This window comes from Bacillus sp. XF8, from assembly GCF_017498755.1.
GTDB lineage: Bacteria > Bacillota > Bacilli > Bacillales > Bacillaceae_G > Bacillus_A > Bacillus_A bingmayongensis.
In genome coordinates, this window is record NZ_JAGDQK010000013.1 from 1 (window position 1) to 57,671 (window position 57,671).

The window sequence follows — 57,671 nt, forward strand, 5'->3', positions numbered from 1 at the left end:
ATAAAGTTAGTTTGTCTAGCATCTAAAATAAAAATTGACGTTTCACGTTGTTTGTTTCGTTCAGTTTTCAAAGAACTTGTCCATCGCCGATTGGCGACTTCCTTATGTTAGCATCTTCGTTTTTCGATGTCAACTAAGTTTTTAATTTATTTTTTCGCTTTCTGCCGTTTCGCATCAGCGACGTTTATTAATATACCATCCTTATTTTTAAATCACAAGTGTTTTTTTAAAAAAATATAAAAAAGTTTATTACCTAATAATGCGAAACTTTAATCAGTGTGGGTCTCCATCCCCTACTGATTATTAGCCCTCACCAATCGGGCTTTTACAGACAGGTCATCTTCCACCTAACTTCTTTGATTCTGCTGAATTTCGAGGTGGAAGTGTTACTGTTCGAAAACAGCAGGATAAAAGTCTCATTTACTTCATATTTAATAGACCAACTTCCTCTAAACCATAATTACAAGATAACCTTCATACCATACTTCTCCTACTTAAGAATAAATTTAGAATTTTTTTACATTTAATTAATGAAAAATATCTAGATTTTGTTATATAGTAACGAAGTAGACCAAAATACAACTTAAACGGAGGAATTAATTTTATGGATAGGTTAACAAAATTTTCATTAAAAAACCGTGCCGCCATTATCATCATGGTTTTTCTCATTTCAGTACTCGGCGTTTATTCTGGATCCAAATTACCAATGGAGTTTCTACCGAGCGTCGATAACCCCGCGATAACTGTTACTACATTATCTCAAGGATTCGATGCTGAAACGATGACAAAAGAAGTAACCGAACCTCTTGAAAAACAATTTCGAAATTTGGAACACGTTGATACGATTACTTCTTCTACTCACGAAGGTTTATCGCGTATCGATATCGCATACACATCTAAAGCTAATATGAAAGATGCGGCACGCGAAGTCGAAAAAATCACTAACAACGTAAATTTCCCAAAAGAAATTACAAAACCCGTCGTCAGCCAACTTAATACCTCTATGATTCCACTTGCACAGATTACCATTCAAAAACAGAATGGTTTTACAAAAGCTGATGAAAAACAGATTGAAAAAGAAATCATCCCACAACTTGAAAATATCGATGGCGTTGCTAACGTCATGTATTTCGGCAAATCAACATCCGAGCTATCTATCATGCTAGATCCAGATCAAATGAAAAACAAAAATGTGACACCTCAGCAAGTATTAACTGCTTTACAAGGAAAAGAAACTTCCGCTCCAGCTGGACAGGTCACAGTAAATAACGAAGACCACACCCTTCGCATCATTGGAAATGTAAAAAATGTAGATGAAATAAAAAACATAGCGCTTGCACCTCAAGTAAAATTACAGGATATAGCTCAAGTAGAAGAAAAACAACATTATGACACCATTTCACATATAAATGGTGAAGAGGGAACTGGATTAATTATTATGAAAGAACCTAGCAAAAATGCAGTTGAAATCGGGAAAGAAATCGATAAAAAAATTAAAGATATAAGCAAAGAATATAAGGATACTTACACAATTAAGTTACTATCCTCTACTCACGAACAAGTCGAAAACGCTGTAATAAGTATGGGAAAAGAAGTAATTTTAGGGGCAATCGCTGCGACATTTATCATTTTAGTCTTTTTACGTAGCATTCGAACAACTCTTATTGCTGTTGTTAGCATTCCGTTATCAATTTTACTAACACTTTTTTTACTTGATCAATCTAATGTTACGTTAAACATTTTAACCCTTGGGGGATTAGCAGTTGCTGTTGGACGACTCGTTGACGATAGCATTGTTGTCATTGAAAATATTTTCCGGCGTTTACAAAAAGACCATTTTTCAAAAGACATCATTCTAGATGCCACAAAAGAGGTTGCCGTTGCTATTACCTCTTCGACATTAACAACAGTCGCCGTCTTTTTACCTATTGGTCTTGTATCAGGTTCAATTGGTAAACTTATGTTACCTATGGTATTAGCAGTTGTATACTCTATACTTTCTTCATTAGTTGTCGCACTAACAGTTGTTCCACTTATGGCGTTTTTATTACTCAAAAAAACACGGCAACGCAAACCACAATCTTCAAAAAGGTATACAGCTACTTTAAAATGGGCACTTTCGCATAAGTTTATTATTTTATTCTCTTCCTTCCTATTATTTGCTGGATCAATTGCGGCTTATATATTACTACCGAAGGCAAATATAAAATCAGAAGACGACACGATGCTTTCAATTAATATGACATTCCCAACAAATTACGATCTTGAGTCTAGAAAGCAAAAAGCCTTTGATTTCGAAAAAAAATTACTTTCTAACAGTGATGTAACTGACGTTATCTTACGAATGGGATCAAGCGCTGAAGATGCACAGTGGGGACAAACAACTAAAAATAACCTTGCATCTATATTTGTAGTCTTCAAAAAAGGATCTGATATTGATCGATATGTCGAAAAATTTAAAAAAGAGCATAAAGATTTCGGACCAGCTGAATTCGATTATATAAAAACAAGCTATTCTAATTTTGGTGGTGGAAACAACTTGCAATTTAACGTGACAGCAAACAATGAGACAAATTTAAAAAAAGCTGCTGATATCGTTGAAACAAAATTAAAAAGTATAGACAGTCTTTCTAAAGTAAAAACAAATATCGAAGAAACAAAAAAAGAATGGCAAATTCATATTGATCAAACGAAAGCAGAACAAGTTGGATTGACACCAGAAACAGCAGGACAACAAGTTTCATTCCTTATGAAGAAATCACCCGTTGGACAAATTACAATTAACGATGAAAAAACAACCATTATGCTAGAACATAAGAAAGAAAATATAAATAAGAAGGATGATCTCCTTAACACAAATATCCTATCACCTATAAATGGACCGATTCCTTTAAAAGATATTGCAACCATTTCAGAAAAACAATTACAAACAGAGATTTTCCATAAAGACGGGAAAGAAACCATTCAAATAACTGCCGAAGCAATAAATGAAGATTTAAGTAAAGTAAACACAGAAGTGAACACAGCTATCTCAAAATTAGACCTACCAAACGGAGCGAAAGTTAATATTGCTGGTGCAACTGAATCTATGCAAGAAGACTTTACAAATTTATTCAAAATCATGGGTATCGCAATCGGGATTGTTTATTTAATTATGGTCATTACTTTTGGGCAAGCACGCGCTCCATTTGCGATTTTATTCTCTTTACCACTAGCTGCCGTTGGCGGTATTTTAGGATTAATCATTTCAGGAACACCAGTCGATTTAAACGCACTCATCGGCGCATTGATGCTAATTGGTATTGTAGTTACAAATGCCATCGTACTAATAGAACGTGTTCAACAAAATAGAGAACATGGCATGACGACGCGGGAAGCTTTACTAGAAGCAGGTTCTACAAGGCTACGACCAATTATTATGACAGCTATTACAACAATAGTAGCGATGTTACCATTATTATTTAGTCAATCACAAGCAGGTAGTATGGTGTCTAAAAGTTTAGCCGTTGTCGTAATTGGTGGTTTAGCAGTTTCAACTGTACTCACACTAGTTGTCGTCCCTGTTATGTACGAATTGTTAGATAAATCCGGTAAAAAACGAAGCTCACGTAGAAAAGTGAACTCTTCTATAGATACACCAAAAGCTTAATAAGAAAAAACGTTATCTTCAGAACAGAAGATAACGTTTTTTTCTTTCTATTATTAATATATACTTATAACTTCATGATTACTCATTCATATAAGTCATCACTTTATTTATATAATCTTCTAACGGTTGTCCAGAATCTACAATAAGATATGTAAAATCAGATGGCCTTTTACTACCATCTAGCCACGCTTTAAATGTTTCTTCAGATTTCACTTTCTCGATTTGACTTCTCATTCGTTCTCATATCTTAAGCCTATTATTAATTTCTTTTATATTATCGAGATAGCATTCAACATATTTATATTTGACGCGATGTTTTCGAGACAATGCAGTTCCCTTTCCCACCATTTCTGTATAAAAACACGGGCTATCCAATATCACACTATGCCCTTGTGCTAAATAAAAATCTATTAAGGCCCATTCGATTTCATACGAAATTCCACCTGCGGCCGTTGTTTCAATCTGACGAGTTTCCAACGACTCTAGTAAGGCCGTTTGCACAATATCATGATCACTCACAATTGCACCTGTATTTTTCGCTATGCATCTAGAAAGAGTTGATTTTCCTGAACCCGGAAAACCTGACATTTGAAGAAAATACATGAGAAAGCACACCTTCCTTATATTTTCATTTTCTATCAAAACTCATACACATATTTACATATACATCATTTTACCATAGGAACAATCACTTTTAATCGAAGAACATTACTCCCCATATTCTCTCCTCCCCTACAAAACAGAACAAAACAAAAAAGCTCTCTGCCTATTTAAACAGAGAGCCCTTTATCAATATAGGGTACAAGCATTTAAGCTGCTTTTGCTTTTGTTGTTTTACGAGATTTTTTCGCTCCCGTAAAACGCTTATGAAGTACAGACGCAGTAAAACGAGCGATGATATTAAACAGTAATACCATAATAATTAATACTGCTGCTGATTTTGTTGCAATTAGCTTCGCATCAGGGATAATCCCTTCAGAGTTTAATTTCCAAATATGAACCGCTAATGTTTCAGCTGGTCGAAATGGATTCAACGGGTGTGCAGGACTTGAAAAATCGGCTGCAGAATTTAAAATCGGTGATGTTAATCCCGCTGTATAAATTAACGCTGCCGCTTCACCAAATATACGACCCGCCGCTAAAATAACTCCCGTAATAATTTGCGGCAATGATGTCGGGATAATAATTCGCACGATCGTTTGCCATTTTGTTGCACCAAGTCCAAGACTCGCTTCTTTTACATTAGATGGAACTTCTGTAATTGCACTTTCACACACACGTGTTAAACCTGGTAAATTCAAAATTGTTAATGCAAGTGCACCACCCATTACCGTATAACCCCAGCCTGTCATTGTAACAAATACTAACAAACCAAATAATCCAACAACGATAGAAGGCAATGATGCCATCGTTTCAATACATAAGCGAACAAAACCTAAAAAACGTCCTTGCTTTGCATATTCCGCAAGATAAATCCCTGCTCCTAATCCAAGTGGAATGGAAATGACTAAGGTAATAACAAGCATATAGAAAGAGTTGAATAATTGCGGACCAATTCCACCTCCAGCTCTTGTATTGCTTGGTTCTCCAAACAAGAAACTTGGATCCCAAAATCCCCATCCCTTTTGCAAAATTTCGTATACTAAGAAAACAAGTAAAGCTACTACAAACGCCGCAACTGCATATAAAATACCCGTCCAAATATTATTTACTTTTCTTGCATTCATCGTTATCGTTCACCTCTTTGGCCAATTGCTCGAATTACTAAAATAAATAGGAATGAAATAACAAGTAATATCATTGCCAATGTCCATAAAGCGTTATTCCAGGCAGTTCCATTTAACGTATTCGTCATATCCATTGTTAAAATACCTGTTAATGTCGCCGTTGGACTATATATTCCTTCAGGCAATTTAACAGTGTTTCCGATTACCATTTGAACCGCTAACGCTTCGCCAAAAGCACGAGCTAACCCTAGAACGATCCCTGTTAAAATACCTTTTTTTGCAGCCGGAACAATAACACGGCTAATCGCTTGCCATTTCGTCGAACCTAAACCATAAGAGGCTTCCAAGTAATCAAATGGAACTGAACGTATTGCATCAGAAGCAATACTAGCAATCGTAGGTAAAATCATAATACTTAATACAACAATACCAGCAATTAAACTAAAACCAACACCACCGAATGAATCACGTAAAAGCGGAACTAAAATGGTAACCCCTAATAAACCATATACTACCGAAGGAATTCCAACTAATAATTCCAAAACAGGCTTTAATACTTTATTCCCAAACTTTGGTGAAATTAAATTCATAAATATCGCAAGAGCAAGTGCGATTGGTGCACTAATAATAACTGCACCTAATGAAACAAGCGTTGAACCAACAATAAAGATAACAGCACCAAATGATCCCTGATCAGCATTCGGATTCCATTTTGTTGACGTCAATACCTCAGAAAATGAAATACCACTTTGCGTAAAGGATTGAATTCCTTTCCCGCAAATAAATGCAATAATTGCTAATGTAACAAGAACAATAAATATACCGCAAAACGTAACAAGCGTTCTTCCGATATATTCACTTTTTACGTAGTTAATTTGTTTTTTCCCCTTCATCACAGGACATAACCCCACTTCATAGATTGAAATGAACAAGACTGGCCTCGCAGCCAGCCCCGTTAAATGTTTTACTTATTCAGTTTAGACATTGGGATATAACCCATATCTTCAACTTGTTTTTCGAAGTCTTTACCTTTTACATAATCGATATAAGCTTTTGTAGCTTCTTTTGCTTCCCCTTTTGTTACCATGTACTCATAAGACCAGAATGGATACTTACCAGAGGAAATGTTTTCAACTTTCGGCTCTGTACCATCAATCTTTACAGTTTGCAATGCATCTTTTTTATCGCCCACCATATAAGACATTGCAAGATAACTAATAGAGCCAGGAGTAGAGTTAATAGCTTGTTCTACCGCACCGTTAGAATCTTGTGTTGTACCTGTTCCATCATTAATCTTCGCATCTTTCATAATTGTTTTTTCAAATGTAGCACGTGTACCAGAAGATGCCGGACGGTTTATTACGTTAATTTTCTCATCTTTACCGCCTAACTCTTTCCAGTTTGTAACTTTCCCGCTGAAAATATCTTGTACTTGTTTCACAGTTAAGTTGTCGACTTTCACATCTTTATTTACAACAAGTGCAAATGCAATACCCGCCACTTTGTTATCTACTAATTCTTTCGCTTTTTCTGGATCTTTTATTTTATCTGCAGCCGGAACATCAGAGTTACCGATTTGAACCGCACCGGAAGCTACTTGGTTAATCCCTGTTCCACTACCGCCACCTTGAACTTGAATAGAAACGTTTGGATTCTTTTCCATGAATTTTTTCCCTGCTTCTTCAGCAAGAGGTTGAAGAGCTGTAGAACCAGCTGCTGCAATTGTACCGGACATTTCTTGTTTTACATCGTTACTACCTTTAGCAGTTTCTTCACTACCTGTGCTTTCTGATTTTCCGCACCCAACTAAAGCACCAGCAACCACTAATGCCGCTAACGAAAATTTAATACCTTTTTTCATAACCATGTCTTGTACCCCCATTTGGATTATAGCTTTTTCACATTCATCTACTTCTTTCGAACACAAATTCATTGTATGACAATAATATTGTGTTAGTGTTAAGTAATTTTTAATTTTAAGTAAAGAGAGGTAACATACTGTAAAACCTATATATCTCACGTCTTTTTATTTAAAAAACCAAAAGAATCCACACAAAATAGCTCGTATTGTAAATTTACTTTTAATAATGTAAATTTAGCGTAAATAAAATCCTGTTTTTCACTACCGATATTAAAAATACATTTACAAATCCCTTCATTTTTTAAACTTTATAGATATTACTCCACATTTACCCCACATAATTTCAGTAATATTTTTCGATACAACAAAATAAATTGGAACAATTCTAAAAATAATTGAATATTTTTAAAGTACCAATTGACAACATCATTCAATGTAGTCTACTATATTAATAGCAAAAAGTTTCCCTCGGCAAACTTTTTAAACCGAAACTAAAAATATAGAGAAGAGGTAACTTTTATGGTATCGGCTAATATCAAACCCCTTTCAAATTTCCAAACAGGGCAGTTTGTACAAATCGAGAAGATAAAATTAGAAGGAACTATGAAACGTCGCTTATTAGATTTAGGCTTTATTCCCGGAGCTATTATTAAAGTATTGCAAAAAAGCCCGCTCGGAGATCCAATCGCTTATCAAGTGAGCAATACAACCATTGCACTGCGTAGTGAAGAAAGTTCCCTTATTTTCGGAAGATTAATAGGAGATGATTCAGAATGAAAAAACATCGCATTGCACTAGCAGGAAACCCCAATACTGGGAAAAGCACATTATTTAATACATTAACAGGATTAAAACAACATACTGGAAACTGGACTGGAAAAACAGTGTTAAAAGCAGAAGGTGAATATGAACATAACGGAAGTGTATATACCCTTATTGATTTACCAGGAACCTACTCCCTTTATTCAAATTCTACTGATGAAGAAGTAGCACGCGATTATATCATTTTTGAAAAACCTGACGTAACCGTCGTTGTTGTAGATGCAACTGCGATGGAAAGAAATTTAAACTTAGCACTGCAAGTTATGGAAATGACAAAAGACGTTGTAGTTTGCATTAACCTAATAGATGAGGCTGAAAAAAAAGGAATTGTCATCGATGAAAAAAAATTAGCAAAGTCACTTGGAGTGCCTGTAATTAAAATCTCTGCTCGAAACCGAGTTGGAATCGGCCATTTACTAAATGTAATTGCTAAAGTAGCAAATAAAAAATTAATTCCTACACCAGTTCAAATTACTTATAATGAACAAATTGAAAGTATGATTCAAGAATTAGAACCAGAAATCTATAAGGTATTTGGAGATACTTATCCCGCCCGCTGGGTAGCACTCCGTATATTAGATGGAGATAAAAATTTTCTAGCTGCACTCCAAAAACATCATAAGGAGCCGCTTGTAAGGGAGGTCGTCATAAATGGAATCTCACTCAGCCAGTAAAGCTCTTCCATTAGATTATATTGTTCAGCATGCACAAACACTTACAAAAGAGGATATACGAGATGATATTGTAGGTGATATTTATCGAACTTCCGCAAATATATGTAAGGAAGCTGTTCAATACACGAATACCGATAAGCTATACCGTTCAGAGAAGCTAGATAAAATTTTCACTTCTCCTATATTCGGATTTCCAATTATGCTCGGAATTTTATCTATTATTTTTTATCTTACAATTGCCGGAGCTAACGTGCCGTCTGATATGATTGCTGAATTTTTCGGGTGGGCAGAAGGTCATTTAACCGCTTGGTTTCAAGCAATGAACGCACCAACTTGGTTACACGGCATCTTAATTCTCGGCTTATTCCGTGGTACTGGAGCTGTAATTAGCGTTATGTTACCACCTATGGCTATTTTCTTCCCTATGTTTGCCCTATTAGAAAACTATGGATACTTACCGCGCGTTGCCTTTAACATGGATCGTTTATTCAAACGTTCTGGCGCTCACGGAAAACAATCATTAACAATGGCAATGGGGTTTGGGTGTAACGCTGCTGCTATTATGTCAACACGTATTATCGAATCACCACGCGAGCGTATGTTAGCGATTTTAACTAACAACTTCGTTCCATGTAATGGACGTTGGCCTACATTAATATTAATGGCATCATTATTTATGGCTGCTGGATATACCGGTAGTATGCAAACACTTGTTACAGCAGGTGTTGTAGTCGGAATGGTTATAATTGGGGTTATCGTAACATTAACCGTATCTTGGGTATTATCAAAAACCGCTTTAAAAGGTGTCCCAACTCACTATACGTTAGAATTACCACCATACCGTAAGCCAAAAATTTGGAACACTATTGTACGTTCCACACTTGATAAATCATTATATGTTTTAAAACGTGCGGTTATCGTAGCTGCACCTGCCGCTGTATTAACTTGGATATTAGCAAATATTTATGTTGGCGATACAAGCCTACTTATGTATTTTGTGAATTTCTTAGATCCATTTGCAAAATTACTCGGCCTAGATGGATTTATTCTAGCTGCATTCATCCTTGGTTTGCCAGCCAATGAAATTGTCATCCCAATTCTGTTAATGTCTTATTTATCAACGGGCGCTTTAACCGAACTAGATGATTTAAATCAAATTAAAAACTTGTTCTTAGAACATGGCTGGACTTGGTTAACTGCGTTAAACACAATGTTGTTCTCACTACTTCATTTCCCATGCGGAACAACACTAGTTAACATATATAAAGAAACAAAAAGTCCAAAATGGACATTTCTATCGTTTGCAATCCCTACCGTTATCGCCATTGTTGTTACATTCCTCACAACTCAATTGGTACATTGGTTAGGGCTTGTATAAAATGAAACTTCCAACAGTAGGGGATTTTCTTCATTCCCCACTGTTGGACAGCTTTCACCAATCAGGCTTTTACTGCCCTCAAATAGCGGGATGAATAAAAAGGAAACCCAATCTATGGGCTTCCTTTTTCATCTTCATTTGGATTTTCCCACGGTTGTGCACCATATTTTTTAATTTTTTTATTCAAAAAATAAACAGCGTATGGGATAATCCCCATCAAAATCGTATTTATAATCGTCAACATAGAAGGCATTTTCATATTATTACTATCGCTCCTATTTACATTTAAAGACACGGAAAATATCAATAGAAGATTCTCAATTCCACATTACTGGCCACCTTTTGGCACCAAAGAACCTGAATGTTCTACCACTGGATGAACCCGAACAACAATGTCACTCTGAGCAAAATAGTTTTTTCCCCTATCCCAATTTTTCTCTATCTTCTTCCACTCTTTATAATTATGCCGCTTATAATAATCTCCTAACTCAAGAACATCTGTTTTAAAATCTTTTTGCATTTTTTTTATCGTCCTCATCGCTATACTTTCCATCTCTTTAGAAATGTATGTCTTCATTTGCTTTTCACTCCATGCCTTTCCATCCCCGCCTAAATAAACCTCTGCTAGTACACCTTCAGGATAAATATCAACTGTAAACTTCGGATGACGTGGTTCTGCGAAAGAAGCATGTATTTTTCGTCTTATTTTGTGAATTTCATAGGTGAACGTTTTTTTCTCTTTGCGAATGGTCACAAAACCACTCGCTTTCTTTCCAATTATATAATTTAACCCTTGCGTATCTTTTCCGGTTAAAAGGCCGATCAATTTATTATCCTTCCCTTTAAACACAGCAGCCCCTTCCATTTTTACACCTTGTTTCGTTAATTGTAAAATTGGAAGTACAAAACTTCTTTTAGCAGTTATCGTTTCTTGTACATCACCAATACGAACTGCTTCTAACATAAATGCATTAGCGTCTGCATGATCTGCCAATAAATCAATATATTTTGCTGGAAAATTTTCCGGTTTAGAACTTTGTTGCAAAACCTTCTCTGCGCGTCCCTTAGAAACAAAAATCCGAATATTCCTCCTCATTTCATGATCACGAAAAAAGACATCTAACGTTTGTTCTAAAAGGTTTTGTTGCTTTAATAAATCTTTTGAAAAAACAATAACTTGAATATGTGGGAAAAACAAAGAACGGCTAATTTTTTTGGATATCTCTCGAATTTGTGCAAAAACACTATCAGCAGTTGCATTAATATTGATATAATTATCCCCACCTCCACCTCCACTTTTTCCTCCCTGTTGCGCTAACGCACTTGGCAATACGAGTTGATATGTCCCTTTCATACGAGTTGGTCTCTTTGATTCACTTTCCGTTTCTTCTTTCGCAACATCAAAAGCTACGCCAACAACAAAGCCTCTCTCTTCAATTTCTTTTCGTTCTGAGCAACCACTAATCCATAAAAACAAAACAATAAAACAAATACACTTATGAAGACGATTCACTCTTCTTGCCTCCTTTGAGCTTATAAATAATGAAGACAAGTACAGGGACAAAGATAATGCATGCCATATTAACCCAAGCTAAGTAGACACCATACTCCGTTAACTTCGTAACATCTTCAGGAAGCATATTAAATAGATAAATAATCGGTGCACTTACAAAAATAAATGTTTTCTTTTTAATAGAAGGAAACATCGAGCAAAAAGCCATTACTGCAACGTCATAATACATAGCAGTCGTATTAAAAATTGTAAGAATCCAAGTCGTAAAAAAAATGGCATCAAAACGTTCTAAAAACCCTCCACCAATTTCAATCTCCTTTCCTAACTCAATAACAGGATACGTTAAACTTCTCGTCGTAGAATAAGAAAAGACAATAATACAAGTGAGATAGATGAGGACATATAGTAAATTAGTAATCATTACTCCCTTGGCAGCAGCTAAAGGCGCTTTGTCTTTTTGCTTCACAATTGTAGAATAAAATAAAACGATCTCAAATCCAATGAATGTAAATATCGATTCCTTCATCCCAAGAGCATATTGGCTCCATTTTGTTTGGAAAAGCGGAAGCAAATTATGAGTATCCATTAAATTTATATTTAATAGAGATAAAGCCACAATGGCGCTCGCTACAATTGGCAAAAATAACAAATTAAGGCGGAGCAATGCCGCTCTAGAACCACTTACTCCATAGATAACAACAAGTAAGTAAAAAAATGATAAAAGTTCAATAGGCGTTTTACCAAATAAGTATGTTTGTGAAATAATTGAAATTGCTCGCGCTTGATACGCAGTAACGCCAACGAACGTTAACACCATAATACTTGTAACAATGAAGGCTACGGGTTTTGATAAGTATGTACTTGTATATTGAAAAAACGTTTGTTTTGGAAATAAATTCGCTATTTTTGTAATAACCCAAGCAAGGAACGCACAAATCGTTCCACCAAGAAGTAGTATGATCCAGCCGTCTAAAAAAAGCGTCTTTTCTGCAATTACACGAGGCATCGAAAGCGCTCCTGTACCAATAATGACTGAAGACACTGCAAACATTAGCTCTCGAGATCCAATTTCTTCATCTCCGTATTCAAACGGTTTCAATTCACTTTCGCTCCTTTGAACGTAATGTTTCATCTTTGGTCTGTAAATATTCAGGTCTTGTCTTTAACGTTGCCTCTGGTAACAATGCCACTTCTTCTTTCCAATCTTTATAAAAAGCAGGAGCTAGTGGCGTAAAATACGGAATTCCAACACTTTTTAGATTCATCATATGTATTGCTAGTGCAATTAGCGCTAAAATAATCCCATATAGTCCAAACATAGTAGCTGCTAAAATAAACGCAAATAACAAAAAACGGAATGTAATCGTTATACTATACACAGGCAAAGAAAAGGTAGCAATAGCCGTAACGGCGATTACAATAACCATAAAAGGATTGACAATCCCAGCGCTTACCGCAGCTTCTCCAATAACAAGTCCTCCTACAATCCCAACGGTTTGTCCGATTTGCTTCGGTAAACGAAGCCCCGCCTCTCGAATTAATTCCATTGTTAATGTCATAATGATGGTTTCAATATAGGCAGGAAATGGCACCCCTTCTCTTGCTCCAGCAATCGAATACGCAAGATTAGATGGAATGAGACCTTGATGATAGGAAACAAGAGCAACATATACTGCGGGAAGTAAGATTGCCATAAGTCCAGCTATCATACGAAGCCCCCTTAGTAATGTACCAATAATCCATCTTTCAAAATGATCTTCTGGCGATTGAAAGATATCAACAATAACCATAGGTGCAATAACCGCAAACGGTGATCCATCTACTAAAATGACCGCTTTTCCTTTCGCTAAAGCAGCTACCGCCCTATCTGGTCTTTCTGTATTTAAAAATTGCGGAAAGGGAGACAAGTTATTATCCTCAAGCAGGTGCTCAATCTTTCCAGAATCTAATATCATATCTGTTTCGATTGACTGCAATCGTCGATTTAATTCGGCTACAATATATGGATTAATGATGTCTTCAATATAAATTAATGTAACTTCCTTTTGAGAACGCTTCCCCATAATATAAGATTGAAATCGAAGTTTCGGATCACGTAAATCACGTCTGATTAACATTTTATTCGTTGCAATATCCTCGGTGAGCCCTACCTTAGGACCTCGAATGATATTTTCTGTAATCGGTGGTTCTAAACTTCGTCTTTCCCACGCTCTACTATTAATCACTAATGCATTAGGTATTCCATCAATTAAAACAATGGTATCTCCTACTAGAACAGAATTAATAACATCTGACAACGTCTTTACTGTATTTACTTCGCCTATAGAAATAAATCTATCTAATAAGGTTTGCATGATTGGGGCTTTACTTGGAATCTCTTCATGCTGTAATGGCCAGATGACAAACCGATAAATTAAGTCTTTATCTGTAAGCCCACATAGAAAAACAACCGCACACCGAGTAGATGAACAAGAAAGTGAAAACTCTCGCACAGTTAAATCATTAGGAGACTGTAGTGTTTCTCGAATAGATTTTGTAATTGCAGATAAGTTTGCCTCTAAATTCGTCATATTCCTCACCCAGCTTTCCTCTCAAGACGTTACCGTTATATTTCTCCATCCCGGGAAAATATATACAATGAAAAAAGCTATCTCACTAAAGTGAGATAGCTTTTTTCATTACATGCCGTTCCTATTTCTCTAACACGGTGGAATTGTGCTTCACTTCAATATTTCTAGTCGCCATACTCACTACTAACATAACAGTAACATTTACCAATAACGCAACAATACCTACATTTAAATCCTTAATATATTGCGGAAAGGATGGAAACATACTAGATATAGTCGAACCAGACAATGTAATATAAGCAACTACTAATAATCCAACTCCCATTCCAGCAATTGCTCCTTGTTTTGTTACAAATTGCCGATGAAACAAACTACAAACCATTGCAGGAAAAAGCTGTGTAACAATACTATATCCCATAAGAAGAAGTGCACCGATTGTTTCCCCGCCTTTAAATGTAAAGAATACAGCAACAAGTGTCACGACAGGAACAAATAATTTTGCCGCTCTCGTCACCTGCTGATTTGAAACAGATGGAGCAAATACCTGATAAATATTTTTTGCAAGTAACGTGGAAGCTGCCATAACAAGCATAGAACCTGGTACTAAGGCTGTTAATAATCCAGCACTACCAATAATACCAATAAACCACGGATCAAAGGTTTGAATAGCAAGGCGAAATAACGATAGATCTGCATCCGCTCCTTGTAATCCTGGCACTTGCAAAATAGCAGCAAAGCCAGCAAAAAATACAAAAAGTAACACTAAAGAATATAACGGCATAATTGCCGCATTTTTTCGAAAGACTTTTTCACTTTTTGCCGAAAAAGCTGAAGCGAATGTATGTGGCCACATATAAAAACCTAATGCTGTTAATATAATAGTAGAAACAAACCAAGAAATACTCATCCCTTCCTCAGGTAAAGCTAAAAATCCTGGCTTTGCTGCTTCTACCGCTTCAAACATCGGCTGAAATCCTCCGTAATAATGATACGGTAAATATATTCCTAAAAACATAACGATAAATAAAATCATAATGTCCTTTAATGCAGCTGTCCAAGCAGAGCCGTGTATACCAGAAATCATGACATATATCGTAATTGTGATCGCACCAATCCACACTGCAAAAACTGGTGATACTTTTCCATACGAAGCTTCAGAAACAATAATCCCTAATCCTTTTAGCTGTAACACAAGATACGGAATAATAGAAACAACACCGATAATCGATACGATAATTCCAAGTACCTTACTATTATATTTTTTTGTAAAGAAATCCGGTTGTGAAATAAGCCCATGTTGCTTTGCATATTTCCAAACCGGTGGCAATAAAAAGTAAGATAAGATATATGCTAATGCTCCATATCCTAAAATATAAAATGTAGGAGCACCTTTACTATATGCCCAGCCGCTCCCTCCTAAAAATGTAAAAGTCGTGTAAATCTCTCCAGCCATAAGAAGAAAGACGAAAATCGTTCCAAATCCTCTTCCTCCAACAGACCATTGTTCTAAGTTCATATCTTTTCCGCGCTGTGCCCGAATTCCTAAAAATAAAGAAAAGCACAAAAACAAAGTAATAATAATAAGTGCTATCATTCCGTTCCCTCCTTATTAGCAGGGTCTAACCAATACAGAAATCCCATACAAAAAGATGTAATAAATACAGAAAGTAAAATCCAAAATAATAAAAATGGCATCCCGAATACATAAGGAGTAACTGAATTTGTAAACACTGGTCCAACAACTAAACAAAGAACTGGAATAAGTGCTAGTACATGTATTTTTTTCATCTCATTCTCCTTTTCTCATAAAATTCAAAACAGATGAAACAAAAACTTCTACCCCAATTGGCAACGCATCTTCGTCAATTGTAAAACGAGGATGATGATGCGGATATACAATCCCCTTTTCTTTATTCCCAGCACCAATAAAGAAAAATGTACCTGGTGCTTCTTGTAAAAAGGCCGAAAAATCTTCTCCTGCCATCGTCGGCTGTAGCCGTACTACTCGTTCCCTTCCGTAGAGCTCTAGTGCCGTACGTTCGACAAGTTGTGTAACTTGTTCATCATTTACAACTGGACGATAGCCGTACTCATATGAAAATGTATAATTTGCGCCATAAGATTCCGTAATATGTTTAACAAACTTTTCAATTTGCTTGGCTGTTTGTTCTCGTAATTCATGTTTTAAACTTCTGACAGTTCCTTCAATCTTTGCTTGTTCTGGAATTACATTATGCGTTGTGCCAGCATGAAATTGCGTGACCGATAAAACGAGGGGATCTAACGGATTTGTAAGGCGTGATACGACTTGCTGTAGTTGCGAAACTACTTGTGTACCGATCGCAATGCTATCAACTGTTTCATGAGGAATACCTGCATGCCCTCCTTTTCCTTCTACTGTAATTTTAAAGACATCGGGTGCTGCCATCGCTGGACCATAAATTACACCAACTTTGCCAACTTCTAAAGAAGCCCAAAGATGCGCTCCGATAATATAGTCCACATTTTCCATCGCCCCTGCTGCAACCATTTCCCCAGCACCACCTGGAAAATTTTCTTCAGCATGTTGAAATAGAAAACGAATTTCACCTTTAATTTTTTCTCTTTGCCCTACTAGCGCATTTACAGTGCCAAGGAGCATGGCAATGTGACCATCATGTCCACATGCATGCATCACTCCTGGATATGTAGAAACAAATTCAAACTGATTTTCTTCTTGAATGGGAAGTGCGTCCATATCTGCTCGAATCGCAATTGTTTTACCGGGTTTTTTGCCAATTAACTTTGCCATGATGCTATACTTTGTCGGTCTTGAGATTTCTAGATGAGGGATTGTTTGAAGTATGTCATATACGAACTGAGATGTTTTTTCTTCTTGAAAAGACAATTCTGGATACCGATGAAAATGTCTTCTCCATTCTATTAATTGATTTTTTGAAAGAACAAATTCTTTTGCTACATCCATCTATCCTCTTCCTTTCTTCACCAAGTTAAATGTTATTATAGCTTGAATCCTCAATAAAATAAATAATATTCTGAATTTTTACGTTTTTACAATTGTACTTCATTCACACAAAAATAAAAAAGCTATCTAAATTAGATAGCTTTTTTATTTTTATAGAATAGTAATCGCTTGTTTCCCCATTTGTTCCCATGCTTTTTCAAATTGCGTACGTAAAACTTTTTTATTTGGATTACTAGCAAGCGGATCATTAATATATACAAAGTTTTGATCATATCCAACAACAACTGCACTATGCTCATAATATGTAATTTTTATATCTCCGGTATTGGTATTCCACGTTTCAAAACTACCCTCAGCTAACGGTTGAAACGTTGTATTCGCAATTACCCATACTGGTGAGCCTGAGCTAATGACTTTATATATATCGTCAATCTCTCTTCCTGTTAAATCAATCGTTTTGCCAGGTACATATTTTTCTGCAAGTTTAAAAATCGGCCCATGATAAACACCGTAACCCGGTTCAGATTTTGTGTAAATATTTCCAACAAATCCTTCATAAGGGTTTCCGCGAAGATTATTTTCTTTAAATGGAACTTGATTGATTTCGCTTGCAAGTTGCATCTTATCCACTTGCACACCTTTATACTGCAATAACATCGCTAAACTTGTAACCTCACAACCTCGCTGCAGTTCCGGAAGTTGTTTTATGAATGAAACATTTTCAATCATAGCTGTTTCTTTCATATCAAACAAAAAATCCACTCGTAACTCTTGTACTTTTTGAAGAATTTTATTTTTCCCTACAAAAATAGCAACAACAAGTATAATCCCTACAAGACATATATATTTGAATTTCTTTAACATATTCAAAACTCCATTACATCATTATTTTTACCAAACACTACTCTTGTTATTGTACCTTTCTTCTACCTAGTTTGCTAGAAAGATTATTTGAATTATTATTCGGTTTAAATGTTTTAAAATTCTTATTTTTTGTAATAAAAAGAAAAATAAATATACATTTTCAGAATATTTTGCTAGAATTAAAAATGTTTACATGGTTAAGGAAAAATGTATTTCTTTCAATCACAAAACAAAAGCTCAAGGAACACTAATCATTTCGCTGTTGTTTTTTTATTACTAATCACGCACCCAGAAAATATACGTAATCCATTCGTATAGGAACATAAAGAAAAACTACAATCAGTATGTTTTTTATCCCCCACTGATGATTAGTGAAACGAAGCAAGCTCAATAGTTATTGAGCAAAACAAACAAGGGAAAAGTACGGGGTGAAGGGAATATGAATCAAACAACTACAGAGCAAACTAGTTTAAAACGTACAATGAAGAGCAGACACCTTTTTATGATTGCACTCGGAGGTGTCATTGGCACAGGACTATTTATGGGATCAGGACAAATTGTCCATAACGCTGGACCTGGCGGAGCTATTCTTGCATTTTTAGTTGGTGGTTTTGTTATGTATTTAACAATGCTCTGCCTTGGAGAATTATCCGTTGCTATGCCAGAAGCAGGCTCATTTCAAAGTTATGCAAGCCGATTTATTTCACCTGGTTTTGGATTTGTCGTTGGTTGGATGTATTGGCTAAACTGGGCCGTTACAGTTGGAGTTGAACTAACAACTGTCAGTATTTTAATGAAGCGCTGGTTTCCAGATGTTTCTTCATGGATTTGGTGTGTTACATTTGCAGCAGTACTGTTCATCGTAAACGCTTTATCAGCAAAAGCATACGCAGAAGCGGAGTTTTGGTTTGCAAGTGTAAAAGTCTCAACAATTGTTGTCTTCATCATACTTGGAGGCGCTGTTATGTTTGGATTCTTGGATTTCAACGGAAAGCCAGCACCTATGCTACATAACTTCACGGAAAATGGTGGACTATTTCCAAATGGTGTCCTAGCTGTTCTTTTTACAATGATTACGGTGAATTTTTCATTCCAAGGAACAGAATTAATTGGGATTGCTTCAGGTGAAAGCGAAAATCCTGAAAAAACCATTCCGAAGGCAATAAAAAATACAATTTGGCGTACTCTATTCTTTTTCGTATTAGCAATTGCAGTTGTCGTGGGCTTACTCCCGTGGCAGGAAGCTAATCTTGTTGAGAGTCCATTCGTACTTGTCTTTGATACAGTTGGCATTCCATATGCAGCAGACATTATGAACTTTGTTATTATTACCGCTGTGTTATCTGTAGCGAATTCTGGACTATACGCAAATTCCCGTATGCTTTGGGCCATGTCAAAACAAGGAATGGCTAGCCCTCTCTTTACAAAACTAACAAAAAAGGGTGTACCATTAAACGCTTTAATTTTCAGCCTTCTCTTTGCAAGTCTTTCTCTTTTAACAAGTGTATTTGCAGCAGATACAGTCTTTTTAGTACTAACATCTATTGCAGCTATGGCAGCAGTCGTTGTTTGGATGTCAATTGCAGCTTCACAATTTTTCTTTCGAAGAGAATTTATAAAGAACGGCGGCAATGTAAACGATTTAAAATATCGTACACCACTTTATCCAATTGTCCCAATTGTAGCTTTCTCTTTAAATTTTATCACATTCGTTAGTTTAGCTTTCATTCCAGATCAGCGTATTGCTCTTTATTGTGGGATTCCATTTATGATTATTTGTTACATTTTGTATCAAATTAAATATAAAAAAGTTGTCACATTTGAAAAGCAACAAAATATTGCGCAAGAAATAAACTAAATATATAAAATATTCAACTATCTTATCTTATGATAAGATAGTTTTTTTCTATTTCTTGGATATCTTGGTATAACTTTAATTATCTTAAAATTTTTACAATCATGTTTTCACCTGAAAAATAGTTTACAATGTTATCAAGTTACAAATGATATTCACCGTAAAAAGTGTGCATTTGTGTCTATTTTTTAACAATATGACAAAAACTATTGCCTTCTATAAATTAATAGGTTTATATTGTTTTATTGGCATAGTTTCAATCCAAGGAGAAAGGAGATTTTCAATCGTGCAACTAAAGAAATCGTTTTGGAAGTTGGCTTCACTTCTTCCTTTATCACTACTCTTGTTCCTCGGTGGCTGTGAGAAAAAACTTGCAGTATTAAACCCGCAGGGACCTGTTGCAAAAGCACAGTATGATTTGATCGTTTGGTCATTCGTACTTATGATGTTGATTATTGCAATTGTATTCATCTTGTTTACAGTCATCTTGATTCGTTATCGTGAAAAACCAGAAAACATGGGCTATGAGCCTCCTGATCAACACGGTAACACATTATTAGAAATTATTTGGACACTCTTCCCAGTTATTATCGTTATTGCATTATCAATTCCAACGGTAAAAGCTACTTATGCATCGGAAGAAGTGCCAAAAGAGTCTAAGCATATTAAACCAGTTGAGATTTATGTTACATCTGCCAACTGGAAATGGTTATTCAGTTATCCAGAGGAAAATATTGAAACCGTTAACTATTTAAACGTACCAGCTGGTACACCAATTCAATTCAAATTAACATCTGTTGGTCCAATGAACGCCTTCTGGGTTCCAGAACTTGGTGGTATGAAATACACAATGGACGGCATGATTATGGATTTATTCCTACAAGCTGATAAACCAGGTTCTTACCTTGGCCGTAGTTCAAACTTCTCTGGTGAAGGATTTACTCACATGGAATTTGAGCTTGAAGCAAAGAAAAAAGAAGATTATGACAAGTGGGTAAAAGAAGTAAAAGAAACTGCTAAACCACTTACAGAAGAAAAATATAACGAAATCATTAAACCTGGTGTAGTAGGGCGTATGACATTCTCTAGTCACCACTTAAAGTATGTAGATCCAAAATCACTTGAATACTGTGATTACAACTACTATAAAAACAAAAAGTAACAGATAATATTCCAACAGATTGGAGTGAACACAGTGAAGCTTGATGAATTTTTTGTCACAGGTGATCCGATTATTTACGGAGCTGACGCATCTATCGTTCTTGTGACATTAGCAATCATTTTCGTACTGACAAAGTATAAAAAATGGAAATGGCTTTGGGATGAATGGTTAACAACTGTTGACCATAAGAAAATTGGGACCATGTATATTATTTCTGCGGTTCTTATGTTATTCCGTGGTGGTATGGACGGTTTAATGATCCGTGCTCAATTAACATTCCCAGATACAACTTATTTAAACGCTGAACACTATAACGGAATCTTTACAACACATGGTACAGTTATGATTCTTTTCATGGCGATGCCATTCGTTCTAGGATTAATGAACGTCGTTGTACCATTACAAATTGGTGCTCGTGACGTTGCATATCCATTCTTAAACGCACTAAGTTTTTGGTTATTCTTTATCGGAGCAATGTTATTCAACATCGCTTTCGTTATCGGAGGTTCTCCAGACGCTGGGTGGACATCTTACTTCCCAATGGCTGGTACAGAATTCACTCCTGGTGTAGGTAATAACTACTACGCAATTGCATTACAGATTTCAGGACTTGGTACGTTAATGACAGGTATTAACTTCCTGGTTACAATCCTAAAAATGCGTACACCTGGCATGAAATTAATGCATATGCCAATGTTTACATGGTCTATTTTAATCACATGTGTAATCATTATTTTCGCTTTCCCAGTATTAACAGTTGCTCTTGCATTAATGACATTTGACCGTCTATTTGATGCTCACTTCTTTACGATGGCGAGCGGCGGTATGCCGATGCTTTGGGCCAACCTATTCTGGGTATGGGGTCACCCTGAAGTATATATTGTTATCTTACCGGCATTCGGTATTTTCTCTGAAATCATTAGTACATTCTCACGTAAACGTCTATTCGGTTACAGCGCAATGGTGTACTCAATGATTGCAATTTCTTTACTAAGTTTCGTCGTATGGCTTCACCACTTCTTTACAATGGGATCTGGTCCAGCCGTTAACTCATTCTTCTCGATTTCGACAATGGCGATTTCGATTCCGACCGGTGTTAAAATCTTTAACTGGTTGTTTACACTGTATAAAGGACGTATTCGTTTTACAGTTCCAATGCTTTGGTCATTGGCATTTATTCCTAACTTCGTAATCGGTGGGGTTACAGGGGTTATGCTTGGAATGGCAGCAGCTGACTATCAATACCATAACAGCTACTTCCTAATCGCCCACTTCCACTACGTATTAATCGCAGGTACAGTATTCGCAATGCTTGCTGGATTTACGTTCTGGTATCCAAAAATGACAGGTCATATGCTAAATGAACGCCTTGGTAAATGGACATTCTGGATCTTTATGATCGGATTTAATATCTGTTTCTTCCCAATGTACTTCCTAGGTTTAGATGGTATGACTCGTCGTATGTACACTTACTCTGAAAGCCTTGGATGGGGCTGGCTAAACCAAATCGCATCTGTCGGTGCGGTAATGATGGGTATCGGCTTCCTAATCCTTTGCTACAACGTAATTTGGAGTGCACGTCACGGTGAGCGTGACACTACTGGAGACCCATGGGATGGCCGTACTCTTGAATGGGCAACTCATTCTCCTGTACAACATTATAACTTCGCTAAACTTCCTGAAATTAAAGAAGCTGATGCTTTCTGGTTCATGAAGAAACGCGGAGAAACAATTACACCAAAAGCAGATGAATTAAAACCAATTCACATGCCAAGTAACTCTGGTGTGCCAATTATTATGTCTGCATTCTTCGGTCTTGCAGGTTTTGCATTAGTATTTAGCTGGTTCTGGATTGCAGCAATCGGCGGAGTTGGTATTTTAGCTTGCTTAATCTATCGTTCATTCGATTACGATGACGGTTACTATATCAGTGTTGATGAAATTAAAAAAACAGAACATGTAGCATGAGAGGTGAAACGAAATGGCGGCTTTAGATAAAAGCTTACCTTTAGAATATCAATCTGAACAAAGCAGATTGAATATTCTAGGGTTCTGGATTTTCCTAGGGGCTGAAATTATGCTGTTCGCAACACTTTTCGCCTCTTATCTAGTCCTTGCTGGTCGTACGGCAGATGGCCCAACACCAGCGCAATTGTTTGAAGTTAAAACACTTTTAATTCAAACATTACTACTTTTAACAAGTAGTTTTACATGCGGTATCGTAATTCATGAAATGCGTAAAAACAACCAAAAAGCTATGTTAGGATGGTTCCTTTTCACATTACTTTTAGGTGCAGGCTTCCTTTTCTTTGAAATTGAAGAATTTATACTGTATGTCGGTGAAGGTGCTACATTACAAACAAGCGCATTCTTATCTGGATTCTTCGTTCTTCTTGGAACACACGGTGCCCACGTAACAGGTGGTATCATCTGGGCAACTTGTGTAATCATCCAAATTTTAAAACGCGGATTAACACCAGTTACAGCTCGTAAAGTATTTATTATCAGCTTATACTGGCATTTCCTTGACCTTGTTTGGATCTTTATTTACACACTAGTTTACTTGAACGGGATGGTGGCGTAATAATGGGACAAAACAATACACAAGCAAATGGACACGCGCATAGCGGATTTCCATGGTCACACGTTTTTGGATTTATTTTATCGCTTGCACTAACGTTTCTTGCTTTATACGTTGCACTTTACACAGACTTGCCACTTTCAACGATATTAACAACAATTATCGTAATGGCACTTGCACAAGGTTTATTACAATTAATTATGTTCATGCACTTAAAAGAAGGCGAAGGTACAATTCAAATTCTTACAATGATATACAGTTTCTTCGTTGCAATTGCAACAGTTGGTCTTACTGTATGGATTTTCTTCTCTATGTAATGAACATGAAAAAGACTGCTGAGATTATCTCAGCAGTCTTTTTATTTATCCCCTCTCCCATCCACATTACGGAATTTACAACATAATCATGCAAACTATACTTATTATGACAAATGTTAAGAAAACTCTTTCTTTATGAAATCGAGTTCACATGCATTGCTTTTCTTCAAATAATATAGCTAAAATAAGTACTATATTATTTGAAGGGAGAGAACGCAATGGAACAACATTCTTCAGTCCTATCACTTATGATTGTCGTCGCAATCGCGTTTTTCGTTCCCCTTTTGTTGCAACGCTTTAAGTTAAAAGCAATTCCTGTCGTTGTTGCAGAAATTATTGCAGGAATTTTTGTAGGAAAAAGTGGGTTTAACGTTATTGAGCCAGATATGTGGCTTCAAGTCTTATCAACACTAGGATTTATTTTCTTAATGTTCTTAAGCGGTTTAGAAATTGACTTTTCGATCTTTAAACAAAAAGGAAAAAAGAATACAACAAATGAACCAAATACGTTCCAAGCCGCAAGCATTATCTTTTTATTCATTTTCATCTTATCCTATGCCCTATCACTTATATTTGTATGGCTTGGATTTGTCGATAATGCAATGTTCATGACATTAATTATCTCAACGATTTCTTTAGGTGTTGTTGTACCAACATTAAAAGAAAATAACTTAGGAAAAACAGCAATCGGTCAAATTATTTTATTAGTCGCTGTTATTGCTGACTTAGTTACAATGATTCTACTCGCTGTATTTGTCGGATTAAATTCCGAAAGCGGCCAGAGCATGTGGCTTCTTCTCGTTCTATTTGGCGCAGGTATTGTAATTTACTTTGTGGCAAGACGCTTTAAAAACATTCCATACTTGGAAAACCTAAAAGCTGGTAGTGTGCAAATTGACACACGTGCTGTTTTTGCACTCATTTTAATATTAGTCGGATTATCTGAATCTGTTGGTGCAGAAAATATTTTAGGAGCCTTTTTAGCAGGAGTACTTGTATCCTTATTATCGCCAAATGAAGAAATGGTAGAAAAGCTTGATTCCATCGGATATGGTTTCTTCATTCCAATTTTCTTCGTAATGGTTGGTGTAAATTTAGAAGTATGGTCTATTTTTAAAGAGCCTTCTAGTATGTTAATGATTCCAATTTTAATTGTTGGACTCTTTATTTCAAAATTATTGCCATCACTCGTACTAAGAAAATGGTATCCACGTAACATTGTATTAGGAAGTGCCATTTTATTAACATCGACACTTTCATTAGTTATTGCCGCAGCGCAAATTGGTGAAAAACTAAATATCATTAGTCCCAGTCTATCTGCTTCACTTATTTTGAGTGCAGTTATTACATGTATTTTTGCACCTGTATTATTTAAAAAGATGTTCCCAAAAGTAGAAACACCAAAACCAAAAGTTTCTATTATTGGTGCAAGTCGAATCACTCTTCCATTATCACTTGATTTAAAGCGCGAAGATTATGATGTGACACTATACATGATGCGTCAAAATAAAGTAAATGCAGAGGAAGCACAGTCTCATGACTTTCCAATCGTAAAATTAGATACAATTACTATAGAACAATTAGAAGAACAAAAAGCATTCGATGCAGATCGAGTTGTAGTTGCAACAAGCGATGATGAGCAAAACTTATTATTAGCAGAGCATGCAAAAGAATTAGGGGTTGAACATGTTATTGCAAGTGTAGAAGATCCCCTTCTACAAGAAAAAGCAACACAAGAACATATTGCAGTGTTCTCAACAATTAACTCCACACGAATTTTATTACGTGCACTCATTGATAAGCCGAGTCTCGTTCGTTTAATTACGACAGCAAATGAAACAGTCCGTGAAGTTGAATTACGTAGTAATAAATATAACGGTTTGCCACTTCGTCGCTTACCATTCTTAGGCGACGTGCTCATCATTCAAATTTACCGTGGTAATAAAGCATTAGTACCACATGGTGATACTAAATTGCAACACGGTGATACACTCCTTGTAACAGGATCAAAAGAACACATTGATACACTGAAAAGCATATTAGAATAAAGACAAATCCCCTCTCAATTTTTAAGAGGGGATTTTTTCATACATATATTAAGGAGTAATTGAGTAACCATTCCCCTTCTCTACTTATGTTATATACCTCATCATTTTTTCTTAAGATTTCCACTTTAACATGGTAAAATATAACTAACATATATTATGGGGATGAATCACACTATGTCTATTTCAACTTTAGCTCTTTTGTTATTAGCAGAAGTACTCGTTGCCATTATTCTTATTGGCATTAGCATTGAAATCTGCAGCTATGGATGGAAGAAGTCAAATGGAATGAAATACTTTTGTCTCTTTCTTTCCCTTCTCATTGGTACTGGTAGCATATTAGGCCTTTGTGTTGCGCCAGCCTATTTCTTTTTACAGCTCATAGAAAAAGCGTCATAAGAAAGGTGGATTGTGTATGGTTACAATTAAACGTATTGATGCCTCCGAAACATACGAACTACGTCAAAAAATTTTACGTCCAACTCAAACTCTAACAGATTGTAAATATCCTTCTGATTATAAATTTCATTCCTTTCATCTAGGTGCATTTCTAAACGAAGAACTCATTAGCATCGCTTCTTTCTCATCTGAAGCAGAACCTTCCTTACAAGGTAGTAATCACTATCGTTTACGAGGCATGGCTACAGTTCCAACCTTTCGAAAACAACATGCTGGTAGCTCATTAATCCAGCAAGCTGAAGTAATCTTAAAAGAGCGTCAAGCAGAGATATTATGGTGTAATGCCCGTATTACCGTTACAGATTACTACAAACGATTAGGATTCCTTGAGCATGGTGAAATATTTGATATCCATCCAATTGGAATTCATAAATTAATGTATAAAAGATTATGAAATAAAGAGGATATCCTCTTTATTTCATAATCTTTTTCTCCTCTTGTAGCTCTTTTAAATACTCTTCTTTCTCATCACGGTAAAATAAATTATACGTATCAAACGGAATAATTCTCCCATCAGGATGTACAATATGAACGCAGGATTTCTTTACCGAACGTATATCTAAATCATAATTGTCCATAAACTTCATAATTAATACGCGAAATACATTTTCATAACCAATCCCTGTTGGAAGACTTACTTTTGGCAAACAACAGAGTAATTCTTTTAATGAATCATACCCACTTTCTGGTGAATGATTCAAGCTAAATAACTTAAAAATTTGCCTTTTTAATTGCTCATCACTTTCAAAAACAATCGTATTCCGATCCCCTTCTAATAAGATATTTCGGTCAATCATACTTGTCAACGGAAAAATAGATCCATTCAATTTTAGTGCATATCCCATTGCCAAACTATCTGGATGACAAGGAACCGGGATTATATCATCTTCTGTAAATAATGAGGATTGTTCAATGATCATTTGGCGTACTTCACTTAATGTTAAACGATTCGTTTCAGGATTAAAATCTTCTGTTCGTCCCGCTTGCTGAATGGGCTGAAATGTAACACCCCGTACACATTTTTGTTGCACTGCATATTGTAATATTTCTCCTATTTCCTTATCGTTTACTCCTTTTTTCAATGTAACAACAAGAGTTGTAGAAATATTGTATTCATTCAAGTTCTCAACTGCTTTTCTTCTTATTTCTCGTAAATCTGCTCCGCGCAAGCTTTGTAGTGCTTCTTTTTCAAAACTATCGAATTGTAAATATATTTCAAAACCTGGTGTATATTCAGCTAATTGTTGTACGAAAGTAATATCCTGTGCAATTCGTAAACCGTTCGTATTAATCATAATATGTTTAATCGGTTTTTGTTTTGCAATATTTAATATATCAAAGAAATGAGGATGCAGCGTTGGTTCACCACCGCTAATTTGAACAACATCTGGATTCTTTTCATTTTTTACAACTGAATCTAACATCATCTCCACATGTTCTACTGTTCGCCATGTAGTACGCTTTGGTGATGATTCTGCATAACAAATCGGGCACTGTAAATTGCATGCGTCTGTAATTTCAATAATGCTTAAGCAACTGTGTTGCTCATGATCTGGACAAAGCCCACAATCATAAGGACAACCATATTTAATAGGTGTATTCCAACGATATGGCATTTCACTTGGCTTAATAAATTCGCGACATTGCTTATAATACGAGACATCTGTTGAAATGAGTACCTTTTCTCGGCCATGCAACATACAATGTTTTACCATATAGACTTTTTCATCTTGTATAATGATCTTCGCTTCTACTTTCCGTAGACATGTGGAACATACACTACTCGTTAAGTCATAATATAAATAGTCCCTATTCGGCATGTTGTCTTTCCCCTCTTCTCTTTTTCATGACTAGCACAACATAATAACAAACACCAAGAATACAAGCCCATTGAATCGCACTCAAATGCACATATAATTTATCTGTTGGCTTAAGCCATTCAACCAAAAAGCGGAAGTTTAAGTATGCCAACATAAAAATTTGAAAAACGAATCCTTCCCACGGTTTATGTCTACTCAGCCAAATACAGCAAATCATAACAATAAATAAATAGATAATTTCATATAATTGTGTTGGGTGCCGTAGTATTCCATCACCAAAATTGATTCCAACTAGCCATGTTGTTCGTATACCCACCGTTTCATCTCCAATACCAGTTAAAAAACAACCAATTCTACCAATTGCAATTCCTAGTGCCAGAGGAATAACCATATCATCACCTGTTGATTCTGTATGGCCGACTATTTTCTTCACACTTTCTACACCAATAAGCCCACCTAGCAAACCGCCTACAATTGTTTTCCCCTGAATTAACCCTTGCCAGCCATTCTCTCCTATTACTTTCTGGACCTGCAAAAGATGCTCCAGTGTTGCCAAAAGAATCGCCCCAAGAAAGGCACCAAATATAGCACCTAAAAAGATAAATAGCGCTTTCACTTCTGGAATCTTCTCTTTTCGCCGACTTTTTAAATAATAACGAAACCCAAGAAACATACCGAGTGATTCAAAAATAGCATGAGGATGTAGTTTCACCCCAAAAAAATGTAAATAAATTGGAAAATCCATATGATTATACCTTTCTTACGTCTATTATCTATCTTTAGTAATACATATATTGTAAAATAATACTTATTATAAAACAATTCCGAATTTTCAGGAGGTGTTCCATGAGTAATACAAACTCATCTAAAAAACCTCGTCCTTTTCAACAATGGATGATTGGCTTTGCAGTTACATTTCTAGCTCTCATCATATTATTTGGAATTCTTATTCGTTGGATTGAGATTGCATTTATTATTGTAGGAATCTCTTTATTATCTTGGGGAGGATATGAAGTATATAGAGGGAGACCATTTATTTTGCTAGGAATTATTAGTACACCCTTTATTTTAGGATTTGTATTATTTATTATTTGCGGGGGATTCTTTATATTTTCTCTTTAAAAGACATAGAAAAAACCTTTCATATGCGTGGAAGGTTTTTCTATGCTTTATTCGTCTTCTTCAGCTCTTATTGTTCTTCTATACCTATAAGCATATAAAGAAGGAACCAAGAAACAAAGAAATAAAACAAGAGCAATTAGTCCCGTGTCCTTTAGAGATGCATCTGGTGTTACAATCATATTAATTCCCATAATCACAATTGCAAGTATAATAGGAATCAATAACAATTTGAGAAAATAGCTACGTTTTACTCGCTCTGTACCTTCATACACTTCTACTGACTGTTTTAAGTTTAAAAAGTTAATTATTACAATACCGCTCATAAATAGCATAAGTAAATCCGAAATCCCATCATAACCCGTTCCTTGTATAACATAACGATAAAAAATAATACCTAATATCGCTAAATTTTGTAAGACAAATGCAATTCTAGTATGTTTTAATCCTTCAATCATTAAGCGTTCATCTTTTACAATCCTCATTGATATCCTTCACTCCTTATCCACCCAAAATAAATCATTTAACGTTTGGTGTAACGCATAACAAATATTCAAACATAACTCTAAAGAAGGATTATACTTCCCTTTTTCAATTAAACTAATCGTTTGCCTTGTAACCCCTACTTTTTCTGCTAATTGTTGTTGGGTTAAATCCAACTGAACACGAGCGACTTTTATTTTACTTACAGCCAATCCATGTCTCCTCCTTCACTATCAATTGTAACATATACATTACATTATTCAATTTATAAATTACATATCAATTAAATTTCTTTTTCATTCTTCATGATTCATGCTAGGTTCCTACAAATCGAACTTTCACTTTATTATACACAAAAAAAGGGCACTTCCTACAAGGAGCACCCTTTTCTATACTATTATAAGAATAAATGACATCCAAATAAAATTGCAAAGAAATACAGAAGCGGATGAACTTCCATCCCTTTTCCCTTCACAATCTTTAAAATCGGATAAATTAAAAACCCAAGTGCAATTCCGTTCGCAATACTAGATGTTAACGGAATACCTACAAAAATTAAAAATGCTGGTAATGCATCTTCAAATTCACTCCAGTTAATGTCTCTTATGCTTTGTGCCATTAAACTACCAACTATAATTAATGATGGGGCTGTAATTGCTGCCACACTTGATAATGAGGAAATAACAGGACTGAAAAATGCAGTAACGATCGTTAAGCAGATTACTACAATACCTGTTAATCCTGTTTTACCACCTGCTGCGATTCCCGCTGATGATTCAATCGTTGCTGCTGTTGGGCTTGTCCCAAATACTGCTCCTGTTGTACCACCGATTGCATCAGCAATAAATGCTTTACCGAAACGTTTTTCAGCGTTATCTGTATTTAAACCAGCTTGTTTAATTAGGCCAAGCAAAGCTCCTGTTGTATCGAATAATAGTACGAGTAAGAATGAAAAAACAACACCGTATAACCCATATTCAATTACATCAGAAAATGCGGTCATCGGATTTGAAACAATAATTCCCTTTGGTAAATGAGGAATAGCTGTAATTTTATCCTCAAACTTAAGTTGACCTGTAAAAAAGGCAATGGCGCCTGTCACAATCATACTAATAAACAGCGCACCACTCACACGTAATGCCATTAACACTGCTGCTAAAACTAAACCAATTAGTGTTAAAATAACAGCTGGTGAATGAAAGTTTCCGATTGTAACTAAATTAGATGGGTGATCAACAATAATGCCTGATAGGCGAAGACCAATAAAAGCAATAAATAGCCCTATTCCACCCGTAATCGCCTGTTTTAAACTATCTGGAATTGCTACAATCAGCTTTTGACGAAATGATGTGAAAGATAGTAAAAGAAAAATAATACCTGTGACAAATACTGCTGAAAACGCAATAACATATGTAATGCCTTCTGCTTGCTGTACAACAGAATAAGCAAAATATGCATTCATCCCCATTGCTGGAGCAATGACAATTGGATAATTTGCTAAAAACGCCATACATAATGTTCCGACAACTGTTGCAATAATGGTTGCCGTAAATGCTTGATCAAATGGTACACCTGCATCAGATAATATTTTCGGATTGATGACAAGAATGTACGCAAATGTAAAAAATGTTGTGATGCCAGCTAAAATCTCTTGCTTCACAGAAGTGTTATACTTTTGTAATTGAAACATACTTAGGTACCCTTCCTACACAATGAATTATTATCACACATTCTTTTCTTACTATTATGCGAGAAAATGTAATACTTAATCTTACCAACCAATAAAAAAAAGAGTCAATATATTGGGTAATAGTTCGAATTTTAAGTTTAGGTCTGACAAATTGAAAAAACGAAATTAAAACCTTTCTTTTTAGATGGGAAAGAGCATCCGGCCATTCATAGAAACGGTCAGATCCTTTTTTAGCCCCATGCTATGTGAAAACAAAGAGAGAAATGAGTGCAGATCATCTTTTGTTCTTCATAGCCACGACTTAAATGGGTTTATATATCAGCAAATCATTCTTCACTCACTACTAAACAAAGAGATTATTTTACAAAAACATAGATATAGTACAGTTAAATGCCATTGGTTTTTGTAGCATAACAGACAGAAATGTTTTATAATTTAAAATAGTTACACTTTATGCGAACGCATTCAAACTTTTTCATCCTACAAGGAGGCTTCTTATGCAAAACACAAACAAATCAGGAACTTTAAACCGCGGTCTAAAACAACGACATATCACATTGATGTCTCTTGGATCCGCTATTGGCGTAGGACTATTTTTAGGATCCGCTTCCGCTATTAAATTAGCTGGCCCTTCTATTCTATTAGCCTATATGCTTGCTGGACTCGTTATCTTCTTCATTATGCGTGCTCTTGGTGAAATGGCGATTGAACAACCAGTTGCTGGTTCTTTTAGTAAATATGCACATGATTACTTAGGACCGTTAGCAGGTTATATCACCGGCTGGAACTATTGGTTTTTATGGGTTATTACTTGTATGGCGGAAATTACTGCCGCTGGTATTTATATGGAATTTTGGTTCCCAGATATTCCGCGCTGGATTTGGGCATTAATGGCTCTAGTATTAATGAGTGCATTTAACTTTTTATCTGTAAAAGTATTTGGTGAACTTGAATTTTGGTTTGCTTTAATTAAAATTGTCACAATTATCAGTATGATTGTAGTTGGGACAGGCATTATTCTATTTGGATTTGGAAATGATGGTATCGCTACTGGCATTTCAAATCTTTGGTCACATGGTGGCTGGTTCCCAAATGGTTTTTCTGGGTTACTTCTTTCCTTACAAATGGTTTTATTTGCTTATTTAGGAGTCGAGCTTATCGGTGTCACTGCTGGTGAAGCACAAAATCCAAAGAAAACACTCGCAAAAGCAATCGATAACGTATTTTGGCGTATTTTACTGTTCTATGTTGGGGCCTTATTTGTTATGATGGCAATTTATCCATGGAATGAGCTTGGAGATAAAGGAAGCCCGTTTGTATTAACATTCCAACAAATTGGTATAGCAAAAGCAGCGGGGATCATTAACTTTGTTGTCTTAACGGCAGCTCTTTCTTCGTGCAATGGTGGTTTATTTAGTACAGGACGTATGTTATTTACATTGGCGCAGCAAAAAAAGGCACCTGAAAAATTCGGCCATTTAAATAAAAATGGGATTCCAAGTAAAGGGATTTTAGCAACTTCTTTCGTCCTACTCGTTGGTGTTATTTTAAACTACCTTGTTCCTGCGAAAGTATTTACATGGCTTACTAGTATTTCAACGTTTGGCGCAATTTGGACATGGGGAATCATATTAGTTGCCCAAATCCGATTCCGCAAAGGTTTACCAGCACAAACTAAGCAAAATTTAACGTATAAAATGCCACTCCATCCGTTAAGTTCTTATTTTTCACTCGGTTTCCTTATATTGGTATTAGGAATTATGGCTTATTCAGAGGATACACGAATCGCATTAATTGTTGGTCCGATTTGGTTAATTGCATTGGTCATCGTATATTATATGAAAGGTTTTCATAAAACAGATAAACCAGCGTCCTCTTCAAAAGTTGTTTAAAAAAACGCGGTCATTTCAAATGAAATGGCCGCGCTTCTTTTCATTCATTATTTTTCTTTTGAGAAAAACATTCTAGAAATAACAATTCCTAATCCGCCGATAAGTAAGAATAATACTGCACGAATCATCATCGATACTTCTGGTAAATCTAAGAGGAATAACTTACTAATTGTCACAACTAACACCACTAGTCCGGCGTATAATATTTCATTCATTCCTCTATTACGCCCAAGCCAAACTGAAACTAAAGCATATATCATCCATAAAAGAGAGACAGATATACTGATAATACTTCCGTTTGTTGAAAGAACCTCTCCTATTCTAGTAATCGTAATAAATACAAGTACCATAAAGCCATACAGCGTAATCGAATACACATATTTCCCAAACTGTTGCAACATTGGTTTCACTTTCATCATTCCATAATAAAATGTTCCAACTAAAATTAAATGGGCTACAAAAGCAGCTGACATAAATGTCTCAAATGGACTAACAAGCGTCTGAAGTATACCAATCGCATAAATGACAGCACTTATATAAAACTTAATTTCTTGTTTCAATTTCATAGAAGTAATGACACCTAAGAACCCTTGTAACATTAATACAATTGATCCATTTACTAAACTGAATTCATATAAAATCGCTAAACTAAACGATCCCATCGCAAATCCAAATAAAAGATCGGTAAATAATGACTTTTTATTTTTCATATATTCAATTCCAAACATTACAGCGTGTACAACTGTACTAATCAATAATCCCCATGTTGTAAAGTCTGGAATTTTTACAATCGCTAAAATAAAGAAGATTGCATTCGCACTAAACAGCGCCATTCTAGGCTGGTAAATAAAGTTCCTATCAATAAACATATGCCAAAAAAGCGTAATATGAATGAGTCCATACACAATTGTTAATTGCACTTGTAAATTCCCTAGTAACATTGTCATAATTACAAAAAAGACAAACGTTACAAGTACAGAAACACAATAAGACACTATATATAAATATTGATAGCGATTTTTATACGCATGCCATAATAAACTAATCGTTAATACTGTTTCATACCCAAAGAAAATGTAGGAATTAGGTGTTGTACTATTTAATAAGAACGGTACAAAAAATGCTCCTACAGATACGAATATAGCCAGATATTCTGATTGATATCGCTTAGCGAGGTAGATGCCAAGTATAATCCAAATAATATTGAATACAAATGCAACGCTTGCCGGAAAGAAATGATACAGATAATGCGCGGCGAATGTCGTTAAAACAATGCCTGTAATACTTCCTCCAACTAATACTAATCCTAGTGCTTGACGTTCCTGTTTTATTTGTATATCACCTACATAGTACAAACCAACTGATAACACTACGCCAAATACAATACGAATTGCTGGGGTAAGTAATCCTGCATCTACTCCCGCTTTAAATAGCCAAATGACTCCAAGTAGCATAATTGCAACAAAAATACGTGGTAGCCATGTTTGACAAAATTTTATAATGTCAAATGGTTCAGGCTTAAACGCAGATATATCTACTTGTTTTACTTTTGGCTCCTCCACACTTTCTTGACTAACAACTATTTCTTCTTGTCGTACATTTTGTTTAGGGATACTGACTTCTGGTTTCTTTTCAATAGGCTCCTTTTTCTTCAGCTCTCTTTCTCGTTCAACTTTGTCTGCCTCTACTGCCCTTTGCTGTGCCTTTAACTCATAGAATGCCTCCTGCAATGTATCAATTGCTATTTCTAGAGCTTCTATTTTTTTGTTCAAATCTTGTTTCATTTTCTCCCCCCTCTGATCATGTTGCCGAAATAGTAATACACATATAATTGGTTAAATTACCCACCAAGTCCATCATACTATTAGCTTATTCATTTTTTAAGAGGAATCAGTTTAAAATTTCTCAATTTCATAAATAAAAACCTCTTTTCAATTGAAAAGAGGTTTTTATTTTCTTACTAATTCTTTATTTCTTTTGTACGGATGCTTACAATCATTCCTAAACAGCCACCTGCAATTGCCGGAATAATCCACCCTACTCCTTCCGTATACAAAGGAATGTTTTCTAATATAGGTGTCCATTTGGAAAGTAACACATTACGATTGAAAATATCTATTCCACTAAACACTGCTACTAGTCCAATCGTTACTGGATATATATACGTATACCTACTAATATACTTATGACACAGCCCTAAAATAATAAGTGTTAAAGCAATTGGATAAATAAACCCAAGAATAGGAACTGACACTTTTAAAATTTGTGTTAATCCTAAATTAGCAAGAATCATACTAACGACACTTAAGACAAAAGCCCACACTTTATAAGAGATTTTCGGAAATACTTCTGCAAAAAACTGACTACAAGATGTCACAAGTCCAATCGATACACATAAACAAGCAACAGTAAAAATAATACCTAATAATACCATACCGCCTGGGCCAAATAGTGTAGTCATAACTTGTGCTAATACTTTTGCCCCATTATCAAATGTCCCAAGCGAACCACTTACTGATCCAACATATCCAAGAATGACATAAATAAGAGATAACAAGAGACCTGCCCCAATACCAGCCATACTCATATATTTTGCTAGGCTTTTTTCATCTTGCACGCCTTTTGTGCGCAAAGCATTTGCTACGACAATTCCAAAGATTAATGCTGCTAACGCATCCATTGTTAAATACCCATCTAAAAACCCTTGAAATACCGGAGCTTTCTCATAGTTCCCTACTGATGATTGAACATCTCCTGTTGGTGTAATCATACTCTTTATAAAAATAAGAGCGATCATACATAATAATAAAGGTGTTAACAGCTTTCCAAACAGCCCCATCAATTTCGATGGTGATAAACTTAGCCAATATACAATACTAAAAAAGATGACTGTATAGATGAATAGTAATATACTACCCGATTCTGGCAAGAACTGACCTGGTCCCATTTCAAAAGCTAAACTTCCTGCACGTGGTATACCAAGACCGGGACCGATAAATACATACACTAAACAAGGAAAAATAATTGCAAAAGAAGCATGTACACGGCCTGCCAGTACTTGAAAACTCCCTGCTTTAGCAATTGCTATTACGCCTAATATAGGAAGTCCAGTCGCTGATATGATAAAGCCTAATAACGAAATCCACACATGTTCCCCTGCTTCATATCCAAGGAAAGGTGGAAAAATAAGATTCCCAGCTCCGAAAAACATGGAAAATAACATCAGGCTCATAAGCAAAATTTCTTTTTTCTGTAATGATTTCATTTCTTTCTCCTTCTCATCCTATATAAAGTGAAACTTTAATCAGTGGGGGTTTCTTCATCCCCCACTGATTATTAGCCCTCACCAATCGGGCTTTTACGGGCAGTTGATCCCCCACCTAACTTCTTTGTTTTTACTGAATTTTGAGGTGGGGGAGCTTACTGCCCGTTAATGCGGGATAAATTGCGGCTACGAAAAAGCAAAAAATGATCTGCTCTCATTGTCTCTCTTTGGTTTTACTTGGCATGAGGCTAAAAAAGGCCCTGATCGCTTCTATGCGCGGGCGGATTCTCTCTCCTACCTAAAAAGAAAGGTTTTCTTGCACTTATCTGCTAGCACAAACATAGTCCATAGTCTATCACAAAAGAAACCTTCATTCTATATATGCTTTGTTTTCCAATTTCTTCTGAAAAATCGACCTTTATTGACATTTAATAGTTAATAAAGTAAAATATTAAATGTACAAAACTATTTACTTTGTTATTGTTTGTGTCAGGAGGAAACTTAAATGGAATCAGCGATACAACTTGAAAAAAAACAACAAAGAAACAAGAAGCATCCTCCAGGTTTATACTTACTCTTCTTCACAGAAATGTGGGAACGATTTAGTTACTATGGATTACGAGGATTATTAACATTATACTTAACGACAGCTTTAGTAAGCGGTGGTCTTGGGTTTAGTCCCGGGTGGGCACTTTCTATCTATGGCTTTTACACTGGAGCATGTTACTTTACTCCAATGATTGGTGGATACTTAACTGACCGTTTTCTAGGTAGACGCTTAGCTATCACAATAGGTGGCGTGACAATGGCAATCGGTAACCTTACACTCTTTGCTTTGCAAAACCAAGTCGGCCTATACCTTGGACTCGCGCTTATTATTATTGGTAATGGTTTCTTTAAACCAAATATTTCTACACTTGTCGGGGAATTATATGAAGAGCACGATCCAAAACGTGATAGTGCATTTACAATTTTCTACATGGGTATTAACGTAGGTTCATTTTTAGCCCCACTCGTTTGCGGGTTTTTATCAGAAAATTTATTCAAAACAACAGTGGATGGCGTTGTTCATTACGGCTTCCGTTACGGATTCTTAGCCGCTTCAATCGGTATGATTATCGGACAAATTTTATTTACAACATTATCTAATCGCTTCCTGGGCGATATCGGTAAAAAACCAACAAGAGATTTACAAGCAGCATCAGGGAAACAAACAGCTGGTAATACACCACTCACAAAAAAAGAAAAACAACATACAGCAGTTATCGTTATTCTAACTTGCTTCGTTGTCTTCTTCTGGGCTGGTTTTGAACAAGCTGGTAGCTCACTAACATTATATACAAACAAGTTTGTTGATCGTTCTGTATTCGGATGGGAAATCCCAACATCTTGGTTCCAATCAGTCAATCCACTGTTTATCATTTTGCTTGCCCCTGTTATTTCAGCACTATGGGCTAAGCTTGCTACAACAAAACGTGGAGACTTAAAAATCCCAACCAAAATGGGACTCGGTATGATTTTACTTGGAATCGGTTATATGGTTCTCGTTATCGCTACATTAAAAACAGGTAGTGACGAACACAACATTACAGAGCAAGCAAACCTATTATTTATTGTTTTCACTTACCTTTTCCATACATTAGGTGAATTGTTCTTATCGCCTGTTGGATTATCAATGGTCAGTTCCCTTGCACCTGTAAAACTTGCTTCATTACTAATGGGCGTTTGGTTAGCTAGTTCAGGGATTGCCAACATTTTAGGTGGTCAGCTCGCTAGCTTTACAACTTCACTTGGATATTCAGAAGTATTCATAGTTATAGGAGCTGTCGCTATTGTTTTAGGATGTGTTTTATTATTAATTTCTAAAAAACTAGTAAAATGGATGGACTAAAAAGCTGAGGGATTGCTCCCTCAGCTTTTTATTTTCTTAGCCTGAACAAAATCTCCTGTAACAACAAAACGCTTGGAGTTATCTGATACAGACACACATGTAATAAGTGTAACTTCCGTTTTTCCGTGATCTTCTACGACTTCCCATTTATCAGGTGTTACTTCTGACACATTCGTAACAGCGTACTCATACTCGTTTTCATTATCATATAAATAGATTTTATCGTTCTTTTTTAACGAGGATACATCACTAAACAAAACACCCTTTTTTGACATGTTATGTCCTGCTAATGCATAATTTTCTTTTCCCATCTCTTGCTTCTCTTTTACAGTTGCTGCTCCTGATAATAAGTTTTTCTCAGTAGAAGCATTTAAAACAGGTAATTTTAATGAAATGCTCGGAATTTCAATACGACCAATTACTTGTTTTTTATCTAATGATGCATTCGCTACCTCTGATAAACCAGGCTGCTCAATTTTAGATGCATCTACAAACTTTGTATCCTGCTTTTGGTATTCCATCTTCTGAACAGCTTGTACATTTTCTGTTTGCTTCTTCTCTGCCTTATATCCATCATAAAATGGTTTACCAATTAAAACACCACCTACAACAAATAAAAGAACTGCTAGTATACTATATATTCTCCTCTTATTCATATATAATCCCTTTCCTTTACAGAATCTTACTTCTATATAAGATGATAAAGTAAGATGACTATATGTACAAGTCTAAGACGAAAAGAAGAAGCTACTTATTGACTTATCTCATCGTATAACAATACTTTTTTCATTTCCCCACTCCCTTTATTCGATAGATCCAATTTCTATCGTAAAGAACGTTTGCAAACTTTTACCTCCACATGTGTTAACCTTTTTAAAAAATAGGTTAATTATTACTAAAAAAAGACGTGCACGTAGCACGTCTTTAAGCAATTTTATTTCGATAAAGTGATATATGAAATACGGTTACTTGGATAAACAGGATTAAAAATACAATATATAATGGGTACGCAGGAACATATGAGTTTACAATCGGAGATAAAATAAGCAATCCAGCTGCAATAGGTATAACATACCAAAGCGCAACAAAAGTAGTACGACATGCTTTTGCTGTAATTATTTCCTCACGCTCATCATCTTGTGGAAATAAAAGAGGAAACATCCAAAAAGATAATTTCTTATATTTTTTCTTTTGTATTCTATAAATAATAAAAAATATTACAGCCATACTAACTAAGCCAAAAACAGGTGTAGCATCTATAGCTATCTCAAATCCCTCTGGCTTCGTACTAATAATATTAGCAAAATCCATATACGCATAAAACAATTCAATAAATGCCCAAGCAGCTAAACATGTACACACAACACTCATTACATAGGAAAGAACAACCCTATTCATCCTCTTCTCCCTCCTTATTTAAAACAAATACATCCTCCATCTTTAATTCAAATACATCACAAATCATCAGTGCTAATAACAACGATGGAACGTAATCCCCTTTTTCAATTGCTGCAATAGTTTGCCGTGTTACTCCAACTTTTTCAGCTAATACGCTTTGCGTGAAGTTAAAACGAGCTCTTAGCTCCTTCACTCTATTAAAAATGGACAAATTTACCACCTCTTACCACTATTGTATGCTAAACTTTACAAAATGTAAACCCAACTTAACATTTATTTTGTAAAAAAATCCAACTTTACAATGTGTAAAGTTGGATTTCACTTCAAATTATAAGATTACAACACGAACTTGTTTTCTACCCCAAGCACTAGAAGATGCTTTATCTGGCATTAATACATCGATTCTATGGCCTTTAATCGCACCACCAGTATCGCCTGCAATTGCCGTTCCATAACCTTCAACATATACACGAGAACCTAGCGGGATAACTCTTGGATCTACAGCAATTAACTTCATTCCTGGGTTTGCAGTTAAATCATGTCCCATTGCTGAATACACATGTTCACCTGGTTTGTAACCATTTTCCAATGGATCAGCTGTATAAGCAGTCGCTTCTACATAAATTTCACGCCCACCTTGTCCTGGCTTTGGACTAGGTGTTGGTGTTGGCTCTGGTTTTGGCTCTGGTTTTGGCTCTGGTTTTGGAGCTGGAGTTGGAGCTGGAGCTGGAGCTGGAGCCGGCTCTGGTTTATTTACAGCAGGTTCAGTTGGTTTTGATTCTGGCTTTGAAGCAGCTGTTTTTTCTGCTTCCGCTGCTGCTCTTGCTCTTTCCTCTTCTTCCCTTGCAGCTTTTGCTTCAGCTTCTGCTTTTGCACGAGCTTCTTCTGCTAATCTTGCTGCTTCTTGCTCACGAGCAATTGTTTCTTGTACTGCTTTCATGTTTGATTCAATTTTTGTTTTTTCTTGTTCAGCTAAATTAATTTGTCCTGCAATTTGACTATATTTTTCCTGCACAGCTTGTAAGTTTTCTTGACGTTTTTTCAAGTTTTCTTGTAAATTTGCTTGCGCTTTTGCTAATTTTTGTTTATCTACTTCTAAAGATGCCTCTTTTTCATCAATTGCTTTTTTGTCTTCTTCAATTTGACGAAGATCTTGTTCTTGAAGACGTAAAATCTCTTTATCCGCATCTAAAATTGTGGATACTGCGTTCATACGTTGTAAGAAATCAGCAAAATTCTTTGATTCTACTACAACTTCGACTACTAAACTCGTGTTTGAGCTATTTTGAACAGAAACCATACGTTTTTTCATAATATCTTTACGAGCAAGTACTTTATCTTCTAAAACGATAATCTCTTTCTTTTTCTGTTCAATTTGCTTATGTGTTTCATCGATTTTACGCTGAATAGCAGCTTGTTCCTCTTTGTTTTTTGTAATTGTATCATTTAAATTATGTAGTTCACTTTCAATACCTTGTATTTCTTTATTAACAGCTTGCTTCTCTTGTTCTTTTTGCTGAATATCATTGTTATTCTGCTGCAATTGCTGCTGCATGTTGTTCAGTTTCTCGTCGTTTGACTCAGCTTTTACAGCGACTGTACTAGAAAGACCAATAATTCCTGCTAATACTAGACTACTGATTCGCTTAAAATAGTTCATAATCCGACTCCCTTCTCATACAGTTATACATGATTTATTTTACAGTTTGTTTACAAACTCATTAAATACACTTTATTTTTCATGACAAAAATAGAAAAACAAACCATAAAATGTAATAAACTCTTAACTTTTAACAACTGTTTTTCATAAAAATCTTACAAAAGCTTAGATTAGTATATTAGAAACAACAGATTACACGACATTAAATACATTGTCAAATCTTGTAGGAACTTTACTAATACAAAATTAGTCTTTTGACAGTGTATGACAACCTGCTACAAATTATATTAATCCAAATTAAAAAACTGACATAATCCCTTTCTTTTAGGCGGGAGAGAGCATCCAGTCATGCATAGAAACCGGCAGATTCTTTCCTTCCTCTATTACCCAGCTGAAAAAGAAAAAGAAAACGAGTGCAGGTCATTTTTTCTTCTTCGTAGCAGCGACCTACATATTGAAAAATTGAAATAGATTTATATAGTTTAACTCTCATTGTTCTTTACATTTGATGGCAAATTTTTATTTTTTTTGATTTCTCATCAATTTGAAATTATTCTTTTGTTATAATAGACAAGTTATCTTTTTTAGAGAACTATAACAAGACGGAAACAATGGAACAATTTTATTATATTTTAAAATATTTCTCCTTCTATCGTGTCATCGTGGGTGTACTTACTACTATTTCCTATAAGAACGAAAGAGCGGTCCTATTACTAGGACCGCTCTTTTTTATAAAGTGAAGCTTGAATCTGCGGGGCTCCATCCACCACCTAACTTCTTTCATTTCGCTAAATTTTGAGGCACGAGTGTTACTGTTCGTAAATAGCGAAATAAAAAATTTGTCGTCTTCCTTTTATTTACTTTTAATTTTCAGAATAGTATAATATTTAATGTGTCACGCATTACTAAATCAATTACGAACGAGATGGATCTATATCGCAAACATACCCTAACCTCGTAAGAATAACAAGGAGGGATTGCACATGTTATGACTGAGACAGGATATTCACTCTAATTTCTTATTAATAATACAAAAGGGGTGCAATCATGTTTATTGTTACAAAACTCATTCATATTAAACTTGGTTATGAAACTAAAATTATACATTCTCTAAAGCAGTACTACCCAAATTCTGGATCTTGTGGATTTATTAATCTAGAATTTTCCCGTATGAAACGGACCCAATATGGGAACGAGTATATGATTCGTATGTTATGGAAAACACAACAAGATTATCGCGAGTGGATTTCTCAAAAAAAGGAAAACACAACTTTGACATGGAAGCAACAATTCCAAAGCTACATCCTTTCTTCAAAATCAAATGCTACGCATGCCAAATACTCGAACTAAGAAGAGCCTTCTGCAAAATTGCAGTAAGGCTCTTCTTTACCTATCCTACTCTCCACCAACCACTTATTTATCACGCTTACCTATCGAAGTTATTCGGTCTCTAAAAATAAAATTTGCTTTTACATTTTATTAAGATTATAATAGAACCCGAATTTTTCGAAAGGAGCCACATTTTGACAGCTTATTTATTTCCAATTAAAACAGCATTTATTATATTTCCATTTCTAGCAATGATTCTATTGATTCCATTTTTAATATTTAATTACAGAAAATATGGTTATTTAAATAAATGGCGTTCATTTATTTTATACTCTTTACTTCTGTACCTATTAAACGCTTATTTTCTTGTCATCTTACCGCTGCCACAAACTTATGATACATGTAGCTTGCAGCCAGCTAACACACAGCACGTTCAGCTTGCACCATTTTATTTCATTCAAGAAATTAGTAATCATACAGCAGCAATATTGGCAAAGCCTACCACCTATTTCTACTTATTAAAAGAATCTGCCTTTTTACAGGTCGCATTTAATGCCCTGTTAACGATTCCATTCGGCATATATTTACGTTACTATTTCCGTCTTGGTTTTTTACAAACGATCTTCTTTTCACTTTGTCTCTCACTATTTTTTGAAGTGACACAAGTAACTGGATTGTACGGTATATATAATTGTGCGTATCGTTTATTTGATGTCGACGATCTATTTTTAAATACACTAGGAGGAGCAGTGGGTTATTTCATTGCACCGGTATTCACGTACTTCCTTCCTAAATCAAATGAATTAGATGCACATGTCGATTTAGCTACGAAACCTGTTGGATTTATTCGCCGCCTAATCGCACTGCAAATTGATTGGATTTTCTTATCCATTGTTGTACCAGTTATAAAAAATAAAGGGAATTCTATTTTCATTTCTAGTATCCAGTCTTATACCAATCTATATGAACTTATTTTCACCATATGTGCGGTCTTTATTTATTTCATCGTCATTCCGTATTTAACGAACGGAAAAACAATTGGTAAAGCGTTGCTTCGTATTCACATAAAAGGTAAAAATGAGCGCATTACCATTAAAGAATTATTTATTCGTTACGGCCTGTTCTATTTTGTTTTAGGTGGAATGAACTATATTCTCTCTAGTAGTTCCATATTGAATCAGACTAATCCATTAACTATGCTCATTATATTACTGTTTATGTTCTCAATTAATGGTCTCTTCATTATACATGTCCTATTACATGTATTTAGTCGAGATAAATTATTATTTTATGAGCATATAAGCCATACAAGAAATGCAATCACATTCAAAATAGCTGACAAATAATTGTCAGCTTTTTTCTTAAATAGAAAACATTTTTGACAAATACGGATTTAAAAACATCCCCATTGAATCTATCTCTCTTCTAACTTCCAAGAAAGAGTTTAACTTAGGATAAACGAGTTGTAATTGTTCATATCCCATTGTATGCATTTTTCCCCAATGCGGACGTCCTTCATACTTTTGAAAAATATGTTCTATCGCTGTAAAGTACGCAGCATATTTCATACCTTTATACATATGCACAGCAATATAAGCTGAATCTCTTTCATATGCGGGGCTTAACCATATATCATCTCCTCGTACATAACGACATTCAATGGGGAAATGCACGTGAAACCTCTTTTCTTGAATGTGATTATGAATCTCTTCTACTACTTTTTTCATATGCTGAGCAGGGATGCTGTACTCCATTTCATAAAAAGGAACATTACGAGAGGTTGCGAACACTTGATAACTCGGTCCAATTGTTTTCGCATTCGGTACTGCCTTTGCTGACAACCTACTAACCCCTTTACTTATAGAAGGAATCAGCTTGCATCCTTTAGATAATAATGAAAAAGCTATATTTTCAAGTAGCTCTGTCTTTAACTTATGCCACTTCAAATCCATACCTTTAACTGTCGTTTCATTTGTAATTTTCACTTGGACATCATCTGAATACGGAAACACAAAAAATTCAAAATGACGATGTTGTTTATATTCTTCCAGTCTGTTCATTACAGTAGAAAACGATTCCTTTTTGCTTTCATAGATAAGTGAATAAGCTGGGATGACTTTTAATTTCACTTTTACAATAATCCCAAGCATACCGAGCGATAACTGAAATGCTTTCCAAAATTCAAGATGATCTTTCTCAGAACAAACAATCATTTCACCCGAGGCAAGAACAGCGGTAATTTCCACAACTTGCGTCGCTAAACTTCCAAATGTAATCCCTGTTCCATGTGTTCCTGTGCTAATAGCCCCTGCAATAGATTGTGAATCAATATCTCCTAAATTTTCTTGCGCATAGCCTTTTTCTTGTAATATTCGTCCTAAATCAGACAATTTTGTTCCAGCCCATACCTCCACTATTAATGATTGTGAATCCACACTCAAAATTCCTTTTAGTTCATCTAGCGAAAGAAGAATTTCCTCTGTTTGAGCAAGCGGTGTAAATGAATGACCTGAACCAACAACACGAATTCTCTTTCCCTTTTCTTTTGCAAAATTCACCGCTTCAGTTACATCTTGTATACTTTTTGGATACATCGTATATTGCGGAGTACCTTCTACATTTCCTGTCCAATTTCTCCATTTCTTCCCTGTTACAGAAAACATTGATCATCCCCCCGATAAGTTGAATACTCTCCTACTATTTTTCCCTTTCCGACGCGATGTAACGATGAAAAGCGCTCGCACAATTCACCAGCTTTACTATGACGAAACAATATGAAATCTCCAACCGTCATATGCTCTGAACCATCATAATAAACAGGTGTTTGCACTTCGCCAGCTCCTTCTAAAGCTAACAACTTTGCCCCGCTTGGTTCCCAAATCATAGGTTCTTTATCTTTTCCAACTGCTCCTGAAGCAATATATCCACCACCTAGACAAGTATATATATGAGGTTCCGGTTGTCTAACAATCGGCAAAGCAAAACCAACAGCTGGTTCAAATCTAATATCTTTATAATAATCAAAGAGTTTAGGAGAGTAGAAAGCAGAGCCTATTGTAATCTCTGTGACAGATTCATCTTGTATTGTCGTTTTTATACTTCCTGTGCCTCCTCCGTTTACAAAACGAAGTATAATTCCTTTTTCTTGCAATACTCGTACAATGCTCTGTCTTCGTTTCATCACTTCAAATGCAGATCTTCTTTTTAAATAAGAAACAACTTTATTTTTGAATCCTTGTTTTGGTACACGATCTCCTACCCCTGCAATCTGTGCTTCATATCCCATCAAGCCATCTATTTGTAAAAATGAAGATTTTGTAATCTTTTCTACCCTCTCTACAACTTCAGATACCTTTCGTAACGGAGAGCGTCTCACACCAAAATGAAGACCAAAAAAACGACTACTCATATCAATGTCAAAACATATTCGAAACCATCCACCTGTCTGCATTGCAATTCTTTCTAAATAAACAATATGTGCCTCACAATCTACCATACACGTAATAGAAAACCCTTGTTTTGTAAGCAAACTAATTTCTTGCAATGCTTGTTCATCATATACAGGGTATCCAAGCAACAAATCATTAAAGCCTTGTTTTATTAGGAATAGCACTTCTCGTGGTGAAAAACACATAATGCCTTGAAAACAGCTATTAGAAGCTAAAATTCGCTTCATGACCGGAACAGATCGTAACGATTTACTTGCAATACGGACTTTCTTTCCTTCACACAATTGAACAATCGATTGAATATTTCTTTCTAGTACTTCTTCATCAAGAAATGCACATGGTAAGGGAACCTTCTGAAATATGTTACGCTCCACACTTTCCTCTCTCCTTCCATATATGTCTTATACATATTGGAAAGAAACTCATATTTTCCTGTATCTAAACACAAAAAAGTTTCTTCTTTACGAAGAAACTTTTTTAATTATTTCATAGAAATAGTTGCCTCTACTGGATAATGATCGGAATAATCATTATCCGTATATGTTTTCAGCCAAGAACTAACCGACCATTCTAGTGATTTCCATATGTATCAAACCATAGCTGAATATATCCAGCTGTTACACGCTGTGCTTCCACTAAACGCTTTCCTGTTGCTGGTGTAACTTCTGCACGCCATTTATCAGCATATTCTTGCGATACAGCTGCCCACACGAACCAATCTTTTGTAGTATCATTTACAATGCCAGCATAATCTTGCTTGGCAGCTACAGCCGCTCCATGAATCCAATCTTCAGGATTTGTGCCTTTCCAATTCCAATATCCATTCCCATCAGTCGCTTTATAATTGTCTTTTATTGTATCTACAAAATTTTCATACTTGGAGTGAAAACCTTGTGGATAAGAAAGGTTGGTAAAGTTCGCTGCATGCATCGGTTGATTGACATCTCCTAAGTAATGAAGTGATAAACCTAAATAGAAGAATGCTTGTTTCATCTCTTGCTTTTGATAAGATTCACCAGCAAGTTTAAAGTATTTAGCACCAGTTTCTTTTGCCTGCTTAGCAAAAGGAATATATGTCTTCCCTGAATCAGGATCATAGAAATGAGAAGCGAATGTACTATTATCATAGTAAGGGTTTTCATAATCAGCAGCGTAGATCCCATTCTCTAACTCTGTACGCCATTCATTTAATAGTGCTACCTCATCTTGTTTTACAATCGTTGTATTACGAGACATGATATCAATCGCACGATTAACAATCCATAAATGGGAGTTTACACCCTCTGTATGTTTATCTTCAGCAGACCAATATTGAATTACTCTTATCTTATTTCCGCCCTCATTTTCATGTGCAAATGCTACACTTTGTAAGGGCGCTACTAACGTAATAGCTGCAGCTAAGGCTATTACTTTCTTTTTCATATGAAAACCTCCGTTTATATTTAATTTACTTTGAATATGTAATTCAGGTCATATTGTTAACCTATGATTAAAATATCCTACCTTTCTACTCATTTCTATTGAGAAAATAAATTATGCAAATGTTCATATCATTATAATTCTATGGATGATATGATTTATTTGCATTGTAGTAAACGCATATTAATTTTCTGAAAAGAAACAGCTAAAATATTGTAAACAATAAAGCATACAACTCTCCCTTTATACTCAAGCTAATTTTTCACAGGGAAGTCTAGCACCTTTCTATGCATAAAAAAAGTAGCCTCCTTCTATTTCTAGAAAAAGACTACTTTCTTCTATATTATATATTATTTAGGTGAAACAAGAATTTTCACTTGATTTTTATCTTTTACGAGCGCTTCAAATCCTTCTTCTACAACTTGATCCACTGTAATTTTTTTCGTAATTAATTTCTCTGCTTGAATTTGACCAGAGCTAATTAATTTAATAACAGATGGGAAGATGTGACGGTATCCAAGAATACCAACCAGTTCTTTTTCTTTTAATACTAAGTTGTTTGGAGTGATTTTTGCGTCTTTTTCCCATACGCTGACAATCACTGTTTGTCCTTCAAAGCTTGTACTTTCAATTGCTTGACGAAGTACAACTTCAACACCAGTTACTTCGAAACTAACATTTACACCTAAACCATTTGTTAAGTTACGAATTTCTGCTAGCACATCTTGCTCTGCTGGATTTAATACGTAATCAGCGCCTGCTAATTTTGCTAACTCTTGACGTTCTTTAGAAAGTTCAACTGCAATAACAGGTGTTGCACCTGCTGCTTTAGCAGCTTGGATAACAAGAAGTCCGATTGGGCCACAGCCAAATACCGCTACAGCTTCGCCTTCTTTTAATTTACTTTGACGCACTGCATGAACTGCAACTGCTGCTGGTTCTACAAGTGCTCCTTGTTCATAAGTCATTTCATCTGGGATATGGTGAACCATATCTGCTGGTACTACAGTATATTCAGAGAAGCCTCCTCCATCGCCACCAAGACCATGGAAAACAAGTTGTTCACAAACGTTATAATGACCATGTTTACAAGCTTCACATTTACCACAAGAATAAATAGGTTCTACAACAACGCGGTCCCCTACTTTATGATTTGTAACACCTTCACCGATTTCAACAACTTCACCACTAAACTCATGACCTAAAATAACAGGTGCTTTCACATGTGTTAGTGGATGTTCTTCTGTTGGAATAAAAATAGGTCCTGCTAAATATTCATGTAAATCTGTTCCACAAATACCACACCATTTAATTTTGATTTTCACTGCTCCTGGTCGTACAGTTGGTTCTGGAACTTCTTCTACTCTTACATCACGTTGATTATGCCAAAGTAATGCTTTCATTTTATGCATCCCTCTCTATGTATATATACTTAACCTGGTGAAGTTTACCAATCTATTATAGTACTTCTATCCATATATTTCAAAAAAATAATCTGAATTTCACTAAATTTTAACAGAAAAGTTCACTTTTTTGTCACTTTGTACTTTTTTCCACATCTGTTAATTCAATTTCATTGCAGGGGAAATTCGCATTATGCCATAATAGCAGAGGAGAGGTGAACATCGCTTGAAATATTTCATTTATTTTATTGTTATAGTAGCGTTTTTAGATACATTTTCACAATTACCTATTATGAGTACTTACGCGCAAAGCCTCGGAGGAACTCCTCTTATTATCGGTCTTGTTGTAGGAATGTACTCGTTTGCCAATATGATTGGCAATATTATCGCAGGTGCATCTGTTGATAAATTTGGAGCAAAGAAAGTACTCTATATAAGTATGGGAATTACGAGTCTCATAGTATTATTGTATACCGTTGTTCAGAGCGGCGAACAATTACTTATCGTTCGCTTTTTACACGGATTTAGTGATGGCTTCTTAATCCCTGCAGCCTTTACTTTCCTATCTAAACAAACGAAATCTACAAAACAAGGAAAAGCAATGGCACTATCTGGTGCCGCTGTCGGAACAGCTGCTATCGTCGGCCCTGCTTTCAGTGGAATTATGAAAGCAACTGCAGGTGTAGAATGGGTCTTTGTGACTATTTCTATCTTAATGGTATTCGGTACAATCGTATCCCTTTTCTTGTTACCAAACAATGTGACTAGAAAAGATACTTCACGGACTCAAATGATGAACAAAGAAGATATGATAGGATTACTAAAATCCGAACCATTATTACAAGCATATATTGGTGCTTTTACATTAATGTTTTCACAAGGAATCGTCACATATATGTTACCCGTAAAAGTAGAAGCATTGGCACTCAAAGCATCCACAACAGGCATGATGCTAAGTGTATTTGGGATCACTGCCATCCTCTTCTTCTTGCTACCAACAAATCGTATTTATGATCGCTTTGACCGTTCAAAAATGATGCTAATCGGTATTGCAGTTATGGCACTTGCCTTATCATTACTTGGTATATTTACAACAAAAGGAATGCTCTTTGTTGTTATGATGATTTACGGAATTGGATTCGCCATCCTCTTCCCATCTATTAATGCTTTACTTGTTGAAAATACAACTGAAGATAAACGCGGGAAGGCATTCGGATTATTTTACGCATTCTTCTCATTAGGCGTTGTCGCTGGATCCTTTACAGTTGGAGCAATCGGAGCATCACCTAGCGTAAGCTTTGTAATTGGAACTGCATGCTTACTAACATTTGCTTCCATGATTTATGTGAGAGGAAAAGTAAAAAAGACAATGATGGGTTAGATTCCATCATTGTCTTTTTATTTTTAGGTAACTTATTTACTGAAAGCACTTTGTATCAAGGACATATGCTGTAGCATATCCATTCGCCTTATGTATCCGTATATATCAAATATCTCAATATATATTACCTTCTATTTCTATTCCTCTTCTATCTCTATCACCTGTGTTCCAGCAATAAAATCATGAATTGCTCTTTTATCCTCACGTAAACCTACCATAAATGCACTTATAATAAATCCAATTCCTAATGTAAGAGTATATACAATTACAGCTATCAAATGACGCTTACATGTAGTCCATAATGTAATTTTTTCTCCATCTATACGAATAATTTGGATTTCTATCACTCTCTTTCCTACTGTGAATCCTAGCCATATAGCAGGTACAATTAGGAAATATAAAAAGTGTAAAATATTTACTATCATTTCCGTATGAGACTTCGATACATATAAAATTAACAAAATAGTATAAATAGGAACAAACAGTAACCCATCAACAAGACAGGCTAAAAATCTCTTCCCAAATCCTGCTGCTTCCTTTTCATACATGTTGCTCCCTCTCCTTTTGAAACCATCTCCTCTTTATAAGTAAAAGTTTTCTGGATGTTTAATCTTAAATATAACCGACCTTATCTCTATATACAATCACTCTCCTATCATTTCTAATAGAAATTGAATAACCATTACATATACCTCGACAATTTCCTTGGAAATATTTCTTTTCCCTACAGCATTTGATAGACCTACTTTTCAAAATCTTTATAACGTGGTATTAGGTAATTTTAGCTCTTGAAAATTCAAAATATTGGTTATACAGTTAAATTATCCAAAAATACACTCTATATAACGTAAGTGCAACCATAAGTTTACAAAATGCATTTCTCAGAAGATAGAATAGAGAGCAATATTTACATACAATTTAGTTATCAAAACAAAGTGGGTTATATATATGGCGTTTGGTGAGAAGCTTTTTAAGTTAAGAAAAGAAAATGGCCTTTCTCAAGAGGCATTAGCTGAAAAATTAAACACTACAAGACAGGCTATTAGTAAATGGGAAAATGGGCAGGGGTTTCCTGAAACTGAAAAACTTCTAATGATTGGAAATATTTTCGGGGTATCTGTTGATTATTTGTTAAAAGATACGATTGAACAAAGCCATGAAAATGAACCAGGATATTATGTAAGTAGAGAAATGGCAGAAGGGTACTTGTTAAATGAACAAAAAATTTCTAAATATATTGCTTTAGGGTTTAGCCTACTTATTTTATCTACCGTACCATATTTGATTTTTAAACAGGATCCAGCAATTTATACATTCCTTATCATTATTATTGCTGTCCTTGGTATTGGAACTATTTTGGGATGTGTATCTATAGAAGATAATAGATATAAAATACTAAAAAAAGAAGTATTAATATTTGACCAAAACTTTCTTAAAGAGTTGACAGCGAGGTATGAAATTATTAAGAGGAAGTATACTCCAGTAATGATAGTTGGAGTTTGTTCAATTGTAGCGGGTGGAATACCGTTTTTGTTAGAAAGAAAAATATAACTTCAGGATTTTTAGTACCGTATTATCCGTTTTTTGTAGCTTTAATTGCTGTTGGTGTCTACATTTTCATTCGCACAGCAGGAATATTAGAAACATATAAACTTCTGGTGGAAAATGAAGAACATAGTAATCGCTTATTTTTTAAACTTAGAAAGAAAGTGAGAAAAATGGTGAATGATTTTTAACAGTACCACACCATTCAACTAAAAAACTCATGAGCTTTTCTATATGATAAAAAATCACAACCCAAACAAGTGAGTTGTGATTTTTTATTATATTTATTTTCCTTGTGTTTTCTCCCAATCCGCTAAAAACTTCTCAATCCCTTGATCTGTTAACGGATGTTTCACTAATGCTCCAATTACATTCGCTGGGATTGTTGCGATATGTGCACCGTTTAATGCTGCGTCTGTTACGTGAACACTATGACGTACAGATGCTGCAATAATTTCTGTTTCAATACCGTGAATTGCAAAGATCTCAGCAATTTGGCGAATTAAATCTATACCGTTATGACCGATATCATCTAAACGACCTAAGAATGGAGATACATATGTTGCTCCAGCGCGCGCTGCAAGTAATGCTTGTACTGCTGAGAATACTAACGTAACGTTTGTACGAATTCCTAAATCAGAGAATGCTTTTACTGCTTTTAATCCTTCTTTTGTCATTGGAACTTTTACAACAACGTTTGGAGCGATTTTTGCTAATTCTTTTCCTTCTTCAATCATCTTATCTGCTTCTAAGCTAATTACTTCTGCACTTACAGGTCCTTCTACAACGCTGCAAATTTCACGAATACGCTCATGGAAATCTACGCCTTCTTTTGCTACAAGTGATGGATTTGTTGTAACGCCTGCTAATACGCCTAGTTCATTTGCCTCTTTAATTTCATTAATGTTTGCTGTATCAATAAAGAATTTCATTTGTTATTCTTCCTTCCTAATTTTCATTTTATATTTATTTTTTCTTAATAAGCTCTAATTCAATCGGAATGAATTTTTCCACTTTTTTACCTTGCTTCACCTGTTTTGCTGTTTCCATCGCCTTCTCCCCGATTAATTCCGGTTTTTGTGCAACAGTTGCTGCCATACGTCCATCATTAACCGCTTTCACAGCATCGTCTGTTGCATCAAATCCAACAACAACGACATCTGTCTTCCCAGCAGATTTTAATGCCTCAAGCGCACCTAATGCCATTTCATCGTTATGAGCAAATACTGCTTTTATATCATTATTTGCCTGTAATATGTTTTCCATAACTGATAATCCTTTGGCACGGTCAAAGTCAGCAGCTTGCTTTGCAACTACTTTTAACCCTTTATCCGCAACTTTATGGAATCCTTTCCCGCGCTCACGAGCAGCGGATGATCCAGGAATCCCTTCTAACTCAGCAACATTTGCTCCTTCACCAACAAGTTCACGAATGTATTCCCCTGCCATATTTCCACCTTCAACATTATCGGAAGCAATATGAGAAACAACTTTCCCTGAGTTTGCAACGCGGTCTACTGTAATAACAGGAATATTCGCCGCATTGGCCGCACTTACCGCTGAGGCAACCGCATCTGAATCTGTTGGATTAATAACAACTACGTCAACGCCTTTTTGAATTAAGTCTTCGACATCGTTCGTTTGCTTCGCGGCATCGTTTTGTGCATCAACAGCAATCAGCTCAATACCAGTATCTTTCGCTTTTTTTTCTGCACCTTTTTTCAACGTAACGAAAAATGGATTGTTTAAAGTGGAAACAGAAAATCCAACTTTAATAGTTTTATTTCGACCTTTATCGCTAGAATCCTTCGCCCATTCCGGTGGTTCCATTGAACAACCAGCAGTGATTACCATTATGAATGCAACGAGTACAAGCAACCATTTTTTCATGAATTGTCCCTCCATTATGCTTCTTTTCGACGATCAATTAGTACAGCAAGTAAGATAACAAGCCCTTTTACAACTTGTTGGAAGAAAGATGATACTCCTAATAAATTTAGGCCGTTATTTAGTACACCGATAATCAGTACACCGATAAATGTACCGACAATCCAACCTCTTCCGCCAGAAAGACTTGTTCCTCCTAATACAACTGCAGCAATTGCATCTAATTCGTAAGAAGAACCAGCAGTTGGCTGTGCAGAATCTAAGCGTGATGTTAACACAATACCTGCAAGCGCTGCCAAAATTCCAGAAAGACCATAAATCATTACTTTTATTTTCGTTACATTAATCCCTGATAACGCTGCGGCCTCTTCATTCCCACCGATTGCAAATGTACGGCGCCCAAACGTCGTTTTCTTTAAAATAAAGTACAATACAGCAAAAGCAATCATCATCGTTACAGCTGGTACAGGAATACCAAGGAAGTAACCACGGCCAAACATTTGAAACATTAAATGATCACCAAGACCTGTGATCGGACGTCCGTCCATGTAAACAAGTGTGAGCCCGCGAAAAATAGTCATTGTTGCTAATGTTGCAATAAATGGTGCCACTTTTCCTTTTGCAATGATGATACCGTTTACAATCCCCATTACAAGACCTGCTAATAATCCAACTGCCATTGCAAGGAACGGATCCATGCCACTTGCCATCATTCCAGCAACAAGTGCACTTGATAATGCTAAAATAGAACCTACCGATAAGTCAATACCCCCTGTTAAAATAACGAAGGTCATTCCAAATGCAATGAGTGCATTAATCGATACTTGGCGCAAAATATTAAATAAATTTGGAATTTCAATAAACGCTGGATTTAATGCCGTAATGACTACAATGATAAGCACCAATCCAATTAAAGAACCAAGTTGTTGCAATACATTCCCCTTTTTAGTCATAACTTATTCTCCCCCTGTAGCTAATGCCATAATGGACTCTTGTGTTGCTTTATCTTTTTCTAAAATACCGCCGACTTTCCCTTCATGAATAACAAGGACACGATCGCTCATTCCTAACACTTCGGGCAGTTCGGATGAAACCATAATAACGGCATCCCCTTGATTTGTAAGCTTGTTCATAATAGAGTAAATTTCTTTTTTAGCACCAACATCAACCCCTCGCGTTGGTTCATCTAAAATTAATAACTGCGGATGAATCCCAAGCCATTTCGCAATTACAACCTTTTGCTGATTCCCACCAGAAAGCGATTTGACTGGTTGTTCCCCATTTGCCGCTTTTACATTAAGAAGTTTCATCATATCGGCTGCAAACTGCTCTTCTGTTCCTTTATCCATTACACTACCTTTTGAAAGACTTTCTAAGTTTGGCAATGCTAAATTTTCACGAATTGAAAAGTCTAATACAAGTCCTTCTGATTTTCGATCCTCAGTGATAAAAGCAATTCGTTGCCGTATTGCATCGATCGGACTATCAATCTTCACTTCTTTACCGTTTATCAATATTTGTCCTGAGTCTAATGGTTCATATCCAAAAATTGCTTTCATAATATCGGTACGACCAGCACCCATTAATCCGGCAACTCCAAGAATTTCACCTTTTCTAACTTGAAACGAAATATTTTCAAACTTCCCTTTTTTCGTTCCGTTACGCATTTCAAAAATAACTTCTCCGATCTTCGCACTACGCTCCGGATAACGCTCACCAATGCTGCGACCAACCATCATACTCACCACTTCATCAAATGACGTTTCAGGAATTAACCTCGTTCCTACATATTCTCCATCACGTAAAATCGTAATAGCATCACAGATTGAAAAAATTTCTTCCATACGATGTGAAATGTAAACGAAAGATACACCTTCTTTACGTAATTTATTAATAACCGTAAAGAGCGTTTCAATTTCGCGATCGGTTAAGGCAGCTGTCGGCTCGTCCATAATAATAACACTTGCATTTGTCATTAAAGCCTTACCAATTTCAATAATTTGCTGTTGTCCGACTGATAGTTCCCCAGCGAGCATAGCCCCTTTTACGTGAAGCCCAAGACTTGCTAATTGCTGCTGCGCGATTGCATTCATTTGACGCGTACGCAGAATGCCTGTTTTCCCATACATAAGCTCTTTTCCAAGAAACATATTTTCAGCAACTGTTAAATTCGGTAGTATGTTCAGTTCTTGATGAATAAAAGCAATCCCATACTCTTCTGCTTCTTTCGCGTTTTTAAATGTCCGTTCTTGCCCATCAATCGTGACTTGACCACCATCTCTCGTATATACACCTGTTAAAATTTTCATGAGCGTTGATTTACCCGCTCCATTTTCCCCCATCAGTGCATGGACTTCTCCTGTTTCAATACGAAACTGTGCGTTCTTCAAAACAGGATTACCATTGAACGCTTTTGAAATGTTTTTCATTTCAATACGCATTCTCATCACATCCCTTTATTAAAAAATCACGCCTGCGTGTAAAATAACATTCGCATATGGCGTTGCTTCTCCTGTACGAATAATTGCCTTCGCCTGTTTTGTATGTTCTTTAAACTGCTCATGAGACACGTATTCAAAAGCAGCATCTTTTAAACGCAGCTCAACTTCTTTGTTTACTTCTGCGTTATTCATCGTAATCTCTTCTGCTAATGTTAATTTTTCAATTGCCATGTCATCTATCACAACTTGTAATACATCTAGAAAAGATGGTTTTCCAAGCTCTACTGCTAAATCAATTCGTTTCACGCCATCAGGAATTGGTAAGCCACAATCAGCAAGAACAATTGTATCCGTGTGCCCAAGTGAGGCAAGTACTGCAGCGATTTCACTATTTAATACACCATGCTTTTTCATCCTACGATCACCTGCACCTCTCGCAATCTTTCCCTTGTTGGCATACCGCCTTGTGCTCCAAGTTTTGTTACAGAAAGACCACCAGCAATATTTGCAAAACGAATTGCTTTTTGTAATGTTTCTCCTTCAGAAAGTGCAACTGCTAATGCACCATTAAATGTGTCACCAGCTCCTGTCGTATCCACTACTTCTACAGAAATACTTGGAACATGAACAATTTCTGTACCATTATGGAAGCGAACGCCTTTGCTACCTTCTGTCATCAATAACTTATTTGGGTATTTCGCAAGTAACTCTTCAATTGGTGACGTAAAATCATCTAATACAATGCGGCATTCATGCTCATTCGGTGTAATATACGTCGCCTTTTCCAAAATATCTGCTGGCAACACTTGTGCTGGAGCTGGGTTTAACATAACTGGAATTTTATGCTCCTCACAAATAGCAAGAACGTACTTCACTGTTTCAAGTGGAATTTCCAGTTGAAGGACAACCATATCCGCTTTTACAAGAAGGTCTTTCGCACGATCTACAATTTGTTCATTCACAAGACGATTTGCGCCTTGGACAACGACAATACTGTTATCTTCTTCCGCTAAAACAATATGAGCAATTCCTGTTGTTTCGTCTGTAACCGGTACCACATAGTCAATAAAAATACGTTCATTCTCTAAATTATTTCTAACTACTTTACCATAACCATCATTTCCAACAGCTCCAACCATTGCTACATTCGCACCTAG

General features: G+C 35.7%; 51 protein-coding genes and 2 pseudogenes (1 of these 53 running past the window's edge). 19 read left to right on the forward strand and 34 right to left on the reverse strand.

The genetic code is table 11. The features are described 5' to 3' along the window. Positions 1-604 precede the first annotated feature (604 nt). Complete coding sequence (locus J4P91_RS09070) at positions 605-3,649, forward strand: efflux RND transporter permease subunit (protein ID WP_207993755.1); 3,045 nt, start codon at positions 605-607, stop codon at positions 3,647-3,649. 78 nt (positions 3,650-3,727) lie between these two features. Here the strand turns inward: J4P91_RS09070 and J4P91_RS09075 are convergent. The 4 genes and pseudogenes from J4P91_RS09075 to J4P91_RS09090 form a co-directional block, all read right to left on the reverse strand. Beyond that, a pseudogene (locus tag J4P91_RS09075) lies at positions 3,728-4,252 on the reverse strand (P-loop nucleotide/nucleoside kinase family protein). A 206-nt stretch (positions 4,253-4,458) separates the two neighbouring features. Beyond that, entirely contained in the window at positions 4,459-5,376 is a 918-nt protein-coding gene (gene pstA, locus J4P91_RS09080; protein WP_017150026.1) for a phosphate ABC transporter permease PstA, read from the reverse strand. Positions 5,377-5,378: 2 nt separating this feature from the next. Continuing rightward, positions 5,379-6,269: a phosphate ABC transporter permease subunit PstC gene (pstC, locus tag J4P91_RS09085; RefSeq protein ID WP_026049081.1), complete on the reverse strand. Its 891-nt coding sequence runs from the start codon at positions 6,267-6,269 to the stop codon at positions 5,379-5,381. A gap of 71 nt (positions 6,270-6,340) precedes the next feature. Beyond that, positions 6,341-7,243, reverse strand: a complete 903-nt coding sequence (locus J4P91_RS09090; RefSeq protein ID WP_207993756.1) for a phosphate ABC transporter substrate-binding protein PstS family protein — start codon at positions 7,241-7,243, stop codon at positions 6,341-6,343. 513 nt (positions 7,244-7,756) lie between these two features. Here J4P91_RS09090 and J4P91_RS09095 point away from each other — a divergent pair. From J4P91_RS09095 to J4P91_RS09105, 3 genes are read left to right on the forward strand one after another with little or no spacing between them, the layout of a single operon-like run. Further along, positions 7,757-8,014 carry a FeoA family protein gene (locus J4P91_RS09095; protein WP_207993757.1) on the forward strand — a complete coding sequence of 86 codons (258 nt, stop codon included), beginning with the start codon at positions 7,757-7,759 and terminating at the stop codon, positions 8,012-8,014. Beyond that, positions 8,011-8,733, forward strand: a complete 723-nt coding sequence (locus J4P91_RS09100) for a FeoB small GTPase domain-containing protein (RefSeq protein ID WP_017150022.1) — start codon at positions 8,011-8,013, stop codon at positions 8,731-8,733. Before J4P91_RS09095 ends, J4P91_RS09100 begins: the two co-directional genes overlap by 4 nt. Next, a complete protein-coding gene (locus tag J4P91_RS09105) occupies positions 8,711-10,111 on the forward strand; it encodes a nucleoside recognition domain-containing protein (protein WP_207993758.1) in 1,401 nt (466 codons plus the stop codon). Before J4P91_RS09100 ends, J4P91_RS09105 begins: the two co-directional genes overlap by 23 nt. Positions 10,112-10,223: 112 nt before the next feature. Here the strand turns inward: J4P91_RS09105 and J4P91_RS09110 are convergent, their stop codons facing one another. The 8 genes from J4P91_RS09110 to J4P91_RS09145 form a co-directional block, all read right to left on the reverse strand. Next, positions 10,224-10,370 (reverse strand): hypothetical protein, encoded by a 147-nt coding sequence (locus J4P91_RS09110; RefSeq protein WP_207993812.1) that lies wholly within the window; start codon positions 10,368-10,370, stop codon positions 10,224-10,226. Positions 10,371-10,439: 69 nt separating this feature from the next. Next, on the reverse strand, positions 10,440-11,624 hold the full coding sequence (locus tag J4P91_RS09115; protein WP_207993760.1) for a Ger(x)C family spore germination protein: 1,185 nt from the start codon (positions 11,622-11,624) through the stop codon (positions 10,440-10,442). Then, positions 11,608-12,723, reverse strand: coding sequence for a GerAB/ArcD/ProY family transporter (locus J4P91_RS09120; protein WP_207993761.1), 1,116 nt, complete (start codon positions 12,721-12,723; stop codon positions 11,608-11,610). The genes J4P91_RS09115 and J4P91_RS09120 overlap by 17 nt, the downstream gene beginning before the upstream one ends. 1 nt (position 12,724) lies before the next feature. Continuing rightward, a complete protein-coding gene (locus J4P91_RS09125; protein ID WP_026049079.1) occupies positions 12,725-14,194 on the reverse strand; it encodes a spore germination protein in 1,470 nt (489 codons plus the stop codon). A gap of 121 nt (positions 14,195-14,315) precedes the next feature. Beyond that, positions 14,316-15,788 (reverse strand): sodium:solute symporter family protein, encoded by a 1,473-nt coding sequence (locus tag J4P91_RS09130; RefSeq protein ID WP_207993762.1) that lies wholly within the window; start codon positions 15,786-15,788, stop codon positions 14,316-14,318. Further along, entirely contained in the window at positions 15,785-15,982 is a 198-nt protein-coding gene (locus tag J4P91_RS09135) for a DUF3311 domain-containing protein (protein ID WP_017150015.1), read from the reverse strand. The genes J4P91_RS09130 and J4P91_RS09135 overlap by 4 nt, the downstream gene beginning before the upstream one ends. A gap of 1 nt (position 15,983) precedes the next feature. Beyond that, positions 15,984-17,159 carry an amidohydrolase gene (locus tag J4P91_RS09140; RefSeq protein WP_207993763.1) on the reverse strand — a complete coding sequence of 392 codons (1,176 nt, stop codon included), beginning with the start codon at positions 17,157-17,159 and terminating at the stop codon, positions 15,984-15,986. Between the two features lie 150 nt (positions 17,160-17,309). Further along, positions 17,310-18,023: a C39 family peptidase gene (locus J4P91_RS09145; RefSeq protein WP_207993764.1), complete on the reverse strand. Its 714-nt coding sequence runs from the start codon at positions 18,021-18,023 to the stop codon at positions 17,310-17,312. Positions 18,024-18,462: 439 nt separating this feature from the next. On the opposite strand from J4P91_RS09145, the gene J4P91_RS09150 reads away from it, so the two are divergent. From J4P91_RS09150 to J4P91_RS09185, 8 genes are all read left to right on the forward strand, one after another. After that, complete coding sequence (locus J4P91_RS09150) at positions 18,463-19,881, forward strand: amino acid permease (RefSeq protein WP_207993765.1); 1,419 nt, start codon at positions 18,463-18,465, stop codon at positions 19,879-19,881. Positions 19,882-20,164: 283 nt separating this feature from the next. Beyond that, positions 20,165-21,040, forward strand: coding sequence for a cytochrome aa3 quinol oxidase subunit II (gene qoxA, locus J4P91_RS09155; RefSeq protein ID WP_017150011.1), 876 nt, complete (start codon positions 20,165-20,167; stop codon positions 21,038-21,040). Between the two features lie 33 nt (positions 21,041-21,073). Beyond that, entirely contained in the window at positions 21,074-23,008 is a 1,935-nt protein-coding gene (qoxB, locus tag J4P91_RS09160) for a cytochrome aa3 quinol oxidase subunit I (protein WP_017150010.1), read from the forward strand. Positions 23,009-23,021: 13 nt separating this feature from the next. Beyond that, positions 23,022-23,624, forward strand: a complete 603-nt coding sequence (gene qoxC, locus J4P91_RS09165) for a cytochrome aa3 quinol oxidase subunit III (RefSeq protein ID WP_017150009.1) — start codon at positions 23,022-23,024, stop codon at positions 23,622-23,624. A gap of 2 nt (positions 23,625-23,626) precedes the next feature. Next, a complete protein-coding gene (gene qoxD / locus J4P91_RS09170; protein ID WP_017150008.1) occupies positions 23,627-23,938 on the forward strand; it encodes a cytochrome aa3 quinol oxidase subunit IV in 312 nt (103 codons plus the stop codon). 218 nt (positions 23,939-24,156) lie between these two features. Next, a complete protein-coding gene (locus J4P91_RS09175) occupies positions 24,157-25,986 on the forward strand; it encodes a monovalent cation:proton antiporter family protein (RefSeq protein ID WP_017150007.1) in 1,830 nt (609 codons plus the stop codon). Between the two features lie 162 nt (positions 25,987-26,148). Further along, positions 26,149-26,382 (forward strand): DUF4022 family protein, encoded by a 234-nt coding sequence (locus tag J4P91_RS09180; protein WP_207993767.1) that lies wholly within the window; start codon positions 26,149-26,151, stop codon positions 26,380-26,382. 16 nt (positions 26,383-26,398) lie between these two features. After that, positions 26,399-26,836, forward strand: coding sequence for a GNAT family N-acetyltransferase (locus J4P91_RS09185; protein WP_017150005.1), 438 nt, complete (start codon positions 26,399-26,401; stop codon positions 26,834-26,836). 19 nt (positions 26,837-26,855) lie between these two features. Here J4P91_RS09185 and J4P91_RS09190 read toward each other — a convergent pair whose 3' ends face one another. Together J4P91_RS09190 and J4P91_RS09195 are read right to left on the reverse strand one after the other, a co-directional pair. After that, positions 26,856-28,262: a radical SAM protein gene (locus J4P91_RS09190; protein WP_207993769.1), complete on the reverse strand. Its 1,407-nt coding sequence runs from the start codon at positions 28,260-28,262 to the stop codon at positions 26,856-26,858. Then, positions 28,252-29,007, reverse strand: coding sequence for a prolipoprotein diacylglyceryl transferase (locus tag J4P91_RS09195; RefSeq protein ID WP_207993770.1), 756 nt, complete (start codon positions 29,005-29,007; stop codon positions 28,252-28,254). The genes J4P91_RS09190 and J4P91_RS09195 overlap by 11 nt, the downstream gene beginning before the upstream one ends. 101 nt (positions 29,008-29,108) lie before the next feature. Between J4P91_RS09195 and J4P91_RS09200 the strand changes: the two genes are divergently transcribed. Beyond that, on the forward strand, positions 29,109-29,384 hold the full coding sequence (locus J4P91_RS09200; RefSeq protein ID WP_207993771.1) for a hypothetical protein: 276 nt from the start codon (positions 29,109-29,111) through the stop codon (positions 29,382-29,384). Between the two features lie 47 nt (positions 29,385-29,431). Here the strand turns inward: J4P91_RS09200 and J4P91_RS09205 are convergent, their stop codons facing one another. The 3 genes from J4P91_RS09205 to J4P91_RS09215 all read right to left on the reverse strand — a co-directional run bounded on the left by J4P91_RS09205 (position 29,432) and on the right by J4P91_RS09215 (position 31,554). Beyond that, entirely contained in the window at positions 29,432-29,866 is a 435-nt protein-coding gene (locus J4P91_RS09205; protein ID WP_207993772.1) for a hypothetical protein, read from the reverse strand. A gap of 9 nt (positions 29,867-29,875) precedes the next feature. Then, positions 29,876-30,076: a helix-turn-helix transcriptional regulator gene (locus J4P91_RS09210; protein ID WP_207993773.1), complete on the reverse strand. Its 201-nt coding sequence runs from the start codon at positions 30,074-30,076 to the stop codon at positions 29,876-29,878. Between the two features lie 185 nt (positions 30,077-30,261). Next, positions 30,262-31,554, reverse strand: a complete 1,293-nt coding sequence (locus J4P91_RS09215) for an NCS2 family permease (protein ID WP_207993774.1) — start codon at positions 31,552-31,554, stop codon at positions 30,262-30,264. A 497-nt stretch (positions 31,555-32,051) separates the two neighbouring features. Here J4P91_RS09215 and J4P91_RS09220 point away from each other — a divergent pair, with 497 nt between their 5' ends. Further along, positions 32,052-33,446 (forward strand): amino acid permease, encoded by a 1,395-nt coding sequence (locus J4P91_RS09220; protein WP_207993776.1) that lies wholly within the window; start codon positions 32,052-32,054, stop codon positions 33,444-33,446. A gap of 47 nt (positions 33,447-33,493) precedes the next feature. On the opposite strand, the gene J4P91_RS09225 is transcribed toward J4P91_RS09220, so the two are convergent. Further along, on the reverse strand, positions 33,494-35,230 hold the full coding sequence (locus tag J4P91_RS09225) for a DUF2339 domain-containing protein (RefSeq protein WP_207993778.1): 1,737 nt from the start codon (positions 35,228-35,230) through the stop codon (positions 33,494-33,496). A 176-nt stretch (positions 35,231-35,406) separates the two neighbouring features. Further along, positions 35,407-36,711, reverse strand: coding sequence for a branched-chain amino acid transport system II carrier protein BrnQ1 (brnQ1, locus tag J4P91_RS09230; protein ID WP_207993780.1), 1,305 nt, complete (start codon positions 36,709-36,711; stop codon positions 35,407-35,409). Between the two features lie 505 nt (positions 36,712-37,216). On the opposite strand from brnQ1, the gene J4P91_RS09235 reads away from it, so the two are divergent. After that, complete coding sequence (locus tag J4P91_RS09235) at positions 37,217-38,602, forward strand: peptide MFS transporter (RefSeq protein ID WP_207993782.1); 1,386 nt, start codon at positions 37,217-37,219, stop codon at positions 38,600-38,602. A 20-nt stretch (positions 38,603-38,622) separates the two neighbouring features. Here the strand turns inward: J4P91_RS09235 and J4P91_RS09240 are convergent, their stop codons facing one another. The 4 genes from J4P91_RS09240 to J4P91_RS09255 all read right to left on the reverse strand — a co-directional run bounded on the left by J4P91_RS09240 (position 38,623) and on the right by J4P91_RS09255 (position 41,660). Beyond that, entirely contained in the window at positions 38,623-39,258 is a 636-nt protein-coding gene (locus J4P91_RS09240; RefSeq protein ID WP_207993783.1) for a class A sortase, read from the reverse strand. Positions 39,259-39,526: 268 nt separating this feature from the next. Then, positions 39,527-40,000 (reverse strand): DUF2178 domain-containing protein, encoded by a 474-nt coding sequence (locus J4P91_RS09245; protein ID WP_017149992.1) that lies wholly within the window; start codon positions 39,998-40,000, stop codon positions 39,527-39,529. Next, complete coding sequence (locus J4P91_RS09250) at positions 39,993-40,211, reverse strand: helix-turn-helix transcriptional regulator (protein WP_017149991.1); 219 nt, start codon at positions 40,209-40,211, stop codon at positions 39,993-39,995. The genes J4P91_RS09245 and J4P91_RS09250 overlap by 8 nt, the downstream gene beginning before the upstream one ends. A gap of 117 nt (positions 40,212-40,328) precedes the next feature. Continuing rightward, a complete protein-coding gene (locus tag J4P91_RS09255; protein WP_207993785.1) occupies positions 40,329-41,660 on the reverse strand; it encodes a 3D domain-containing protein in 1,332 nt (443 codons plus the stop codon). Between the two features lie 1,047 nt (positions 41,661-42,707). On the opposite strand from J4P91_RS09255, the gene J4P91_RS09260 reads away from it, so the two are divergent. Continuing rightward, positions 42,708-43,010, forward strand: a complete 303-nt coding sequence (locus J4P91_RS09260; RefSeq protein WP_207993787.1) for an antibiotic biosynthesis monooxygenase family protein — start codon at positions 42,708-42,710, stop codon at positions 43,008-43,010. Positions 43,011-43,183: 173 nt separating this feature from the next. Continuing rightward, positions 43,184-44,335, forward strand: coding sequence for a VanZ family protein (locus J4P91_RS09265; RefSeq protein ID WP_207993789.1), 1,152 nt, complete (start codon positions 43,184-43,186; stop codon positions 44,333-44,335). A gap of 15 nt (positions 44,336-44,350) precedes the next feature. Here the strand turns inward: J4P91_RS09265 and J4P91_RS09270 are convergent, their stop codons facing one another. The 4 genes from J4P91_RS09270 to bdhA all read right to left on the reverse strand — a co-directional run bounded on the left by J4P91_RS09270 (position 44,351) and on the right by bdhA (position 49,260). Next, positions 44,351-45,652, reverse strand: coding sequence for a D-arabinono-1,4-lactone oxidase (locus J4P91_RS09270; protein ID WP_207993791.1), 1,302 nt, complete (start codon positions 45,650-45,652; stop codon positions 44,351-44,353). Continuing rightward, positions 45,640-46,812: an amino acid deaminase/aldolase gene (locus J4P91_RS09275; RefSeq protein ID WP_207993793.1), complete on the reverse strand. Its 1,173-nt coding sequence runs from the start codon at positions 46,810-46,812 to the stop codon at positions 45,640-45,642. Before J4P91_RS09275 ends, J4P91_RS09270 begins: the two co-directional genes overlap by 13 nt. A 196-nt stretch (positions 46,813-47,008) precedes the next feature. Next, complete coding sequence (gene cerA, locus J4P91_RS09280) at positions 47,009-47,860, reverse strand: phospholipase C (protein ID WP_207993794.1); 852 nt, start codon at positions 47,858-47,860, stop codon at positions 47,009-47,011. A 347-nt stretch (positions 47,861-48,207) separates the two neighbouring features. Continuing rightward, positions 48,208-49,260: a (R,R)-butanediol dehydrogenase gene (bdhA, locus tag J4P91_RS09285; RefSeq protein WP_207993795.1), complete on the reverse strand. Its 1,053-nt coding sequence runs from the start codon at positions 49,258-49,260 to the stop codon at positions 48,208-48,210. Positions 49,261-49,486: 226 nt separating this feature from the next. Between bdhA and J4P91_RS09290 the strand changes: the two genes are divergently transcribed. After that, entirely contained in the window at positions 49,487-50,641 is a 1,155-nt protein-coding gene (locus J4P91_RS09290; protein ID WP_207993796.1) for an MFS transporter, read from the forward strand. Between the two features lie 137 nt (positions 50,642-50,778). Here J4P91_RS09290 and J4P91_RS09295 read toward each other — a convergent pair whose 3' ends face one another. Continuing rightward, the gene (locus J4P91_RS09295) at positions 50,779-51,189 is read right to left on the reverse strand and encodes an RDD family protein (protein ID WP_207993797.1); all 411 of its coding nucleotides are present in this window, start codon (positions 51,187-51,189) and stop codon (positions 50,779-50,781) included. Positions 51,190-51,589: 400 nt separating this feature from the next. Between J4P91_RS09295 and J4P91_RS09300 the strand changes: the two are divergent. Continuing rightward, a pseudogene (locus tag J4P91_RS09300) lies at positions 51,590-52,377 on the forward strand (helix-turn-helix domain-containing protein). A 93-nt stretch (positions 52,378-52,470) separates the two neighbouring features. Here the strand turns inward: J4P91_RS09300 and fsa are convergent. The 6 genes in view from fsa to rbsK are tightly spaced (at most 34 nt apart) and all read right to left on the reverse strand, a layout consistent with a single transcriptional unit that may run on beyond the window. Further along, positions 52,471-53,118, reverse strand: a complete 648-nt coding sequence (gene fsa, locus J4P91_RS09305; protein ID WP_207993798.1) for a fructose-6-phosphate aldolase — start codon at positions 53,116-53,118, stop codon at positions 52,471-52,473. A gap of 34 nt (positions 53,119-53,152) precedes the next feature. After that, complete coding sequence (rbsB, locus tag J4P91_RS09310; RefSeq protein WP_017149979.1) at positions 53,153-54,076, reverse strand: ribose ABC transporter substrate-binding protein RbsB; 924 nt, start codon at positions 54,074-54,076, stop codon at positions 53,153-53,155. Positions 54,077-54,090: 14 nt separating this feature from the next. Further along, the gene (locus J4P91_RS09315) at positions 54,091-55,026 is read right to left on the reverse strand and encodes an ABC transporter permease subunit (RefSeq protein WP_017149978.1); all 936 of its coding nucleotides are present in this window, start codon (positions 55,024-55,026) and stop codon (positions 54,091-54,093) included. A gap of 3 nt (positions 55,027-55,029) precedes the next feature. After that, positions 55,030-56,514, reverse strand: a complete 1,485-nt coding sequence (rbsA, locus tag J4P91_RS09320; protein WP_017149977.1) for a ribose ABC transporter ATP-binding protein RbsA — start codon at positions 56,512-56,514, stop codon at positions 55,030-55,032. A gap of 18 nt (positions 56,515-56,532) precedes the next feature. Next, complete coding sequence (gene rbsD / locus J4P91_RS09325; protein ID WP_017149976.1) at positions 56,533-56,928, reverse strand: D-ribose pyranase; 396 nt, start codon at positions 56,926-56,928, stop codon at positions 56,533-56,535. Continuing rightward, positions 56,925-57,671: the 3' portion of a ribokinase gene (rbsK, locus tag J4P91_RS09330; protein ID WP_207993799.1), read on the reverse strand. It continues 150 nt past the right edge of the window; the window shows 747 of its 897 coding nt (coding positions 151-897); its start codon lies off the right edge, out of view; it ends in the stop codon at positions 56,925-56,927. The genes rbsD and rbsK overlap by 4 nt, the downstream gene beginning before the upstream one ends.

What these genes read in the sequence shown, in the direction of transcription:
- J4P91_RS09070 (WP_207993755.1), top strand. Translation starts at nt 605, where the DNA reads ATGGATAGGTTAACAAAATTTTCATTAAAAAACCGTGCCGCCATTATC.
- pstA (WP_017150026.1), bottom strand. Translation starts at nt 5,376, where the DNA reads ATGAATGCAAGAAAAGTAAATAATATTTGGACGGGTATTTTATATGCA.
- pstC (WP_026049081.1), bottom strand. Translation starts at nt 6,269, where the DNA reads ATGAAGGGGAAAAAACAAATTAACTACGTAAAAAGTGAATATATCGGA.
- J4P91_RS09090 (WP_207993756.1), bottom strand. Translation starts at nt 7,243, where the DNA reads ATGGTTATGAAAAAAGGTATTAAATTTTCGTTAGCGGCATTAGTGGTT.
- J4P91_RS09095 (WP_207993757.1), top strand. Translation starts at nt 7,757, where the DNA reads ATGGTATCGGCTAATATCAAACCCCTTTCAAATTTCCAAACAGGGCAG.
- J4P91_RS09100 (WP_017150022.1), top strand. Translation starts at nt 8,011, where the DNA reads ATGAAAAAACATCGCATTGCACTAGCAGGAAACCCCAATACTGGGAAA.
- J4P91_RS09105 (WP_207993758.1), top strand. Translation starts at nt 8,711, where the DNA reads ATGGAATCTCACTCAGCCAGTAAAGCTCTTCCATTAGATTATATTGTT.
- J4P91_RS09110 (WP_207993812.1), bottom strand. Translation starts at nt 10,370, where the DNA reads ATGAAAATGCCTTCTATGTTGACGATTATAAATACGATTTTGATGGGG.
- J4P91_RS09125 (WP_026049079.1), bottom strand. Translation starts at nt 14,194, where the DNA reads ATGACGAATTTAGAGGCAAACTTATCTGCAATTACAAAATCTATTCGA.
- J4P91_RS09130 (WP_207993762.1), bottom strand. Translation starts at nt 15,788, where the DNA reads ATGATAGCACTTATTATTATTACTTTGTTTTTGTGCTTTTCTTTATTT.
- J4P91_RS09135 (WP_017150015.1), bottom strand. Translation starts at nt 15,982, where the DNA reads ATGAAAAAAATACATGTACTAGCACTTATTCCAGTTCTTTGTTTAGTT.
- J4P91_RS09140 (WP_207993763.1), bottom strand. Translation starts at nt 17,159, where the DNA reads ATGGATGTAGCAAAAGAATTTGTTCTTTCAAAAAATCAATTAATAGAA.
- J4P91_RS09145 (WP_207993764.1), bottom strand. Translation starts at nt 18,023, where the DNA reads ATGTTAAAGAAATTCAAATATATATGTCTTGTAGGGATTATACTTGTT.
- J4P91_RS09150 (WP_207993765.1), top strand. Translation starts at nt 18,463, where the DNA reads ATGAATCAAACAACTACAGAGCAAACTAGTTTAAAACGTACAATGAAG.
- qoxC (WP_017150009.1), top strand. Translation starts at nt 23,022, where the DNA reads ATGGCGGCTTTAGATAAAAGCTTACCTTTAGAATATCAATCTGAACAA.
- qoxD (WP_017150008.1), top strand. Translation starts at nt 23,627, where the DNA reads ATGGGACAAAACAATACACAAGCAAATGGACACGCGCATAGCGGATTT.
- J4P91_RS09175 (WP_017150007.1), top strand. Translation starts at nt 24,157, where the DNA reads ATGGAACAACATTCTTCAGTCCTATCACTTATGATTGTCGTCGCAATC.
- J4P91_RS09180 (WP_207993767.1), top strand. Translation starts at nt 26,149, where the DNA reads ATGAATCACACTATGTCTATTTCAACTTTAGCTCTTTTGTTATTAGCA.
- J4P91_RS09185 (WP_017150005.1), top strand. Translation starts at nt 26,399, where the DNA reads ATGGTTACAATTAAACGTATTGATGCCTCCGAAACATACGAACTACGT.
- J4P91_RS09190 (WP_207993769.1), bottom strand. Translation starts at nt 28,262, where the DNA reads ATGCCGAATAGGGACTATTTATATTATGACTTAACGAGTAGTGTATGT.
- J4P91_RS09195 (WP_207993770.1), bottom strand. Translation starts at nt 29,007, where the DNA reads ATGGATTTTCCAATTTATTTACATTTTTTTGGGGTGAAACTACATCCT.
- J4P91_RS09200 (WP_207993771.1), top strand. Translation starts at nt 29,109, where the DNA reads ATGAGTAATACAAACTCATCTAAAAAACCTCGTCCTTTTCAACAATGG.
- J4P91_RS09205 (WP_207993772.1), bottom strand. Translation starts at nt 29,866, where the DNA reads ATGAGGATTGTAAAAGATGAACGCTTAATGATTGAAGGATTAAAACAT.
- J4P91_RS09215 (WP_207993774.1), bottom strand. Translation starts at nt 31,554, where the DNA reads ATGTTTCAATTACAAAAGTATAACACTTCTGTGAAGCAAGAGATTTTA.
- J4P91_RS09220 (WP_207993776.1), top strand. Translation starts at nt 32,052, where the DNA reads ATGCAAAACACAAACAAATCAGGAACTTTAAACCGCGGTCTAAAACAA.
- J4P91_RS09225 (WP_207993778.1), bottom strand. Translation starts at nt 35,230, where the DNA reads ATGAAACAAGATTTGAACAAAAAAATAGAAGCTCTAGAAATAGCAATT.
- brnQ1 (WP_207993780.1), bottom strand. Translation starts at nt 36,711, where the DNA reads ATGAAATCATTACAGAAAAAAGAAATTTTGCTTATGAGCCTGATGTTA.
- J4P91_RS09235 (WP_207993782.1), top strand. Translation starts at nt 37,217, where the DNA reads ATGGAATCAGCGATACAACTTGAAAAAAAACAACAAAGAAACAAGAAG.
- J4P91_RS09240 (WP_207993783.1), bottom strand. Translation starts at nt 39,258, where the DNA reads ATGAATAAGAGGAGAATATATAGTATACTAGCAGTTCTTTTATTTGTT.
- J4P91_RS09245 (WP_017149992.1), bottom strand. Translation starts at nt 40,000, where the DNA reads ATGAATAGGGTTGTTCTTTCCTATGTAATGAGTGTTGTGTGTACATGT.
- J4P91_RS09255 (WP_207993785.1), bottom strand. Translation starts at nt 41,660, where the DNA reads ATGAACTATTTTAAGCGAATCAGTAGTCTAGTATTAGCAGGAATTATT.
- J4P91_RS09260 (WP_207993787.1), top strand. Translation starts at nt 42,708, where the DNA reads ATGTTTATTGTTACAAAACTCATTCATATTAAACTTGGTTATGAAACT.
- J4P91_RS09270 (WP_207993791.1), bottom strand. Translation starts at nt 45,652, where the DNA reads ATGTTTTCTGTAACAGGGAAGAAATGGAGAAATTGGACAGGAAATGTA.
- cerA (WP_207993794.1), bottom strand. Translation starts at nt 47,860, where the DNA reads ATGAAAAAGAAAGTAATAGCCTTAGCTGCAGCTATTACGTTAGTAGCG.
- bdhA (WP_207993795.1), bottom strand. Translation starts at nt 49,260, where the DNA reads ATGAAAGCATTACTTTGGCATAATCAACGTGATGTAAGAGTAGAAGAA.
- J4P91_RS09295 (WP_207993797.1), bottom strand. Translation starts at nt 51,189, where the DNA reads ATGTATGAAAAGGAAGCAGCAGGATTTGGGAAGAGATTTTTAGCCTGT.
- fsa (WP_207993798.1), bottom strand. Translation starts at nt 53,118, where the DNA reads ATGAAATTCTTTATTGATACAGCAAACATTAATGAAATTAAAGAGGCA.
- rbsB (WP_017149979.1), bottom strand. Translation starts at nt 54,076, where the DNA reads ATGAAAAAATGGTTGCTTGTACTCGTTGCATTCATAATGGTAATCACT.
- J4P91_RS09315 (WP_017149978.1), bottom strand. Translation starts at nt 55,026, where the DNA reads ATGACTAAAAAGGGGAATGTATTGCAACAACTTGGTTCTTTAATTGGA.
- rbsA (WP_017149977.1), bottom strand. Translation starts at nt 56,514, where the DNA reads ATGCGTATTGAAATGAAAAACATTTCAAAAGCGTTCAATGGTAATCCT.
- rbsD (WP_017149976.1), bottom strand. Translation starts at nt 56,928, where the DNA reads ATGAAAAAGCATGGTGTATTAAATAGTGAAATCGCTGCAGTACTTGCC.